This is a genomic window from Actinomadura verrucosospora (assembly GCF_039540335.1).
Classification (GTDB): Bacteria; Actinomycetota; Actinomycetes; order Streptosporangiales; family Streptosporangiaceae; genus Spirillospora; species Spirillospora verrucosospora.
The window spans coordinates 111703-164947 of record NZ_BAABEV010000001.1; the positions used below are offsets into that span (position 1 = coordinate 111703).

At 72.3% G+C, this 53245-nt stretch carries 63 protein-coding genes and 1 riboswitch; of the genes, 30 read left to right on the plus strand and 33 right to left on the minus strand.

Annotated features, from left to right (window positions below; translation table 11 throughout):
- Nucleotides 1-20 precede the first annotated feature (20 nt).
- Entirely contained in the window at nt 21-1856 is a 1836-nt protein-coding gene (locus tag ABD944_RS00545) for an acyl-CoA dehydrogenase (RefSeq protein WP_345171131.1), read from the minus strand.
- Between the two features lie 268 nt (nt 1857-2124).
- On the opposite strand from ABD944_RS00545, the gene ABD944_RS00550 reads away from it, so the two are divergent.
- On the plus strand, nt 2125-3462 hold the full coding sequence (locus ABD944_RS00550; RefSeq protein WP_345171133.1) for a UDP-glucose dehydrogenase family protein: 1338 nt from the start codon (nt 2125-2127) through the stop codon (nt 3460-3462).
- Between the two features lie 73 nt (nt 3463-3535).
- Here the strand turns inward: ABD944_RS00550 and ABD944_RS00555 are convergent, their stop codons facing one another.
- Complete coding sequence (locus ABD944_RS00555) at nt 3536-3733, minus strand: hypothetical protein (protein ID WP_345171134.1); 198 nt, start codon at nt 3731-3733, stop codon at nt 3536-3538.
- 225 nt (nt 3734-3958) lie between these two features.
- Nucleotides 3959-4022: riboswitch (guanidine-III (ykkC-III) riboswitch) on the plus strand.
- Between the two features lie 33 nt (nt 4023-4055).
- Between ABD944_RS00555 and ABD944_RS00560 the strand changes: the two genes are divergently transcribed.
- The 4 genes from ABD944_RS00560 to ABD944_RS00575 all read left to right on the plus strand — a co-directional run bounded on the left by ABD944_RS00560 (nt 4056) and on the right by ABD944_RS00575 (nt 7684).
- Complete coding sequence (locus tag ABD944_RS00560) at nt 4056-4379, plus strand: DMT family transporter (protein WP_345171136.1); 324 nt, start codon at nt 4056-4058, stop codon at nt 4377-4379.
- Nucleotides 4380-4521: 142 nt separating this feature from the next.
- A complete protein-coding gene (locus ABD944_RS00565; RefSeq protein ID WP_345171138.1) occupies nt 4522-5307 on the plus strand; it encodes a sporulation protein in 786 nt (261 codons plus the stop codon).
- 74 nt (nt 5308-5381) lie between these two features.
- Nucleotides 5382-6839, plus strand: coding sequence for a hypothetical protein (locus tag ABD944_RS00570; RefSeq protein ID WP_345171140.1), 1458 nt, complete (start codon nt 5382-5384; stop codon nt 6837-6839).
- An 86-nt stretch (nt 6840-6925) separates the two neighbouring features.
- Complete coding sequence (locus tag ABD944_RS00575; protein WP_345171142.1) at nt 6926-7684, plus strand: SDR family oxidoreductase; 759 nt, start codon at nt 6926-6928, stop codon at nt 7682-7684.
- A gap of 93 nt (nt 7685-7777) precedes the next feature.
- On the opposite strand, the gene ABD944_RS00580 is transcribed toward ABD944_RS00575, so the two are convergent.
- From ABD944_RS00580 to ABD944_RS00590, 3 genes are all read right to left on the minus strand, one after another.
- The gene (locus tag ABD944_RS00580) at nt 7778-8230 is read right to left on the minus strand and encodes a hypothetical protein (protein WP_345171144.1); all 453 of its coding nucleotides are present in this window, start codon (nt 8228-8230) and stop codon (nt 7778-7780) included.
- 141 nt (nt 8231-8371) lie between these two features.
- Nucleotides 8372-8989: a rhomboid family intramembrane serine protease gene (locus ABD944_RS00585; RefSeq protein WP_345171146.1), complete on the minus strand. Its 618-nt coding sequence runs from the start codon at nt 8987-8989 to the stop codon at nt 8372-8374.
- Between the two features lie 73 nt (nt 8990-9062).
- On the minus strand, nt 9063-9392 hold the full coding sequence (locus ABD944_RS00590) for a WhiB family transcriptional regulator (RefSeq protein WP_345171147.1): 330 nt from the start codon (nt 9390-9392) through the stop codon (nt 9063-9065).
- 149 nt (nt 9393-9541) lie between these two features.
- Here ABD944_RS00590 and ABD944_RS00595 point away from each other — a divergent pair, with 149 nt between their 5' ends.
- The gene (locus tag ABD944_RS00595) at nt 9542-9994 is read left to right on the plus strand and encodes a GNAT family N-acetyltransferase (RefSeq protein ID WP_345171825.1); all 453 of its coding nucleotides are present in this window, start codon (nt 9542-9544) and stop codon (nt 9992-9994) included.
- Nucleotides 9995-10019: 25 nt separating this feature from the next.
- Here ABD944_RS00595 and ABD944_RS00600 read toward each other — a convergent pair whose 3' ends face one another.
- Nucleotides 10020-10415, minus strand: coding sequence for a nuclear transport factor 2 family protein (locus tag ABD944_RS00600; RefSeq protein WP_345171149.1), 396 nt, complete (start codon nt 10413-10415; stop codon nt 10020-10022).
- A 64-nt stretch (nt 10416-10479) separates the two neighbouring features.
- On the opposite strand from ABD944_RS00600, the gene ABD944_RS00605 reads away from it, so the two are divergent.
- Nucleotides 10480-11037, plus strand: a complete 558-nt coding sequence (locus ABD944_RS00605; RefSeq protein WP_345171151.1) for a TetR/AcrR family transcriptional regulator — start codon at nt 10480-10482, stop codon at nt 11035-11037.
- 95 nt (nt 11038-11132) lie between these two features.
- Nucleotides 11133-12629 (plus strand): CYTH and CHAD domain-containing protein, encoded by a 1497-nt coding sequence (locus ABD944_RS00610; protein ID WP_345171153.1) that lies wholly within the window; start codon nt 11133-11135, stop codon nt 12627-12629.
- 47 nt (nt 12630-12676) lie between these two features.
- Here ABD944_RS00610 and ABD944_RS00615 read toward each other — a convergent pair whose 3' ends face one another.
- From ABD944_RS00615 to ABD944_RS00635, 5 genes are read right to left on the minus strand one after another with little or no spacing between them, the layout of a single operon-like run.
- Entirely contained in the window at nt 12677-13474 is a 798-nt protein-coding gene (locus ABD944_RS00615; protein WP_345171155.1) for an SDR family NAD(P)-dependent oxidoreductase, read from the minus strand.
- A 3-nt stretch (nt 13475-13477) separates the two neighbouring features.
- The gene (locus tag ABD944_RS00620) at nt 13478-13930 is read right to left on the minus strand and encodes an SRPBCC family protein (RefSeq protein ID WP_345171157.1); all 453 of its coding nucleotides are present in this window, start codon (nt 13928-13930) and stop codon (nt 13478-13480) included.
- Nucleotides 13927-14325, minus strand: a complete 399-nt coding sequence (locus tag ABD944_RS00625; RefSeq protein ID WP_345171159.1) for an ArsR/SmtB family transcription factor — start codon at nt 14323-14325, stop codon at nt 13927-13929. Before ABD944_RS00625 ends, ABD944_RS00620 begins: the two co-directional genes overlap by 4 nt.
- Nucleotides 14326-14374: 49 nt before the next feature.
- Nucleotides 14375-15247: an NUDIX hydrolase gene (locus ABD944_RS00630; RefSeq protein ID WP_345171161.1), complete on the minus strand. Its 873-nt coding sequence runs from the start codon at nt 15245-15247 to the stop codon at nt 14375-14377.
- A complete protein-coding gene (locus ABD944_RS00635) occupies nt 15240-17324 on the minus strand; it encodes an RNA degradosome polyphosphate kinase (protein WP_345171163.1) in 2085 nt (694 codons plus the stop codon). The genes ABD944_RS00630 and ABD944_RS00635 overlap by 8 nt, the downstream gene beginning before the upstream one ends.
- A gap of 198 nt (nt 17325-17522) precedes the next feature.
- On the opposite strand from ABD944_RS00635, the gene ABD944_RS00640 reads away from it, so the two are divergent.
- Nucleotides 17523-19007: a pentapeptide repeat-containing protein gene (locus ABD944_RS00640; RefSeq protein ID WP_345171165.1), complete on the plus strand. Its 1485-nt coding sequence runs from the start codon at nt 17523-17525 to the stop codon at nt 19005-19007.
- Between the two features lie 145 nt (nt 19008-19152).
- The gene (locus tag ABD944_RS00645) at nt 19153-19389 is read left to right on the plus strand and encodes a hypothetical protein (protein ID WP_258944924.1); all 237 of its coding nucleotides are present in this window, start codon (nt 19153-19155) and stop codon (nt 19387-19389) included.
- Between the two features lie 67 nt (nt 19390-19456).
- Here ABD944_RS00645 and ABD944_RS00650 read toward each other — a convergent pair whose 3' ends face one another.
- Nucleotides 19457-20611, minus strand: coding sequence for a CU044_5270 family protein (locus ABD944_RS00650; protein ID WP_345171168.1), 1155 nt, complete (start codon nt 20609-20611; stop codon nt 19457-19459).
- The gene (locus tag ABD944_RS00655; RefSeq protein ID WP_345171169.1) at nt 20608-21240 is read right to left on the minus strand and encodes an RNA polymerase sigma factor; all 633 of its coding nucleotides are present in this window, start codon (nt 21238-21240) and stop codon (nt 20608-20610) included. The genes ABD944_RS00650 and ABD944_RS00655 overlap by 4 nt, the downstream gene beginning before the upstream one ends.
- 213 nt (nt 21241-21453) lie before the next feature.
- On the opposite strand from ABD944_RS00655, the gene ABD944_RS00660 reads away from it, so the two are divergent.
- Together ABD944_RS00660 and ABD944_RS00665 are read left to right on the plus strand one after the other, a co-directional pair.
- A complete protein-coding gene (locus ABD944_RS00660) occupies nt 21454-22656 on the plus strand; it encodes a PP2C family protein-serine/threonine phosphatase (protein ID WP_345171171.1) in 1203 nt (400 codons plus the stop codon).
- A complete protein-coding gene (locus ABD944_RS00665; protein ID WP_345171173.1) occupies nt 22653-24341 on the plus strand; it encodes a sensor histidine kinase in 1689 nt (562 codons plus the stop codon). Before ABD944_RS00660 ends, ABD944_RS00665 begins: the two co-directional genes overlap by 4 nt.
- 45 nt (nt 24342-24386) lie before the next feature.
- On the opposite strand, the gene ABD944_RS00670 is transcribed toward ABD944_RS00665, so the two are convergent.
- Complete coding sequence (locus tag ABD944_RS00670; protein ID WP_345171175.1) at nt 24387-25565, minus strand: PP2C family protein-serine/threonine phosphatase; 1179 nt, start codon at nt 25563-25565, stop codon at nt 24387-24389.
- Nucleotides 25566-25659: 94 nt separating this feature from the next.
- Between ABD944_RS00670 and ABD944_RS00675 the strand changes: the two genes are divergently transcribed.
- The 3 genes from ABD944_RS00675 to ABD944_RS00685 all read left to right on the plus strand — a co-directional run bounded on the left by ABD944_RS00675 (nt 25660) and on the right by ABD944_RS00685 (nt 27807).
- Entirely contained in the window at nt 25660-26133 is a 474-nt protein-coding gene (locus ABD944_RS00675; protein WP_345171177.1) for a MarR family winged helix-turn-helix transcriptional regulator, read from the plus strand.
- A 152-nt stretch (nt 26134-26285) separates the two neighbouring features.
- The gene (locus tag ABD944_RS00680) at nt 26286-27104 is read left to right on the plus strand and encodes a L,D-transpeptidase (RefSeq protein WP_345171180.1); all 819 of its coding nucleotides are present in this window, start codon (nt 26286-26288) and stop codon (nt 27102-27104) included.
- A 46-nt stretch (nt 27105-27150) separates the two neighbouring features.
- Nucleotides 27151-27807, plus strand: a complete 657-nt coding sequence (locus ABD944_RS00685) for a choice-of-anchor P family protein (protein ID WP_345171182.1) — start codon at nt 27151-27153, stop codon at nt 27805-27807.
- Between the two features lie 56 nt (nt 27808-27863).
- Here the strand turns inward: ABD944_RS00685 and ABD944_RS00690 are convergent, their stop codons facing one another.
- The 3 genes from ABD944_RS00690 to ABD944_RS00700 form a co-directional block, all read right to left on the minus strand.
- A complete protein-coding gene (locus tag ABD944_RS00690) occupies nt 27864-28259 on the minus strand; it encodes an ATP-binding protein (protein WP_345171184.1) in 396 nt (131 codons plus the stop codon).
- A 147-nt stretch (nt 28260-28406) separates the two neighbouring features.
- A complete protein-coding gene (locus ABD944_RS00695) occupies nt 28407-28784 on the minus strand; it encodes a hypothetical protein (protein ID WP_345171186.1) in 378 nt (125 codons plus the stop codon).
- A 32-nt stretch (nt 28785-28816) separates the two neighbouring features.
- On the minus strand, nt 28817-29176 hold the full coding sequence (locus ABD944_RS00700) for a DUF1801 domain-containing protein (protein ID WP_345171188.1): 360 nt from the start codon (nt 29174-29176) through the stop codon (nt 28817-28819).
- 121 nt (nt 29177-29297) lie between these two features.
- On the opposite strand from ABD944_RS00700, the gene sepF reads away from it, so the two are divergent.
- The 3 genes from sepF to ABD944_RS00715 all read left to right on the plus strand — a co-directional run bounded on the left by sepF (nt 29298) and on the right by ABD944_RS00715 (nt 31164).
- Nucleotides 29298-29504, plus strand: coding sequence for a cell division protein SepF (sepF, locus tag ABD944_RS00705; protein ID WP_179831795.1), 207 nt, complete (start codon nt 29298-29300; stop codon nt 29502-29504).
- A 94-nt stretch (nt 29505-29598) separates the two neighbouring features.
- Complete coding sequence (locus tag ABD944_RS00710; RefSeq protein WP_345171190.1) at nt 29599-30084, plus strand: MarR family winged helix-turn-helix transcriptional regulator; 486 nt, start codon at nt 29599-29601, stop codon at nt 30082-30084.
- 171 nt (nt 30085-30255) lie between these two features.
- Complete coding sequence (locus tag ABD944_RS00715) at nt 30256-31164, plus strand: LLM class flavin-dependent oxidoreductase (protein WP_345171192.1); 909 nt, start codon at nt 30256-30258, stop codon at nt 31162-31164.
- Nucleotides 31165-31187: 23 nt separating this feature from the next.
- On the opposite strand, the gene ABD944_RS00720 is transcribed toward ABD944_RS00715, so the two are convergent.
- Genes ABD944_RS00720 through ABD944_RS00730 form a run of 3 tightly spaced genes read right to left on the minus strand, consistent with a single transcriptional unit; the run spans nt 31188 to nt 33539 of the window.
- Nucleotides 31188-32342 carry an acyl-CoA dehydrogenase family protein gene (locus tag ABD944_RS00720; protein ID WP_345171194.1) on the minus strand — a complete coding sequence of 385 codons (1155 nt, stop codon included), beginning with the start codon at nt 32340-32342 and terminating at the stop codon, nt 31188-31190.
- The gene (locus ABD944_RS00725; protein ID WP_345171196.1) at nt 32342-32983 is read right to left on the minus strand and encodes a carboxymuconolactone decarboxylase family protein; all 642 of its coding nucleotides are present in this window, start codon (nt 32981-32983) and stop codon (nt 32342-32344) included. The genes ABD944_RS00720 and ABD944_RS00725 overlap by 1 nt, the downstream gene beginning before the upstream one ends.
- Nucleotides 32967-33539: a VOC family protein gene (locus tag ABD944_RS00730; RefSeq protein ID WP_345171198.1), complete on the minus strand. Its 573-nt coding sequence runs from the start codon at nt 33537-33539 to the stop codon at nt 32967-32969. Before ABD944_RS00730 ends, ABD944_RS00725 begins: the two co-directional genes overlap by 17 nt.
- Nucleotides 33540-33655: 116 nt before the next feature.
- Between ABD944_RS00730 and ABD944_RS00735 the strand changes: the two genes are divergently transcribed.
- Both ABD944_RS00735 and ABD944_RS00740 read left to right on the plus strand, forming a co-directional pair.
- Nucleotides 33656-34276, plus strand: a complete 621-nt coding sequence (locus ABD944_RS00735) for a TetR/AcrR family transcriptional regulator (RefSeq protein ID WP_345171200.1) — start codon at nt 33656-33658, stop codon at nt 34274-34276.
- Between the two features lie 7 nt (nt 34277-34283).
- The gene (locus ABD944_RS00740; protein WP_345171202.1) at nt 34284-35603 is read left to right on the plus strand and encodes a phosphotransferase family protein; all 1320 of its coding nucleotides are present in this window, start codon (nt 34284-34286) and stop codon (nt 35601-35603) included.
- 95 nt (nt 35604-35698) lie between these two features.
- On the opposite strand, the gene ABD944_RS00745 is transcribed toward ABD944_RS00740, so the two are convergent.
- Complete coding sequence (locus tag ABD944_RS00745) at nt 35699-36142, minus strand: lamin tail domain-containing protein (RefSeq protein WP_345171204.1); 444 nt, start codon at nt 36140-36142, stop codon at nt 35699-35701.
- 159 nt (nt 36143-36301) lie between these two features.
- A complete protein-coding gene (locus ABD944_RS00750; RefSeq protein WP_345171206.1) occupies nt 36302-37060 on the minus strand; it encodes an SDR family NAD(P)-dependent oxidoreductase in 759 nt (252 codons plus the stop codon).
- 161 nt (nt 37061-37221) lie between these two features.
- On the opposite strand from ABD944_RS00750, the gene ABD944_RS00755 reads away from it, so the two are divergent.
- The 3 genes from ABD944_RS00755 to ABD944_RS00765 all read left to right on the plus strand — a co-directional run bounded on the left by ABD944_RS00755 (nt 37222) and on the right by ABD944_RS00765 (nt 39710).
- Nucleotides 37222-38034 (plus strand): helix-turn-helix domain-containing protein, encoded by an 813-nt coding sequence (locus ABD944_RS00755; protein WP_345171208.1) that lies wholly within the window; start codon nt 37222-37224, stop codon nt 38032-38034.
- A 557-nt stretch (nt 38035-38591) separates the two neighbouring features.
- The gene (locus ABD944_RS00760; protein ID WP_345171210.1) at nt 38592-39179 is read left to right on the plus strand and encodes a hypothetical protein; all 588 of its coding nucleotides are present in this window, start codon (nt 38592-38594) and stop codon (nt 39177-39179) included.
- A gap of 6 nt (nt 39180-39185) precedes the next feature.
- Entirely contained in the window at nt 39186-39710 is a 525-nt protein-coding gene (locus tag ABD944_RS00765) for a hypothetical protein (protein WP_345171212.1), read from the plus strand.
- Here the strand turns inward: ABD944_RS00765 and ABD944_RS00770 are convergent.
- The 5 genes from ABD944_RS00770 to ABD944_RS00790 form a co-directional block, all read right to left on the minus strand.
- Nucleotides 39681-40451, minus strand: coding sequence for an ATP-binding protein (locus ABD944_RS00770; protein WP_345171214.1), 771 nt, complete (start codon nt 40449-40451; stop codon nt 39681-39683). The two genes, ABD944_RS00765 and ABD944_RS00770, sit on opposite strands and share 30 nt — an antisense overlap.
- 342 nt (nt 40452-40793) lie before the next feature.
- A complete protein-coding gene (locus tag ABD944_RS00775; RefSeq protein ID WP_345171216.1) occupies nt 40794-40991 on the minus strand; it encodes a DUF397 domain-containing protein in 198 nt (65 codons plus the stop codon).
- Between the two features lie 7 nt (nt 40992-40998).
- On the minus strand, nt 40999-41841 hold the full coding sequence (locus tag ABD944_RS00780) for a helix-turn-helix domain-containing protein (protein ID WP_345171218.1): 843 nt from the start codon (nt 41839-41841) through the stop codon (nt 40999-41001).
- Nucleotides 41842-41916: 75 nt separating this feature from the next.
- Complete coding sequence (locus ABD944_RS00785; RefSeq protein ID WP_345171220.1) at nt 41917-42132, minus strand: hypothetical protein; 216 nt, start codon at nt 42130-42132, stop codon at nt 41917-41919.
- Nucleotides 42129-42956, minus strand: a complete 828-nt coding sequence (locus tag ABD944_RS00790) for an SAM-dependent methyltransferase (RefSeq protein ID WP_345171222.1) — start codon at nt 42954-42956, stop codon at nt 42129-42131. The genes ABD944_RS00785 and ABD944_RS00790 overlap by 4 nt, the downstream gene beginning before the upstream one ends.
- A gap of 156 nt (nt 42957-43112) precedes the next feature.
- On the opposite strand from ABD944_RS00790, the gene ABD944_RS00795 reads away from it, so the two are divergent.
- Together ABD944_RS00795 and ABD944_RS00800 are read left to right on the plus strand one after the other, a co-directional pair.
- Nucleotides 43113-43940 (plus strand): MBL fold metallo-hydrolase, encoded by an 828-nt coding sequence (locus ABD944_RS00795; RefSeq protein ID WP_345171224.1) that lies wholly within the window; start codon nt 43113-43115, stop codon nt 43938-43940.
- A gap of 60 nt (nt 43941-44000) precedes the next feature.
- Nucleotides 44001-44354 carry a PRC-barrel domain-containing protein gene (locus tag ABD944_RS00800; protein ID WP_345171226.1) on the plus strand — a complete coding sequence of 118 codons (354 nt, stop codon included), beginning with the start codon at nt 44001-44003 and terminating at the stop codon, nt 44352-44354.
- Nucleotides 44355-44369: 15 nt separating this feature from the next.
- On the opposite strand, the gene speB is transcribed toward ABD944_RS00800, so the two are convergent.
- The 4 genes from speB to ABD944_RS00820 form a co-directional block, all read right to left on the minus strand.
- The gene (gene speB / locus ABD944_RS00805) at nt 44370-45389 is read right to left on the minus strand and encodes an agmatinase (RefSeq protein ID WP_345171228.1); all 1020 of its coding nucleotides are present in this window, start codon (nt 45387-45389) and stop codon (nt 44370-44372) included.
- A gap of 98 nt (nt 45390-45487) precedes the next feature.
- Nucleotides 45488-47005, minus strand: coding sequence for an alpha/beta hydrolase domain-containing protein (locus ABD944_RS00810; RefSeq protein WP_345171230.1), 1518 nt, complete (start codon nt 47003-47005; stop codon nt 45488-45490).
- 130 nt (nt 47006-47135) lie between these two features.
- A complete protein-coding gene (locus ABD944_RS00815; RefSeq protein ID WP_089315210.1) occupies nt 47136-47309 on the minus strand; it encodes a hydrophobic protein in 174 nt (57 codons plus the stop codon).
- A 186-nt stretch (nt 47310-47495) separates the two neighbouring features.
- Nucleotides 47496-48299 (minus strand): aminotransferase class IV family protein, encoded by an 804-nt coding sequence (locus ABD944_RS00820; protein ID WP_345171232.1) that lies wholly within the window; start codon nt 48297-48299, stop codon nt 47496-47498.
- Nucleotides 48300-48384: 85 nt separating this feature from the next.
- Between ABD944_RS00820 and ABD944_RS00825 the strand changes: the two genes are divergently transcribed.
- Nucleotides 48385-48741 carry a MerR family transcriptional regulator gene (locus ABD944_RS00825; RefSeq protein WP_345171234.1) on the plus strand — a complete coding sequence of 119 codons (357 nt, stop codon included), beginning with the start codon at nt 48385-48387 and terminating at the stop codon, nt 48739-48741.
- Nucleotides 48742-48935: 194 nt separating this feature from the next.
- On the opposite strand, the gene ABD944_RS00830 is transcribed toward ABD944_RS00825, so the two are convergent.
- Nucleotides 48936-49856 carry a Rieske (2Fe-2S) protein gene (locus ABD944_RS00830; RefSeq protein ID WP_345171236.1) on the minus strand — a complete coding sequence of 307 codons (921 nt, stop codon included), beginning with the start codon at nt 49854-49856 and terminating at the stop codon, nt 48936-48938.
- 171 nt (nt 49857-50027) lie between these two features.
- Here ABD944_RS00830 and ABD944_RS00835 point away from each other — a divergent pair, with 171 nt between their 5' ends.
- From ABD944_RS00835 to ABD944_RS00845, 3 genes are all read left to right on the plus strand, one after another.
- The gene (locus ABD944_RS00835) at nt 50028-50525 is read left to right on the plus strand and encodes a GNAT family N-acetyltransferase (protein WP_345171238.1); all 498 of its coding nucleotides are present in this window, start codon (nt 50028-50030) and stop codon (nt 50523-50525) included.
- On the plus strand, nt 50513-51085 hold the full coding sequence (locus ABD944_RS00840; RefSeq protein ID WP_345171240.1) for a helix-turn-helix domain-containing protein: 573 nt from the start codon (nt 50513-50515) through the stop codon (nt 51083-51085). Before ABD944_RS00835 ends, ABD944_RS00840 begins: the two co-directional genes overlap by 13 nt.
- Before the next feature lie 201 nt (nt 51086-51286).
- Nucleotides 51287-51838 carry a hypothetical protein gene (locus tag ABD944_RS00845; protein WP_345171242.1) on the plus strand — a complete coding sequence of 184 codons (552 nt, stop codon included), beginning with the start codon at nt 51287-51289 and terminating at the stop codon, nt 51836-51838.
- A 272-nt stretch (nt 51839-52110) separates the two neighbouring features.
- On the opposite strand, the gene ABD944_RS00850 is transcribed toward ABD944_RS00845, so the two are convergent.
- Nucleotides 52111-52530 (minus strand): helix-turn-helix domain-containing protein, encoded by a 420-nt coding sequence (locus tag ABD944_RS00850; RefSeq protein WP_345171244.1) that lies wholly within the window; start codon nt 52528-52530, stop codon nt 52111-52113.
- Between ABD944_RS00850 and ABD944_RS00855 the strand changes: the two genes are divergently transcribed.
- Nucleotides 52529-53218 (plus strand): methyltransferase domain-containing protein, encoded by a 690-nt coding sequence (locus ABD944_RS00855; RefSeq protein ID WP_345171246.1) that lies wholly within the window; start codon nt 52529-52531, stop codon nt 53216-53218. The two genes, ABD944_RS00850 and ABD944_RS00855, sit on opposite strands and share 2 nt — an antisense overlap.
- Nucleotides 53219-53245: the final 27 nt, after the last annotated feature.

A 53245-nucleotide genomic window follows, 5' to 3' on the forward strand; every position in this document is an offset into this window, starting at 1 on the left:
AGGGCCACAGCGCGGCGGGGTTAGAAGGACTCTTCGGGGAGGTCCATCACGTCCAGGGTGGTGGACTCGGTGACGGCGCGGTCCGAGGCCAGGCGCGGCAGGACGGTCTGGCAGAAGAACTGCGCGGCCGCGACCTTGCCGGTGTAGAACGCCTTGTCGGAGTCGGACACGTCGCCTCCGCCGAGGGCGTTGAGCGCGACCTCGGCCTGGCTGCACAGGAGCCAGCCGACGATCAGGTCGCCGAGGGCGAGCAGCAGGCGCGAGGAGTTGAGCCCGACCTTGTAGAGCTCCTTCGGGTTCTCCATCGAGCCGAGCGCCCAGCCGACCATCGGGTCGAGGATGCCCTGGACGTCGTCGAGGGCCCGGCCGAGCAGGGCGCGCTCGTTCTTGAGCCGGCCGTTGCCGGCCTCGGAGTCGGCGAACGCCCGGATCTCCCCGGCGAGCACCTTCAGCGCCTCGCCGTTGTCCCGCAGGATCTTGCGGAAGAACAGGTCCTGGCCCTGGATGGCGGTGGTGCCCTCGTACAGGGTGTCGATCTTGGAGTCGCGGATGTACTGCTCGATCGGGTACTCCTGCAGGAAGCCGGAGCCGCCGAGCGTCTGCAGCGACTCGGCGCCGAGCAGCGCGTAGGCCCGCTCGGAGCCGAAGCCCTTCACGATCGGCAGCAGCAGGTCGTTGACCTTCTCGGCCGTCTCGTCCCTGCGCCCCTCGAACTCGGCCAGCTGCACGGCGTCCTGGTAGGACGCGGTCAGCAGCACGAGCGCGCGCATGCCCTCGGCGTAGGCCTTCTGCGTCATGAGGCTGCGCCGGACGTCCGGGTGGTGGGTGATCGTCACCCGCGGAGCGGACTTGTCCGTCATCTGCGTCATGTCCGCACCCTGGACGCGCTCCTTCGCGTACTCCAGCGCGTTGAGGTAGCCGGTCGAGAGGGTGGCGATGGCCTTGGTGCCGACCATCATCCGCGCGTACTCGATGACGAGGAACATCTGCCGGATGCCCTGGTGGACGTCGCCGACCAGGTAGCCGACCGCCGGGTGCTTCTCGCCGAGGGTGAGCTCGCAGGTCGTGGAGACCTTGAGGCCCATCTTCTTCTCGACGTTGGTCACGTAGGCGCCGTTGCGCTCGCCGAGCTCACCGGTCTCCACGTCCACGAGGTACTTGGGGACGAGGAACATCGACAGGCCCTTGGTGCCGGGGCCGGCGCCCTCGGGGCGGGCCAGCACCAGGTGGAAGATGTTCTCGGACATGTCGTGCTCGGCCGAGGTGATGAAGCGCTTGACGCCCTCGATGTGCCAGGTGCCGTCCGGCTGCTGGACGGCCTTGGCGCGCCCGGCGCCGACGTCGGAGCCGGCGTCCGGCTCGGTCAGCACCATCGTCGCGCCCCACTGGCGCTCCAGGGCCAGCTCGGCGAACTTCTTCTGCTCGGGCGTGCCGATGTGCCAGAGGATCTGCGCGAAACCCGGACCGGACGCGAACATGTAGACGGCCGGGTTGGCGCCCAGCACCTGCTCGGCGACCGCCCAGGTCAGCGAGCGCGGGGCGCCGCTGCCGCCGAACTCGGGGGCGAGGTCGAGGCGGTACCACTCGGAGTCCATCCACGCCTTGAACGACTTCTTGAAGCCCTCCGGCATCGTGACCGTGCCGGTGGCCGGGTCGAACACCGGCGGGTTGCGGTCCGCTTCCTCGAAGGAGGCGGCGAGCGGGCCCTCGGCCAGCCGGTTCACCTCGTCGAGGATGCTGCGCACGGTGTCCTCGTCCAGTTCGGCGTACGGGCCGCTGCCGAGGAGGTCCTGGCGCCTGAACACCTCGAAGAGGTTGAACTCCAGGTCCCGGAGGTTGCTCTTGTAGTGCCCCATTCGAGACTCCGTCTGGTTCCGGCGGCGACCGGCGGCCCCGCTGCGTACTGGTCAGTAACTCAACAGCATGCTACCCGCTGGTAACCACTGACAACCACCCCAATCGTCCGGTTTCCGGGGAGGCAGGCCACATCGATACCACGCCCGTCTCCGTCGCGTGACCCAAGTCACCCAGGCCCCCTGAGTCGCACCCTCCTACGCCCCGCGCGGGAGGGGTGGCAAGATCAAGCGGGCGCGAATTCACCCGCGGTGCACGAGGAGGTGCGCAATGAGGCAGGAGGAGGAGGCCGCCCCGAGGCTGACCGTCATCGGGACCGGCTACCTCGGCGCGACGCATGCGATCTGCATGGCCGTGCTGGGGTACGAGGTCCTCGGTGTGGACGTCGACCGGCACAAGATCGAACAGCTGGCGTCGGGCGAGGTCCCGATCTTCGAACCTGGGCTGCCGGAGCTGCTCACCAAGGCGCTCGACTCGGGCCGGCTCCGGTTCACCACCTCCTTCGCGGAGGCCGGGGAGTTCGGCGACGTCCACTTCGTGTGCGTGGGAACGCCCCAGCAGGCCGGCTCGGACGCCGCCGACCTGACCTACGTCGACGCCGCCGTCAGCTCCCTGGCGCCGCACCTGCGCCGCAGGTCCCTGGTCGTCGGCAAGTCCACCGTGCCGGTCGGGACGGCCGCGCGCCTCACCGGCCTCGTGCAGGGGCTGGCGCCCGCCGGGACCGACGTCGAGCTGGCCTGGAACCCCGAGTTCCTCCGCGAGGGCTTCGCCGTGGACGACACCCTGCGCCCGGACCGGCTGGTGTTCGGCGTCGCGTCCGACTGGGCGCACGAGCGGCTGCGAGCGGCGTTCAGGCCCGTCCTCGACCTCGGCACGCCGGTGATCCGCACGGACCTCGCGACCGCCGAGCTGGTCAAGGTGGCGGCGAACTCCTTCCTCGCCACGAAGATCTCCTACATCAACGCGATGGCCGAGGTCTGCGAGGCGGTCGGCGCCGACGTCCGGGACCTCGCCGACTCGCTGGCGCTGGACGACCGCATCGGCGGCAAGTTCCTGCGGCCGGGGCTGGGGTTCGGCGGCGGCTGCCTGCCGAAGGACATCCGGGCGTTCGCGCACCGGGCCGAGGAGATCGGCGTCGGCCAGGCCGTGTCGTTCCTGCGCGAGGTGGACGACATCAACCGGCGCCGCCGGGCCCGCACCGTCGACCTCGTCCGGGACCTGCTGGGCGGCGACCTCGCCGGCAGGCGCGTCGCCGCGTGGGGCGCCGCGTTCAAGCCCAACTCCGACGATATCCGGGACGCGCCCGCGCTGGACGTGGCGCGCACCATCCACGGCCTCGGCGGGGACGTGCGCGTCTACGACCCGGTCGCCCTCGACAACGCCCGCCGGGCGTTCCCCGAGCTGACCTACGGCGAGAGCGCGTTCGACGTGGCGCGGGACGCCGACGTGGTCGTCCTGCTGACCGAGTGGTCGGACTTCCGGGAGGTCGAGCCGGAGGCGCTGGCCGGGGTCGTCCGGCACAAACGGGTGGTGGACGGCCGTCACGCGCTCGACGCGGACCGCTGGCGCGCGGCGGGCTGGGAGTACCGCGCCCTGGGCCGCCCCTGAAGGTGTGCCGGTCTCCGCGCCAGGTGGCGCGGGGACCGGCGAGGCGGGAGGCTAGCTCATTCCCGCCAGGGTCTTACTGGCTCCCGCCGTGGAGGCGGCGGGAGTGGGCGGTGGCCTCCTCCGCAGTGACACGGGCGTCGTCCATGGCCTGCTTGTTCTCCGGAGTCGGGTCCTGCACGTACGCCTTACCGGCGTCGCGCAGGGCGTCCTGCGCGGTGTTCATGGTCTCCTCGGCCGCGCGGGCCTGGTCAGCCTTGTTCTCGTTCGTCACGGGTCTCTCCGTTGTGAGTCCTTCACCGCGGCTACCGCGGCGGAGCCTTCATCCGATAGCTCACGCAGACCTTGCCTGCGCGAGCCCCCAGAGGATGAAGAGCTCATGAAGAGCCGTCCGGCAAGGGGATCGAGCCGCAACAGGCGTCCGAGGCGGGCTCTCGTACGCCGGCATGGGGGAACATCCCGGGGAGTGGGGCCGTTGGGCGAGGTGAGGGCCATGCCCACGATGGGCGCGTGGTCTCTCCCGGACGAGGTGCGCCGTACCCGGAACGCGAAGACGGCGCGTGACATCAGTCGTCTCGTCATCCGGGAGTGCCACCATGGCCTGGATCCTCGTCATCGTCGCCGGCCTCTTCGAGGTCGCCATGGCCCTGTGCCTGAAGGGCAGCAAGGGCTTCACCCAGCCGCTGGAGTCGGCGGGGTTCCTCGTGTTCGCCGTGGCGTCCTTCGGGCTGCTCACCGTCGCCCTCAAGCACCTGGAGGTCGGCACCGCCTACGCCGTCTGGGTCGGCATCGGGGCCGTCGGGACGGCGGTGCTCGGCATGCTCTTCATGGGCGACGAGGTCTCCGCGACCCGCGTCGTCGCGCTCGCGTTCATCGTCCTCGGGGTCGTCGGGCTGAACCTCGCCGGAGGCGGCCACTGACCGGCGGCGCCGGCAAGCGGCGCGGACGGCCAGGAACGGCCACCGCCTGCGCAGGTCAGCCGAGTTCCCGGAACGTAATCTCCCGTAACAGCGTCTATGGGACGAGAGCGCGGGGAGTCGCTCGAACACGGGAGGACGGACCTTGGTCTTCAAGAAGCTGCGTCAGGCGATGGGCATCGGCGGCCCGTCGATCGAGACGGTTCTGCACGACCCGAACACGATGCCCGGCGGAGTCGTCACGGGCGAGATCGCCATCATCGGGGGCCAGTTCAACTCCGACATCAAGGCGGTGAACCTCGCCCTGCGCACCAAGGTCGAGGTCGAGTCGGGCGACAACGAGTACACCTCCAACCTGGAGTACGCCAAGATGCCGGTCGCGGGCGGGTTCAGCCTGCAGGAGGGCGCGCGGCACAGCATCCCGTTCCAGTTCCCGATCCCGTGGGAGGCGCCGCTCACCCACATGTACGGGCGGCCGCTGCACGGCACGACGGTCGGGATCGCGACGGAGCTGGAGGTCGCGGGCGCGCTCGACCCGGGCGACCTCGACCCGATCGCCGTCCACCCGCTGCCCGCGCAGGAGCGCATCCTCGTGGCGTTCTCCAACCTCGGCTTCCAGTTCCGCAACGCGGACTGCGAGAAGGGCCGCATCTGGGGCGTCCACCAGGAGCTGCCCTTCTACCAGGAGATCGAGTTCTACCCGCCGGGGCAGTACGCGCGCGGCATCAAGCAGCTCGAAGTGACGTTCGTGTCGTACCCGCAGTCGATGGAGGTCGTGCTGGAGCTCGACAAGCGCGGCGGGGTGTTCACCGAGGGCCATGACGCGTTCAGCCGGTTCACGGTCGACTACGCGACCGTCGAGCACACCAACTGGGAGCAGCAGCTCGACGGCTTCCTGCAGGAGGCCGGGCGCCGCCGGGGCTTCTTCTGACCGCCGGCCGGCCGATCACCGGGACCCCTCCGCGATGTTGATCGCGGAGGGGTCTCCGCGTAGAAAGGGGTCCCGTGCCCCAGCCCCCCGGACTGAACCACGCGGAACGGCGCCTCTGGACGGCGTTCCCCACCGGCGCGGCCGTCGTCCTCGGCGACGACCGCCCGGCCGGCCCCCTGCCCGACCGCATCGTCCGCGCCGAGATCATCACCCGGCTGCTGCTCGGCGAGTGCGAGCCGCGCCCCGGCGCGGTCGCGGCCGTCCGGCTCCGCGGCGCCTACGTCACCGGGCGGCTGGACGTCGCCGGGGGCCGCGTCGAGGCCGAGCTGCTCCTGGAGGACTGCCGGCTCGTCGAGGAGCCGGTGTTCGCCAACGCCGAGACGCGCCAGCTCCGGTTCTCCGGCTGCCGGATGCCCGGCTTCGACGGCGGCGGCCTGCGCGCGGACGGCTTCCTCAGCCTGTCCGGGTCCGAGATCGAGGGGGAGGTGCGGCTGCCGCGGGCGCAGATCCTCGGCGGCCTGCGGATGAACGGGACGCGGGTCACCGCGTCGGCGCCGGAGAAGTGGGCGGTCTCCGGCGGCGCCCTCGTCGTGGACGCCGGGGCGTTCATCCGGGACGCCGAGATCACCGGCGGGGTGCGGTTCGTGGGAGCGCGGATGAACGGCGGGCTGTTCATGGAACGCACCACGCTCACCAATCCGGGCCGCATCGCGCTGGACGCGCAGAACATCGTCGTCGAGGACACCGCCGAGCTGAGCCACGGGTTCAGCACGTTCGGCACCGTCCGCCTGCGCAGCGCCCGCGTGAACGGCGTCCTGTCGTTCATCCGGGGCCGCCTGGACTCCTCCGACCCGGCGCGGATGGCCCTGCACGCCAGCCACATGCAGGTCGACGAGCTGCTGCTGTGGCCGGCGGAGCCGATCAAGGGCCGGGTGTCGCTGTCGTACTCCAGGATCGACCTGGTCATGGACCATCCGGACATCTGGCCGGACGAGCTGTACCTGAACGGCATGACGTACCAGACCCTGCGCGGCGCCGAGTTCAAGCACCGGCTCAGCTGGGTGTCGCGGGACCCGGAGTTCCACCTCCAGCCGTACGAGCAACTGGCCGGCTGGTACCACGGCATCGGTCACGACGACCTGGCCCGGAAGGTGCAGCTCGCCAAGATGCGGGCGCGGCGCCGCGGGCTGCACCCGGTCGCCCGGGCGTGGAACCACGTGCTCGACTGGACGGTCGGGTTCGGCTACCGGCCCTGGCTGGCGTTCGCGTGGTTCGCCACCCTGCTGGCCGCCGGAACGACGGTGTTCTCGATCGAGCATCCGCGCGCGGTCAAGCCGCCGGACGAGCTGCCGTCCTTCCACGCGCTGATCTACACGCTGGACCTGCTGATCCCGCTCGACACGTTCGGGCAGCAGCTGTCCTACGACGCGGTGAACTGGTCCCGCTGGGTGGCGTATGCGCTGGTCGCGACGGGGTGGGTGCTGGTGACGGCGCTGATCGCCGGCGCGGCGCGGGTGCTGCGCCCGAACTGAGCGCGACCCCGCCTCGGGACGGGGCCGAACCAGCGCGCCGTCCCGCGCGTCCATCCGGGGTAGGGGATCGACGAGAATGGGGCGCCATGGGCACGTATCTGATCACGGGCGCGACCGGCGGCATCGGCACGGCGGTGGCGGAGCTGCTGCGCGAGCGCGGGCACGACCTCCTTCTCACCGGCCGCTCCGCCGAGCGGCTGGACAAGCTCGCGGCGACGCTGCGCGGGGGCGCGCACGCGGCCACGCAGGTCATCAACCGGGGGGCGGTCGCCTCGCCGCCCCGAGCGGCGTCGATCGGCACGATCCCGCTCGACCTGACCGAGCCGCGCCGCATCGAGGCGCGGCTCGCGGCGGTCGGGATCCCCGCCCGGCTGGACGGCGTCGTCCACGCGGCGGGCATGGTGCATCTGGGCACGGTCGCCGCCACCGAGGCCGACGAGTGGATCGAGCACCTGTCGGTCAACCTGGTGTCGGCCGCGGAGCTCACGCGGCTCCTGCTGCCCGCGCTGCGCGCCGCCGAGGGCCACGTGGTGTTCGTCAACTCCACGGCGGGGCTGCGCGCCAACCCCGAGTGGTCGGCGTACGCGGCGAGCAAGTTCGGCCTGCGGGCGCTGGCCGACTCGCTGCGCGCGGAGGAGCCGTCCCTGCGCGTCACGAGCGTCTACCCGGGGCGGACGGCCACGGAGATGCAGCGCAGCGTGCGCGCCCAGGAGGGCCACCCCTACGCCGAGGACGACTTCGCGGCCCCCGCCACGGTCGCGCGCGTGCTGGTCGCCGCGCTGGAGACGCCGCGGGACGCGGTCGTCTCGGACGTCACCGTCAGGCCGAACCCGTCGCGGAGCTGACGGTCGCGTCGCCGCCGGGCGGCGACGCGACCGTCGTTCACTCGTGAGAGGCGGCGGGGCGCCGCCCTGCCGCCCCGTCGCAGGCGGTGCCGATCAGGCGGCGCCCGTCGCCCGCCGCCGCGCCGCGAGCGCGATCCCGCCGCCGGCGAGGACCGTGGCGACACCCCCCGCGGCGAGCGCGGAGTCCATGCCGGTGGAGGTTCCGCCCGCGCCCGTCTCCACGCCGCCGGTCGGAATGACCCGGAGCTTGCGCAGGAACTTGACGTCGATGAACCCGTGCCGGAGCTGGACCGGGACGTTCCCGCGGATCTCGGTGAACCCCTTGGTCTTGCAGTCGGCCCACGGCTTGTCGTGGAACTTCAGGACGCCCACGACCTTCGAATGCACGTTGGGCAGCTCGTGCACGTTGAGTCCGTCCCGCGCCGTGACCAGGTACTCGCAGAGCTGGGTGTCGGTCTGCGCCTCCGCCGCCCCAGCCCCGATCACGACGAACGCCCCGGCCGCCGCCCCCGCGGCGGCCACGGCCATCGCTCTTCGCACGCTCATCCTTCTCCCCTTGCTCGTTCCCCCTGGTGGGCGAGGTCGCCCACCTCGGGGGGACCGATACCCGACGAAGATCAAGAAGAGCCATGGAGACGACAAAACAATGGAGTCGCCAGATTGGCGTCCATTCACTGCAAAAGGCTTTTAGTCGGACATTTTTCGAGACGTCGCGGTCGTGCCGCCGCGCAGGAACCACGAGGCGAGGAGGCCGCCGAGCAGCCCGAAGAGGTGGCCCTGCCACGAGATGGTGGGGTCGCTCGGCAGGACGCCGAGCAGCATCGTCCCGTAGACGGCGACGACGGCGACCGCGATGGCGATGTCGGGCAGCCGCCGCTCGAAGATCCCGCGTCCCACCAGGTAGCCGAAGAACCCGAAGATCAGGATGCTGGACCCGAGGGTGTTGGCGGAGCTGAGGAACCACACCCCGAGCCCGCCGACCACGATGATGATCAGGCTGGCGGCGAGGAACCTGGCGATGCCCCGCGCCGCCGCGGCGAACCCGAGGATCAGGAACGGGACCGTGTTGGCCGTCAGGTGCCCGAAGCCGGCGTGCATGAAGGGCGCGGTGAAGATGTCCGGCAGGTCGTTCACGTCGCGCGGCTGGATCCCGAACCGGTCGAGCCAGCCGTTCGTCGTGTAGTCGAACGCCTCCAGAACCCACATCGCGGCGGTCACCGTGAGGATCAGCACCGCCGACGCCAGGGCCCGGGCGCCGTGTTTCGCCAGGCCCTCGGAACGTTGCCGGTCGGGGGTAAAGCTCATGTCAGCCACCGTAAAGTCTCTGCGTCCCTGACTCCCCCAACGGACGGGACGGGCAGAAGGTGCCGGTGGCGTTCTAGGCGGCCGACGCGTGCTCCGACTCGGAGGCGTCGCCCCGCACCACGATCACCGGCAGCGGCCGCCGCGCCGGGGCATCGGCCGTCCGGCGCAGGTAGCGCCGCTCCTCGGGGGTCGTCCCGCCCCAGATGCCGTCGGGCTCCCCCACCCGCAGCGCCCACGCGAGGCAGTCGGCCCGCACGGGGCAGTGGGAACAGATCTCCTTGGCCGCGTCCTCCTGTGCCTGGAGCACGGGCGCGGAGTAGCCGATCGGGAAGAACAGGTCAGGATCCGCGCCGCGGCAGATGGCGTGGTCGGTCCAGTGTTCCTCGTTCTCGTTGTTGTGCATTGACTTCTCCCTGCGCGGCGATGAGACCGCCGTCCGAGCCGGGGGGTCTCCACTCAGCGTAGTACTACACACCGTAGTACTACAAGACATGGGCGAACGCTGCAACTTAGCGTCCCGATAGCCTGGAAGGCGTGCAGAGTGATCAAGAAGTGACCTTCCGCGAGGCGACGTTGGACGATCTCCCCGAGATCGTCCGGCTCCTCGCCGACGATCCCCTGGGATCAACCCGCGAAACACCGGGTGAGGAGATACCGGAGGCCTACTTCAGAGCGTTCGCCGCGATCGAGAAGGATCCCAACAACAGCCTGGTCGTCGCCGAGGTGGCGGGGTCGGTCGCCGGCACGCTCCAGCTCACCTTCATCCCCGGCCTCACCTACACCGGCTCCGAGCGCGCCCAGATCGAGGGCGTCCGCGTCGCCGCCGAGCAGCGCGGCGCCGGGCTGGGCCAGCTGATGATCACATGGGCCATCGACCGCGCCCGCGCCCGCGGCTGCCGCGTGGTGCAGCTCACCACCGACCGCCAGCGCCCCGACGCGATCCGCTTCTACCAGAAGATCGGCTTCCGCCCGTCCCACATGGGGATGAAGTACCACCTCGTCTGAGCCGCACCCGGCGGGCGCCGCCGGTTCACGGGACGAGGGCGTCCCGCCACCGGGCCGTGTCGGTGTACTGGTGCAGCCAGGAGATCCTGCCCTCGGTGACGCGCCAGAGATGCGCGAACTCCGCCTCGAACGAACGGCCCGTCGCCCTGGCCGTCCCGCGGTACCGTCCCGTCACCACGACCAGCCCGTCTCCGGTCTCATGCCAGGTCTCGGCGTGGGGAGCCGTGTCGAACTCGGCGAAGATCGCCCCCCACACCCGAGCGAGGGTCTCCTCGGGGCCCCGGAAGTCGCCGCCCGCACCGCACGGCAGCCCCGGCGCCGTGTGCGCCTCGAACTCCGGATGGAGGAGGGCGAGGATCGCCGCCCCGTCGGCCGCCTGGGTCGCGGTGTAGAAACCCCTGACGATCTCGGAAGCCGACATGGCCGCTCCTTTTTTAGAGGCTGTGTTCTAGAATGCTCTCACTACTATCATCCGGGAGGCGCGCGTGGGAAGACCGGCCAAGTTCGACGAGGACCGGATCCTCGACGCGGCGCTCGCGGTGACCGCCGAGGGCGGGCCCTCCGCCGCGACCATCGCCGCCATCGCCGAGCGCCTCGGCGCCCCGTCCGGCTCGCTCTACCACCGCTTCGGGTCGCGCGACCTGCTGCTCGCCACCCTGTGGACCCGCTGCGTCCGCCGCTTCCAGGACGGCTTCGTCGCGGCCCTGGACGCGGACGACGCCGAGGCGGCCGCCCTGCACACGCCCCGCTGGTGCCGCGAGCGCCCCGCCGAGGCCGCCGTGCTGCTCCTGCACCGCCGCCGCGACCTCGCCGCCGCCTGGCCCGCCGAACTCGCCGCACCCCTCGACGCCCTGAACGCCCGGGCCACGGGCGCGCTGAGCGCGTTCGCCCGGCGCCGCGGCGTCGACCGCGAGCGCGTGGTCTTCGCCACGGTCGACGTCCCCTACGGCGCCGTCCACCGGCACCTGCTCGACCACCGGCCCCCGCCGACGCGGGTCGACGAGCTGATCGTCACCACCTGCCGCGCGGTCCTGGTCCCGTAGGGGACGAGGAGTTTTCGGCCGTTGTTCACTTTGACGTGGAATGCTGGCTATCTGGGTGTGCACCCGATTTGTCGCCCTTCCCTGAGGAGCAGCGCGTGGCCGAGCGGCATCTGGAGATCGAGCAGAAGTACGACGCCCCGGCCGGGTTCGTCCTGCCGGAACTGGACGGGCTCGCGGGCGTGGCGTCGGTCGGGGAGCCCGAGGTCCGGGAGCTGCACGCCACCTACTTCGACACCGCGGACCTGCGCCTGGCGGCCAACCGGATCACGCTGCGCCGGCGGCGGGGCGGGCCGGACGCGGGCTGGCACCTGAAGATGCCGGCCGGGCGGGACGGGGACGGCAAGCACGAGTTCCGGGCGCCCCTCGGCCGCCCCCTGCTCGTCCCGGCGCGCCTGGCCGGGCTCGTCGCGGCGCACACCCGCGGGGCGGAGCTGCGCCCCGTCGCGACCCTGGAGACCCGCCGGACGGTCGTGCGCCTGCTCGGCACGGACGGCGAGGCCCTCGCGGAGGTCGCCGACGACCTGGTGACCGGGCGCGGGCGGGAGGCCGACCCCGAGCGCTGGCGGGAGATCGAGGTCGAGCTCGGCACCGGGACGCCGGAGCTGCTGAAGGCCGCGGGCAAGCGCCTGCGCAAGGCCGGGGCGAAGAGGTCCAAGTCGGCGTCCAAGCTCGCGCGGCTGCTCGGGGACGGCGTCGCGCCGTCGGAGGCGGCGCGGCAGCGGGCCGCGGCCCGGTCGCGGATCACGGAGGCGACCAGCAACGGAAAGGCACCCTCGATCACGACGGGGGAGGTCGTGCTGGCCTATCTCGCCGAGCAGGTCGAGTCGATCCTGCGGTTCGACCCCGGGGCGCGGCTGGGCGAGGACGACGCCGTCCACCGCATGCGCGTGGCCGTGCGCAGGACGAGGAGCGTCCTGCGCAGCTACCGGCCCGTCCTGGACGCGGAGCGGACCGCGCCGCTCGGGCCCGAGCTGCGGTGGGTCGCGCAGGCCCTCGGCGAGGTCCGCGACCTGGAGGTGCTCCGGGCCCGCTTCGCGGACGCGCCGCCCTTCCTGCAGGACGACCTGGAGCGGCACGAGCGGGCCGCGTACCGGCACCTCAACGCCGCCCTGAGGGACGCGCGGTACTTCGCGCTGCTCGACGGGCTCGACAGGCTGGTCGCCGATCCGCCGCTGGCGGCCGTGGCCGGCAAGAAGGCCCGCAAGGAGCTCCCCGCGCTCGTCACGCGGGCCTGGGACCGGATGGCCGGGGACTACGCGTCGATCAAGACGTCCGCCGACCCCGACCTCGCCCGCCACGAGACGCGGAAGGCGGCCAAGCGCGCCCGGTACGCGGCCGAGCTGGCGGTTCCCGTGCTGGGCGCGGCGGCCAAGCGGGTGGTCAAGGACACCAAGCGCATCCAGGAGGTCCTCGGCGCCCACCAGGACGCCGTGATCGCGATGGAGCACCTGGAACGGGCAGCCGCCCGCGCCCGCACGACCGCGGACGCCTTCGCGGTCGGCGTCCTCTACGGCGGGGAGCGGGCGGAGGCGGAGAAGGCCCGCGACCTCCTGGCGACCACCTGGTCACGGACGCTGGGCCCCTCGTTCTGACGGGCCGGCGTCCGCGCCGTCCCCGGTCCCCCTAGTCCACGTTTCCCCTAGTCCACGATGCAGCCGGCGCTCAGGTTGGCGATCACTCCCGTCATCGTCCGGGCGCGGTCCGAGGCGGCGAACGCCGCGTACTCGGCCACGTCCTCGGGCGTCGGCAGGCGCCCGAGCAGTGTCCCCCGCGCGGCGCCGGCGAGCCATTCGTCCGTGGTCGCGCCCGCGCGGCCGGCCATCTCCTCGAAGGCCCCGGTCACATGGGAGGCGCCGACCGACGCGGGGATCGCGTGGGGCCGGATGCAGACCACGCGCACCCCGTCGGGGCCGAGCTCGCCCGCCAGGATGCGGGAGAACGCCTCGACCGCGGCCGACGAGACGCCGTTGCCCAGGAAGCCGCGTCCCGTCAGGCGGGCGCCGGGGGTGGACATCGTGAGGACGACGCCCGAGCCCTGCTCCGCGAGGTGCGGAGCGGCGGCCTTCACGGTGGCGAACAGCGTGCGCAGGTACCCGTCGATCGGGGCCATGAACCGGTCGAGGTCGAGCTCCGCGAGCGGCGGCCCCTGCACGTGCGGGACGCCGACCGCGTTGACCAGGATGTCGAGGCGTCCGGCCCGCCCGGTCACCTCGTCCAGGTGCCGGCGCACGGCGTCCTCGTCCGCGGCGTCGACCAGGGCGGCCTCCGCCCGGCCGCCTCCGGCGGTGACGTCCCGCACCACGCGGTCCAGGGGGTCGCGGGTGCGTCCGGCGACGTGCACCCGGGCGCCTTCGCGCGCGAAGGCACGCGCGATCGCTCCGCCGACGGTGCCTCCGCCGCCGTAGACGACGGCGACTTTCTTGTCCAAGGTGGTCACGGTTCAGTCCTCGTCTCGTGCGGGTTCGTCTCGTGTGCGGGTGTCGCCGAGCTCGCGGAGAACGTCCGACCATCCGGCACGGTGCGAGGCCCGGGCCTCCTCGTCCGGAAGCCCGACCTGATGGATCTCCACCACGGTCGCGCCGGGCGAGGGCCGGAAGGTGACCGTCACCACCGAGTCCCGGTGCCGGGTCGCGGGTGAGGACCAGGTGAACACCAGCCGCCGGGGCCGGTCGATCACCCGGTAGGTGCCGGAGTGCAGGATGGACGACTCGTCGTCGACCATGACGATGCGGAACGTTCCACCCTCGCGCGGGTCCGTTTCGGCCCGGGTCTCCCTGATGCCGGACGGTCTGAGCCACGAGCCGAGGCTCCGCGCGTCCAGCCAGGCGTCGAAGAGGACCTCGGGAGAGGCGGCGATCTCCCGCTGGACGGTCACCGAGTACGCGTTCGTCACGACGCCCCCTCCGCGGTGTCACGGCCGGTGTCACGGCCGGTGTCACGGCCGGTGTCACGGGCGGCGGCTTCGCGGTCGGCGACGAAGGCTTCGAGCGAGGCGAGCTGCTCGCTCCAGAACGCGCGGTAGTGCTCGATCCACGCGGCCGCCTCGGCGAGCGGCGCCGCGTTCAGGCTCAGGAAGTGCTCGCGCCCCCGCACGTTCCGCCGCACCAGCCCCGCCCCTTCGAGCGTCCGGATGTGCTTGGACGTGGAGTTCAGGGAGATCGGGAATGCTCCCGCGACGTCCGTCACCCGGGCGTCCGACTCGGCGAGCCGGGCCAGGATGGCGCGGCGGGTGGGGTCGGAGACCGCCGAGAAGACCGAATCGAGCAGGTCAGCAGAATATTCACCCATAAGGGTGAATGTACGGGTCGGCCCTGCGCGACCGCAACCCGCGCGTTCGTCAGGCCCCCGCCGTCCGGGGCGTGTGGCGTTCGAGGGCGGCCAGCGCGCCGTCGGCGAGATGGGCGGTCCAGAACTCGGCCTTGTCGAGCTTCGTGTCGTCCGGGACCTTCTCGCCCAGCTTCCGGCAGAGGCCGGCGACGAGCTCGGAGACGATCTCGCCGTGCGTGCTCACCAGCGCGGGAGCGCCCGCCATGGACAGCAGCCGCTCCACGGCCTGGTCCGGATTGGTCTCGCCGACCGTGAACGCCGCCTCCGTCTCGACGGGCACGCGGACGCGCCGCGCGTAGGGCAGGACGGTCTCCACGCACCGGGCCGTGGCCGAGCTGACGGTCCGCATGGGCCCGTAGGAGCGCAGCAGCCCGGCGAGGCCGGATGCCTCGGCGCGGCCGGCCTCGTCCAGCGGGCGCAGCTCGTCGGCCTCCCGCCACGCCTTCTTCTCCCCCGCGCGCGCGTGCCGCAGGATGACCAGCGGCGCGGTGGCGATCGGGCCTCCCAGGAACTCGTGGAGCAGGTCGACGTCGTGCCGGTAGCTGAGCCGGTCCTCGGCCTCCTCCGCCGGCAGCCAGACCAGCTCGTCCACCTCGTCGTTCGGGGCGAACGCGCTCACGGCGACCGGGCGGGCGGCCCAGTACTCGACCCGCTTGGTCTGCTCACCGAGCGGATAGGTGACGGTCGAGAGGCGCCGCCCGAGGCGGGGGACGACGCCGGTCTCCTCCTCGACCTCGCGGACGGCGGCGCGCAGCACGTGCTCGCCCGGGTCGACCTTGCCCTTCGGGAACGACCAGTCGTCGTGGCGGGGCCGGTGGATCAGCGCGAACTCCGGGCCGTCGCGCCACAGCAGCGCGCCCGCGGCCCTGATGGTCTCAGGCATCGATCGTCCTCCACCGGCGGCTCTTCACCAGGTGGGTCTGGATGTCCCGCAGGGTCTCGCCGGGACGGGCCTGGTTGCGCGTCCAGGTGCCCTCCGCGTCGAGCGTCCAGGCGTGGGTGTCCTCGGCCATGGCCCGGTCCATCAGCGCGAGCAGGTCGTCGCGCTGGGCCCGGTCGTTGACGGTGACGAGGGCCTCGACGCGGCGGTCCAGGTTGCGGTGCATCAGGTCGGCGCTGCCGAGCCACACCTCGGGTTCGCCGCCGTTCTCGAACGCGAACACGCGGGAGTGCTCCAGGAACCGGCCGAGGACGCTGCGCACCCGGATCATGTCCGACAGGCCGGGCACGCCGGGACGCAGCGCGCAGATGCCGCGGACCCAGACGTCCACCGGGACCCCGGCCCGGGACGCCCGGTAGAGCGCGTCGATGATGACCTCGTCCACCAGCGCGTTGCACTTGATCCGGACGCGGGCGGGGTGCCCGGCACGCCGGTTGTCGATCTCGTGCTCGATCCGCTGGACGAGCCCGGAGCGCAGGCTGTTCGGCGCGACGAGCAGCCGGTGGTAGGAGCTCTGCCGCGAGTAGCCGGTGAGGTGGTTGAACAGGGCGCTGACGTCCTCGCCGACCTCGGGGTCGGCGGTGAGCAGCCCGAAGTCCTCGTACAGGCGCGCGGTCTTCGGGTGGTAGTTGCCGGTGCCGATGTGGCAGTAGCGGCGCAGGTGGCCCTCGGACTCCTGCCGGACGATCAGCGCGAGCTTGCAGTGCGTCTTCAGCCCGACGAACCCGTAGACGACATGGCAGCCGGCGGTCTCCAGCTTGCGCGCCCAGGCGATGTTGGCGCGCTCGTCGAACCGGGCCTTCAGCTCGACGACGACCACGACCTGCTTGCCGGCCTCGGCGGCGCTCATCAGCGCGTCCACGATCGGCGAGTCGCCGCTCGTCCGGTACAGGGTCTGCTTGATCGCCAGGACGCGCGGGTCGGACGCGGCGTCCTCGATCAGCCGCTGGACGGTGGTGGTGAACGAGTCGTAGGGGTGGTGGACGAGCACGTCGCGCTCACGGATGGCGCTGAAGATGCTCGCGTCCTCCGGCAGCGCCTCCTTCGACGGGACGAAAGGGGGGTACTTCAGCTCCGGCCGGTCGAGGTCGGCGATGGCGGCGAGGCCGCCGAGGTCGAGCGGCCCGACCACGCGGTAGATCTGGCCCTCGTCCACCCCCAGCTCGGAGGTGAGCAGGTCCAGCACCCCCTCGGAGATCGACTCCTCGACCTCCAGCCGGACGACGGGGCCGAACCGGCGGCGCAGCAGCTCGCGTTCGAGCGCCTGCAGCAGGCCCTCGCTGATGTCGTCGTCGATCTCCAGGTCCTGGTTGCGGGTGACCCGGAACGCGTGGTGCTCGACGACCTCCATCCCGACGAACAGCTGCCCGAGGTGGGCCGCGATGACGTCCTCCAGCGGCGTGAACCGGTCGGGGGACGCCTCGATGAAGCGCGGCAGCAGCGGGGGCACCTTCACCCGGGCGAACATCGTGGCGTCGGTCTCCGGGTCGCGGACGATCACCGCGAGGTTCAGCGACAGGCCCGAGATGTAGGGGAACGGGTGCGCGGAGTCGACGACGAGCGGGGTGAGCACGGGGTAGATCCGGTCGCGGAAGAGCCGCCGCAGCCGCTCCTGCTCGGTCTCGGCCAGCTCGTCCCAGCGCAGGAGCTCGATGCCCTCCTCGCCGAGCGCGGGCAGGATCTCCTTGCGGAAGCACGACGCGTGCCGCTGCATCAGCTCGTGCGCGACCACGCCGGTGCGCGCCAGCACCTCGCGGGGCTGGCGGCCGCTGGCGGACTGGACGGCCAGGCCCGTCGCCATCCGGCGGGCGAGCCCGGCGACGCGGACCATGAAGAACTCGTCCAGGTTGCTGGAGAAGATCGACAGGAAGCGGACGCGTTCGAGCAGCGGCAGCCCCGGGTCCTCGGCGAGCTCCAGGACGCGCTGGTTGAACCTCAGCCAGCTCTCCTCGCGGTCGAGGAAGCGGTCGTCGGGCAGCGCCTCGGATTGCGGAGGGACATGTCCTGGATTGACGGTCATGCCAGAATTTTCCCCGATCTAGGTTAACGAAAGTCGAACGTACGGGTTCCACCGAGGTATCCGATAGGTCGATCATTCCCGCGGTTCCCGCAGATCACTCCGTCCCGGCCGTCGCCGCCGAACGTGGCCGGGGGGTTGCAACGACCTGGCCACCAGGAGACCTTCACTGCGCGCCCCCGCGTGGGTAGAACGAAGACCGTGACTCCTCACGAGGCTTCGCCGCCCACGGTGTTCTGGCCGCGCTGCACCGCCGTCGACGGCTGCACCGGCCGGGCCGCGGGCGACCTGGGCGGCTGCCCCGCCCACCTGCGTCCCCGCGAGTTCGAGCGGTTCACGGGCGCGCTGCGCCCCGGAGCCGATCTCGACCTGCGCGGCGTCACCGTCCCGCCGTGGCTGCTGGACGGGGTCCTGGACGCCGTCACCGGGCCCGACGGGCGGCCCCACCTCGGCCGCGCCCGGTTCGACGGGGCCGTGCTCCCGGCGGACGTGGGAATGCGCGGCCTGTGTGTGGAGGGCGACAGCTCGTTCGACGGCGCCCGCTTCCTCGGCGGCGCGTCGTTCTACGACGCGCGGTTCTTCGGCAACGTCTCGTTCCGGGGGGCGCGCTTCGGGCGAAACGCGTCCTTCCACGAGGCCCGGTTCCACCGGCACGCCTCCTTCGAGGAGGCGGTGTTCACCGGCGACGCCCTCTTCGGCGAGACGCGGTGGCACGCCGACGCCGCCTTCCGCGGCGCGATGCTCATGGGCGCGGCCTGCTTCGACCGCGCCCGGTTCGGGCGGGACGCGGCGATGCAGGGGGCCTGCTTCCGCGGCGACGTGTCGTTCCGGCGCGTCCAGGTGGCGCGCCATGCCCGCTTCGAGCGGGCGCGGTTCCGGCACGGCGCCTGGCTCGGGCCGCTGGCGGCCGGCGGCCGGATCGCGCTGTCGGACGCGACCGTGCACGGCGGGCTGCGGGTGCACGCGGCGGCGCGGCAGGTCATCGCCCGCGGCGCGATCGTCCACGGGGAGGCCGACTTCCGGCTCCGGCACGCCGAACTCGACCTGGAGGACGCGGTGTTCGAGGGCCCGGCCGCCGTCCGGGCGCTGGCGCACCCGATCCAGGGGCTCCCCGAGCCGCCCGCCGGGGCCGGCCCGTCCGGCGTCCGGCTCCTCTCGCTGCGCCGCGCCGACGCGACCCGGCGGCTGCTCGCCGACCTCGACCTCAGCGGCTGCGGCTTCCTCGGGCTGCGGCGGCCGGACGCGCTGCGGATCTCGGGCGACTGCGCGTTCGCGACCGCGCCGGGCCGGCGCCGGGGGCGGGGGTGGCGCCGCCGCGACCGGGCCGTCCTCGCCGAGGACCTCGCCGGCGGCGCCGGCCGCGACGACCGGCTGCGCACGCTGTACCAGGAGCTGGCACGCGCCACCGCCGACTCCGACCGCGACCGCCTCGCCCGCGACTTCCGCTACAGCGCGCTGGAGATGCGGCGGCACGGCGAGCGCGACCCGTGGCGCCGCGCCGGCCTGCACCTTCTCTGGATCACCTGCGGATACGGCCTGCGCGCGGGACGCGCCGTGGCCTGGCTCGCGGTCATCGTCGCGCTGCTGTGCTGCGGCGCGTCACTCGTCCGCCACGACGACCGGACGCGGCACGACGACCGCACGGGCGGCGTCCGCGCCGCGCACATGGGCGCCCGCCACACATAAGCGCCTCCGAGGTCCGCTAAAGGCGGGGGTTGTTTTGTCAGACCCACGCGTAATGATTGTTGTTATGAGCAGAGACACCCATCCGGGGGTGCAGTGCCCGCACTGCCAATCCCATCTCGCGCTCGTCCCCGTGACTGGAAACCCCGTGTCCGGAAACTCCGCCGCCGCACCCGTCCCCGTCCTGCCGATCGTGGCGAAGGAGGAATGGCAGCCTCCCCCCGTCGCCGAGGTGCTCGCCGTTTACGCCGGGCGCGCCAAGGACACCGTGACCGCGGCCCGCGGCGCCGCCAAGGTCCGCGAAAGCCTGAACCGCGCCAAGGCGGCCGCCGCGGGCCGCAAAGCCGCACAGAAAACCGCGCGCCGCACTCCCAGAAGCGCGTGATCACAACCCGGCCACTAACGCCGGGAAGGGACGGCACCGCGCCGGCACCGTCCCTTCCCCAATGACGTCAGCGCGGCTGGGAATCGGTCCATTCCGCGCCGATCAAGGCGGTCGAGTCCATCGTCCGCCCCGCCGGGACGCTCGCCCCGGCCGCCGGCGCCACCATGACGTTCATGCTGGCCAGCGCGGCGCCCGAGGCCAGATCAATGATCATTTCTTGCCTGATCACGCCCTGCCGCGTCTTCTCGTCCAGCGCGATGGCGTTCCCCGTCCGCCCCTGCGGATCGGTGACCTTCCCGAGCGACCGCACCGCCGGGAGCCCCGCCAGCATCCGGAACGCGGCCGCCCGCACCGCCGGCTTCACCGGCATCTCCATCACCAGGCCGCGCGCCACCGTGTAGAGCCACAGGTCCGACGCCATCGGCCGGTTCGACTCGGTGTCGTGGCCCTTGTACCAGCGCAGCAGCTCGGCCTTGAGCCGCTTCGGGTCGGACGGAAGCGCCCGCAGATCCTTCATCGTCACGTTCCGGCCCAGCCAGAACACCTTGTCGCCGTCGACCAGCGCGGAGCCGTTGAAGCTGCGCGGACCGGGCGCGGTCTTCGCCGTGAACCCCTTCAGGCGGCCGTTGACGCCCGGAGCCACCGGAACCTGGACCTTGAAGGTCCCGGGCGACCCCGCGCGCCGCCAGGCCTCCTCGTCCGCCTTGGTCGCGGGCTTGGCCCCCAGCTCCTGCGCCGCGGCCCACGCCTTGCCGCCCGGCCTGCTCGGCGTCCAGCTCTCCGCCTTGCTCCTGACCGTGACGGCGTAACCGCCGCTGCCCTCGCCGACCGTGTACGTGGCGGACGACACCGTCACCTGGTGCCAGAAGGCCCGCATCGTCTCGGTCTGCCCGTCCGCCTTCTCGGCCGCCGCGAGCAGGACGGTCCTCGCGTCGAGCACCCGCTCGCCGCCTCCGCCCGTCCCGGCCGGCTCCGTCCCGCCCCCGCCGGGAGCGACGATCACCGCCGCCGCGGCGACCGCCCCCGCCGCGACCGCACCGGCCAGCCCCAGTCCCCACACCGGCCGCACTCGCCGCCGCGCGGGCGCGGCGCCCCCGGCCTCCGGAAGCGGCGCCGCCATGGCCCGCGCCAGCTCGGCCCGGCGCACGCCCTCGTCCACCGGCGCACCCGGGTCCATCTCCTCAGGCCTGGCATCCCGCAACACCCGCATCACATCCTTCATGCCGTCTCTCCCTTGATGACTCCGACCTGCGACCGTGCCCCCTGCGCCGCCGCGCCGCCCGGCCCCGGTCCGGGGTCGGTCCGGGCGGGCGGCCTGGGCGGGTCCGGGCGGGCGGACGCGATCCGGGCGTCCGGCTGCTCGTCCTCGGCCGCGCGGACCAGGCGGCGGCGCGCGCGGTGCAGGCGCACCTGCAGCGCCGCCGGCGAGCAGCCGACGACCCGGGCGGCCTCGCGCGGCGTCAGGCCCTGCCAGGCGATGAGGATCAGGATCTCCCTGTCCCCCTCCGGCAGCGACGCCATCGCGCGCAGCACCGCGAGCCGCTCGGCCACGTCCTCGGCGACGTCGCCGGTCCGGCGCGGCGCCCACCGCCCGAGCTCAGCTGCGAACGACTCGCGGCGCACCCGCGCGCGGTGCCCGTCGCGCAGCACGTTCCGGGCGACGCCGAGCAGCCACGGCAGCGCCGGGTCCGGGACGTCGGCCAGCCGCCGCCACGCCACGGCGAAGGTCTCGCTCACCACCTCGTCCGCGACCTGGCCGCCGGCGCGGGCGGCGGCGTAGGCCCACACGCGCTGGCGGCACTCGTCGTAGATCGCGGTGAAGCGCTGTTCATCGGGGGCCTCGTCTGCCACCGCGTGCTCCTCCGTCCGTCCGTTCAGGTCATGTCACGGGGTAGTGGCGCGGGACGCGGCATCGTTACCGAAAGGACAGCAGGTTCCGCCGGAGGAGCACCGTTCGGCCGTTCCGCGTGCCCCCGCGGCGCCCGATGCCTCTAACATTTGCTCGATGACAAGGGCCTCCCACCTGACATCCACCCGGCCTCGCCGGACAGAAGGAGCTGAGACATGGCCGCGATGCCCAGTCGCGGTGCGGAGCGGCTCCTCGGTGTCGCCGGTTCCCCGCACCTCCTTCTCGTCGAGGACGATCCCGGCGACGCGTTCCTGTTCGAGGAGCTGCTGACCGAGGCGCAGCCCGGCCTGCGGATCACCGTCGCGGCGACGCTCGCCGAGGCCCTCGACGCGCTGCGGCCCGACATCCAGTGCGTCATCGTCGACCTCTCCCTCCCGGACGCGCGGGGCCTCGACGCCCTCCACCAGGTGCGCGAGCACGCGCCGGGCACCGCCGTGCTCGTGCTGACCGGGCTCGCCGACGCGCACGTCGGCGTCGCCGCCGTCGCCGCCGGCGCCCAGGACTACCTCGTCAAGCAGGACGCGGACGGCGCGCTGCTCACCCGGGCGATCAGCTACGCGATCGAGCGCAAGCGCGCCGACGAGTCCGAGCGGCAGCTCGTCGAGGCGCGGGCGCTCAGCAGGGAGAACGCCCGGCTGGAGCGCGGCCTGCTGCCGGTGCCGATCCTGCACGACCGGGCGCTGCGGCACCACACCCGCTACCGGCCGGGACGCGACCGCGCGCTGCTCGGCGGCGACTTCCACGACACCGTGGAGACCGCCGACGGCGCCGTCCACGCCGTGATCGGCGACGTGAGCGGGCACGGCGCCGACGAGGCGTCCCTCGGCGTCCGGCTCCGCATGGCGTGGCGGACGCTCGTGCTCGCCGGGAACACCGGCTCCCGCCTCCTCGACACCCTCGACGCCGTCCTGCAGCACGAGCGGTGGAGCGACGAGATCTTCACGACCGTCTGCATGGTGACGATCGCGCCCGACCGGCGCAGCGCCCGGCTGCACCGGGCCGGGCATCCGTGCCCGCTGTTCTTCTCGCCGGACGGCGTGGAGGCCGTCCCGGACGAGCCGCGGGGCCCGGCGCTCGGGCTGCTCCCGGGCGCCCGGTGGCCCGCCGCCGACCTGGAGCTCGGCGACGAGTGGGGACTGCTGCTCTACACCGACGGGCTGATCGAGGGGTCCGCCGGCGAGGAAGGCGGGCACCTCGACATGGACGGCCTGCTGCGGCTCGCCAGGGCCGCGCACGAGGAGGGGAGGCGCGGCGACGTGCTCGTCGACGGACTCATCGCGGAGGCCGAACGGCTGAACGGGGACGTCCTCGCCGACGACCTCGCCCTGCTGATGCTGAGCCGGGGGGACGACCGGTGACCGGCGAGACGTCCGCCGGGACGGGCGAGGCCGCCGAGCCCGCCGGGACGGCGCGGGCCGCCGGACCGGGCGCCGTGCTGTCCGGGGCGCAGATCCCCGAGGGGCGGGGGATGGGCCGGGTCCGGCTCGTCCAGATCTACCGGATCGGCTCCGCCGTCCTCGGCGCCCTCCTGCTGGCCGCGTTCGTGCAGACCGGCATGGCGATGTACGGGAACGAGCAGGCCCGCGACGTCCTGATCGAGCGCGTCGACCCGGCGACGCTGGAGCAGTTCCGGCTCTCCACGGCCGTCACCGCGCAGGACATCGCCATCCGCGCGTACGCCGAGGAGGGCGGGCGCGAGCACGTCGAGCAGTACCGGGCCGCCGTGCGCCAGGAGGCGGCGTCCGCCGCCCGCATGCGCCGCCTCCTCGCCGGGGTGCCCGGGCACGGGGACGTCGACCGGCTCCTCGCCAAGGCGACCGCCGACTCGCGCGCCTGGCGGGCCGGGTTCGCCGACCGGGTCGCGGCCGGGCCCGGCGGCCAGGGCATCGACCGCGGCGAGAGCCGGCTGGCGAGCCGCCTGCTCGTGCAGGCGCGCGGCGACATGACGCCGCTCCAGTCCGGCATCACCACGCTGCACGACCGGGCCGCCGCGAAACTGAACTCGCGCGCGAGGACCGCCCAGTGGTCCACGTTCGCCGCGCTCGCCATGGTCGTCGTCGCCGCGCTGCTGCTCGCCGTGCTGTTCCGCCGGACCGTTCTGACGCCGGTGTCGACCCTGACCGGCCGCGTCCGCGCCGTCTCGGAGGGCGACTTCGGGCACCGTCTCGACGTCCCCGGCCCGGCGGAGATCAACGAGCTGGCCGCGATCATCGACGCGATGCGCGCCCGGATCATCGAGGAGTGGCGCACCAGCGAGGACAAGTCCCGCCGGCTCGACGAGCAGACCGAGGAGCTCCGCCGCTCCAACGCCGAGCTGGAGCAGTTCGCCTACGTCGCGAGCCACGACCTGCAGGAGCCGCTGCGCAAGGTCGCGAGCTTCTGCCAGATGCTCGAACGCCGGTACGGGGACCAGCTCGACGACCGCGGGAAGCAGTACATCGCGTTCGCCGTCGACGGCGCCAAGCGCATGCAGGCACTGATCAACGACCTGCTGAGCTTCTCGCGCGTCGGGCGGATGTCGCGGCCCGAGGACTCCGTCGACCTCGACGACGTCGTCCGGCAGGCGCTGGACAACCTCTCCACCCTGCGCGATGAGACCGGCGCCGAGGTGGAGGTCGCGGAGCTGCCCGACGTGCCCGGCGATCGCACCCAGCTGGTCCAGCTCTTCCAGAACCTGGTCGGCAACGCGATCAAGTTCCGCCGGGAGGGCGTGCCGCCGCGCGTCACCATCAGCGTCCGCCGCGCCGGGGACGAGTGGGAGTTCGCCTGCGCCGACAACGGCATCGGCATCGACCCTCGCTACGCCGACCGGATCTTCCTCATCTTCCAGCGGCTGCACTCGCGCGAGGAGTACACCGGCACGGGCATCGGCCTGGCGCTGTGCAAGAAGATCGTCGAGTACCACGGCGGGCGCATCTGGCTCGCCGTCGACGAGGACGCCGAGCCCGACGCGGAGCCCGCCCCCGGCACCACGTTCCGGTGGACGCTGCCCGCCCAGCCGTCGACCGCCGCCGGGGACGACGCCGAAGATCCGGACGACTGAGCGTCCCGGGCGACCTGGGCCGCGCCCGGCGAAGGCCGCCCGGCGTCACCCGTCCCCGGCGCCCTTGCCGGCGCCCGCGTCCCGGCCCGTCCAGTCGACGCACACGATCACCGCGTCGTCGGACGGCTGGGCGCCCTCGTGGAAGCCGACGTAGTGGCGGACCATGGTCCGGACGGCCTCGGGCGGGTCCTGCAACCGGGTGGCGCGCATCGCCTGGAGCAGCCCCGCATCCCCGTACACGACCCCGGCGGGCGACCGGGCGGCGTGCACGCCGTCGCTGACGATGACCAGCCGGTCGCCCGGCTCGACGGCGAACTCCTGGGGCACGTAGCGGGTGTCGCCGAACATCCCGAGCGGCATCTGCGGCTCGAACCCGAGCCGGTCCGTGGCGCCGCCCCGCAGCCGGGTGATCCTCGGCGAGCCCGCGTCGATGGCCCGGACCCGCCCGTCGGAGAGGTCGAACTCCAGGAGGAGCGCGTCCACGAGCCGCTCGCCCCGGTGCCGTCCGAACAGCGCCTCGTCGGCGAGCTCGGCCTGCTCCACGATGTCGCCGCCGGACCGGCGCGCGTTGCGCAGCGCGCTGATCGCCAGATGGGTGAGCTCCGCCGACTCGGTGCCCGACCCCATCCCGTTGCTGACGGTCAGGGTGAACCGCTCGCCGGACGTGGCCCAGTCGAACGCGTCGCCCCACACCGCGTAGGCGGGTTCGAGCTGGCCCGCGAAGCTGAGCTCGGACGCCTGGTAGGCGGACGCGGGCAGCATGTCCCACTGCATCTCGGCGGCCAGCGTCAGCCGCGTCCGCCGGCGCAGGCGCCGGTACATGTCGGTGGCCTGGTCGGCGATCTTGAGGGCGCGGGCGAGCACGCCGGCGAAGTCGTCCAGCCAGAGCGGACCGCCGTCCGGAAGCCGCACCGACAGGATCCCGATCCGCTCCCCCTTCACGGTCAGCGGCAGGTGGGCGAGCCCCTCCCCGTCGTCCCGGACGGTCCGCTGCGACGCGAACGCCCGGCCCGGCGGCGTGTTGTCCACGGAGACGTCGTCACCGGCGGAGACCGTCCGGACGAGGAACATCTGCCGGTAGTCGACCATCAGGACCTCGGTGTCCGCGCACCCGTGCCGGCCGAGGACGTCGGCCGCGACGGCGATCACCTCGTTCGGCGGGGCCGCCCAGATCGCCTTCCTGGCCGCCTCGAACGGCCCGTTCTCCGCGCGTGCACCGTGCATCTCGATCCTCGCCCCTCGCCGCACGGCTCCGGCGGCCGGCGGACCCGCAGGTCCCGGGATGCCGTGGGCGACGTCGTGTGTAACAGTGGAGGGCATGGTGGCCACGTCGGGTGAGGACGCCGCGGATCTCGCGGCTGCGCTCGACGATGCGGCCTCCACCCTGCTGAACGTATGGTCGCGCGCCCACAATGCCCCGGATGTCCCTATTCCGTCCACGCAACTGCGCGCGCTGTTCGTCCTGGAGCGGGGGCCCGTCAACATCAGCAGGCTGGCGGGCGAGCTCGGCGCCCTGGTGTCGTCGGCGAGCCGGCTGTGCGACCGGCTGGAGGCCGCCGGCCTGCTCACGCGCGACCCCGGCCGCGACCGGCGCCAGGTCACCGTCCGGCTGAGCGGGGACGGGCAGGAGCTGCTCGACCGGCTCCGGCTGCGGCGGCGCGAGAGCCTCACCCGCGTGCTGGCCGAGATGCCGGCGGCCGCGCAGGCCGCCCTGCTGTGGGGTCTCACCGAGTTCCACGAGGCGGCCACCCGCCCGGACGACGACGGCGGTTCCCTCTCCATGCTCGCGTGAACCGTCCATGGATTCCGTTTTCCCCGAAAAGTCGTGACCCTCCGCAAAGTGCCTTCCAAATAGAGCATTATCTACATTTACAACGGCCGCCCCAGGAGCCTTTTTCGCCATTCTCGATACGGCCGCCTTCACCACTACTAACATCCCCGCTCATGGCGACCATACGTGCCCCTCGGCATTCCCTGCGCGCCGTCACCGCGGGCGGGATCACCGCTGCCCTGCTCCTTTCCGCCGGCGGCTGCGGCGGCTCCTCCTCCGGGCACAGCAGGGCGTCGGCCGGGACCGGGAGCGGTAGCACCGCCCCCGCCAACGCCCCCGCCAACGCCCCCGAGGCCACGACCTACAAGACCCTCTCCGGCGCCCCGGCGGACACCACGCCCGACGGCGCCACCGACGGCCTCGTCGTGCACCCCACCAGCCCGGCGCCGGTGTTCGACCGTCCGGCCGGCCACCGCTTCGCCACCCTCCCCACCACCGAACTCGGCGGCCCCACCTGGGTGCCCGTGGTGGAGACCTCGGGCGACTGGCGGAGGGTGCTCCTGCCGAGCCGTCCCAACGGGGCGACCGGGTGGATTCCCGGCACCGCGCTGAAGACCGCGCACACGCCGTACACCGTCCACGTCGACCTCGCCCGCAGGCGGCTCGTCCTGGAGAAGTCCGCGCGGCCCGTGGGCCGCTGGCCGGTCGCGGTCGGCGACGCGAAGACACCGACGCCGACCGGCCGGACGTTCGTCATGGCGACGCTCGCCCCGGCCGAGAAGACGCCGAGCCCCATCGTCCTGCCGCTCGGTACCCACTCGGCGACCCTCGACACCTTCGGCGGCGGTCCCGGCACCGTCGCACTCCACGGCTGGCCCGACGCCTCGGTGTTCGGCAAGGCCGTCACGCACGGCTGCGTGCGCGTACCCGCCGACGCGCTGAAGGCGCTGTCCCGGGTGCCGCTCGGTTCCCTGGTGTTCATCTCGGCCTGACCGGCCCGCACCACCCCCAGCTCTCACAGAGAATCGGAGTAAGTTCATGCGTCACATCCCTGCCGCCAAACGGATCGCCACCGCCGGGCTCCTCGCCACCGGCCTCGCCGCGGCAGCCGCCCCGGCCCCGGCCTTCGCCGCCGCCCCCGGGAGCGAGGGCTCCGCGTACGGGCTGACCGTGACCGGCCCGCTCGCCGTCCCGCCGGTGCCCGCCGTCTCCTCCAGCACCGGCACCGTCCGCAAGAGCGTGCTCCGCGAGGACCGCACCAAGCTGGTCAAGGCGTCCGCGCTGGACGTCGACGCCTCCGCCGCCCGCGCCCGCTCGGCCGTGACGCACCTGTCCGTCCCGTCCGCGAAGCTGCTGGCCGACGCCGTCACCGCCAAGTGCACCGCCGGGCGGGGCGGCGCGCGTCTCGCCGGCGCCACGCTCGCCGGGAAGCACCTCGACTCCACCCCGCCGCCCAACACCACCGTCCCCGTCGACGTGGACGGCCTCGGCCGGACGGCCCTGGTCCTCAACAAGCAGCAGCGCATGGCCGACGGACGCCTCGCCGTCACCGGCATGGAGCTGGCCCTGCCCGGCAACAAGGGCGCCATCCGGGTCGCGTCCGCCACCTGCGGCAAGGCCGCCGGGCCCGCACACGGCCCTGCCGAGGCCCCCGCTCCGCGACCGGTCAAGCACGACCTGCCGGTCACCGGCTGACCGGTCACCGAAGACGCGGCCCGGCGAGCGCCAGCCCGCCGGGCCGTTCCATGCCGTCAGGTCGCCAGCGACTTCTCGAAATGCACGACCGACCCGTTCCGGTGAGCGCGCGCGGCGATCTGGACCCCCTCCGTGAACGCCCGCATCAACCGGAGCCCCCGCCCGTGCTCGGCCAGCGGCGGCGCCTCCACGCGTTCCCACGCCGCGGCCCCGTCCGCCCCGTCCCCCGAGCCCCCGTCGATGACGTCCACGACGCACCGTGCCCCGTCCATCCGCGCCCGGACCTCGTACTCTTTTCCGGCCGCGGCATGCTGAATGACGTTCGCGCACGCCTCGCCCAGCGCGAGCGCGATATCGGCACGGACCTCGGAACCCACTCCGAGCCCGCGGAGAGAGGCGTCGAGCGTGTGCCGCACCAGCGGAGCGCTCTCCGCGTTCCTCGGCAGGGTCATTTCAAGAACGACCTCCATGCCAATCGCCTCCGTTCCCTCTAGCACACAGATTTCCCAGAGCCAACGGAGAGAAACTCTTTGACGCCTATTGCGATGGACTCCCTCTTCGAGCCGAACAGCCTCGGGGAGGTGCGGCCCTTGCGACTTTTACTCGTTCGCGTCGCCGGCCAGGCGGCGGGCGGCGGCGACCTGGTCCTCGTCGAGGCCCTGGTAGTCGCTGCGGCGGTTCTCTTCGGCCTGATCTTCAATCCACTTGCCGTGCGCTTCCCAGGCGGCCTGCTTGCTGACGCCCATCGCGCCGCCGATCTGGGCCCAGGAGGCGCCCGCGCGGCGGGCCGAGCGGACGGCGAGCTGCCGGCCGTAGACCGCCTTCCGCGCGATCACCTCCCCGAGCGCGAGGAGCTCCAGGACCTCCTCGCGCCGGAGCGGCGGTTCGGCCACGGCGTCCCGGAGCCACAGCTCGTCGTACCGGGCCGCCGCGCTCGTCAGCGTGATGTCTCGCTCGATCCCATCCGGAGTGACCATGATGCGAGTGTGCGCGTCAAGCGGTCCTGACGTCAAGCCTTCTTGACCTCCAGGACGTGCGCCTGCTTCACCCAGTCGGCGAACAGGGCGGCGTCGATGTCGTCCAGGGCACGCAGCTTCACGCCGGCCATCTGCCGGGACATGGCCTCCAGGCGGCCCGAGCCGTCCTCGATCAGCTGGCCGTTCCAGAGGCCGAACGTCACGTACTTCGGGTACGCCTTGAGGAAGCACACGGGCTGCTTGCCGACGCTCCAGGTCGGCTGGCCGTGCCACAGCGCGGGCTCCACCTCGGCCATCGCCTCGCCGACCACCGCGAGCGCCTTCTCCAGGACGTCCCGCAGCCCCTCCGGCACGTCCGCCGTGTACTCCTGAACATTCGCGTGCTTACCCATGTCGATCCCCTTTCGTCGCCAACGCGTCGCTCGGCGGGCGGGAGGATCGACATCCGGAAGAGATTTCTTGCATGTGGCGTGGGTCACTTGACCCTGGGAAGGCGCCGGGCAGACTGGGGCCGTGGTCAAGTCGCTGCGTCCCCAGAACTACAACGAGGTCCTGTACGTGGGGCACTTCTTCCGCAAGGGCGTGCCCGTGCTCATGGACCTGACGGACCTTCCGGACGGCGACGCCAAACGCCTCGTCGACTTCGCCACCGGCCTGGTCTTCGGCCGCGGCGGCGCCCTCGACCGCGTCGACCGGAAACTCTTCCTCCTCCAGCCCTGAGTCCGGCCGGGCCGCCGCGGCGGCCGCTGAAGCCGCCGGGCGCGGCATAGTTCGTCATACGAATTGCCGGGCACCTCGCTGTTACGCTGGCCCAATGGTGAAGCCTGATGACGGCCCGATCGGAATCGCGGCCGCACTGGTGCGGTCCTCGTTCCTGGTGAACGCCGTGTACGCCGAGTCGGGCCGGGAGCACGGCCTGACCTCGCAGCAGGGCCAGTTGCTGTGCGTGCTGATGGCGCGGCCGTACGGCATGAGCGAACTGGGGGCGACGCTGCGGCTGGCCAAGTCGAGCCTCACCGGCCTGGTCGACCGCACCGAGCGCAACGGCCTGGTCCGGCGCGAACCGGATCCGCATGACACGCGCGCGGTACGGGTGTCGCTCACCCCTCGGGGCGGCAAGCTCGCGGACGAGTTCTACACCGAGACCTGCCGGCGGATCGAGGAGCTGACCGGCGGTCTCAGCCAGGCCGAACGCGGCGCGCTCGCCGCCCTCCTCGGCCGCGTCGTGCTGGAGAACGAGGTCCCCGCGGTCTTCCTCGAACCGGGCGAAGGAGGAGCCTCCGGCGCCCATGGCGGCTGACGCGCGACACCGCACCCCTGGAGAGACTTGCGGTTCGTAGTACGAACTATTACGGTTCGTACTACGAACTTTGAGTTTCTTCTGTGGAGCCGCCCCCGATGTGCACGCCTGGTGACGCCTTCCCGGCCCTGACCGCGTGAGCATCGGTGAACGAAAGGCAGAACCTTGTCCGTGCATGATCTCGTCTTCGGTTTCGGTGCGCACAGCACCTTCGACGACGGCCCGGAGCTGCTGCGCACGGCCCGCCAGGCCGACCGCGACGGCCTCGACCTCTTCTCGCTGTCGGACCACCCCTACATCGGCGAGCGCCTGGACGCCTACGCGACCATCGGGTTCGTCCTCGGGGGCACGCGGCGCCTCGCCGCCCTGGCCAACGTCACCAACCTGCCGACCAGGCCCGCGCCGATGCTCGCGCGGACGGTGGCGGCGCTGTCGGCCCTCTCGGACGGCCGCATCGTGCTCGGCATGGGCGCGGGCGGGCTGTGGGACCGGATCTCCGACATGGGCGTGCCGCGACTGTCGCCGTCCGACGCCGTGGACGCCTTCGAGGAGGCGATCGTCCTGGTGAGGAAGCTGTCGGGCGGGGGCCCTCCGGTCACCCACCGGGGCCGGCACTACCGGGTGGAGCGGATCGAGCCGGCCCCGGTCGCGGCGCCTCCGGTGTGGACCGGCTCGGTCGGGAAGAAGTCCCTGGCCGCCACGGGGCGGGTGGCCGACGGGTGGATCCCCGGGCACGCGGCGGACTGGCTCAGCGAGCGCTACCGGACGTCGCGGCCGGTCGTCGACGAGGCGGCGGTCGCCGCCGGCCGCGCCCCCGGGGACATCCGCACGGTGTTCAACCTCCCCGGGCGCATCACCGACCGGCCGCTGCCGGCCACCCGCGACCGCGACGGCCGCTGGATCGGCGGTTCCGTCGGGCAGTGGGTCGAGGAGCTGACCGGCGCCGTGGTCGAGCACGGGGCGTCCGGCTTCACCCTCTTCTCGCCCGAGGGCGGCACCCAGGACATCACGTCGGTCGGCCGCTGGGCCGCGGAGATCGCCCCCGCGGTGCGGGAGGCGGTCGCGAAGGAACGCGGCTAGCGGCCGCCACGGGACCGCTCCGCTCAGCCGAGCCGTTTGAGGATGCGTCTGGCGGTGCTCTGGATGTGGACCTCGTCCGGACCGTCGTAGATGCGGGCCTCGCGGGCGTGGCGGTACATGCGGGAGAGCGGGGTGTCGTCGGTGAGGCCGGCGGCGCCGTGGACCTGGATGGCGCGGTCGATGACGTTGTGCAGCATGCGGGCACCGACGACCTTGATGGCGCCGATCTCGATGCGGGCCTGGTCGCCTGCGTCGATCCGCTCGGCGGCCTGGAGGGTGAGCATGCGGGCGGCCTGGATCTCGGTGTAGGAGTCGAAGACGTGCTGCTGCATCAGCTGCTTCGCCGAGAGCGGCTCCCCGAACGCGACGCGGGAGCCCAGGCGGGCGCACATCAGCTCGAAGGCGCGCTGGGCCTGGCCCAGCCAGCGCATGCAGTGGAAGATGCGGCCGGGGCCGAGGCGCTCCTGCGCGATGACGAAGCCGTGGCCGCGCGGGCCGAGGAGGTTGTCCGCCGGGACCCGGACGTCGTCGTAGGCGACCTCGTAGTGGCCGCCGCTCAGCCCGAGGACGGGCGTCTCCCGGACGATCTCGTAGCCGGGCGTGTCCGTCGGGACGATGATCATGCTGAACGAGCGGTGCGGGGGCGCGTCCTCGGGCTCGGTGCGGCACATGACGGTGGTGTAGGCGGCCTCGCCGGCGCCGGTGGTGAACCACTTGCGGCCGCTGATGACCCAGTGGTCCCCGTCCAGGACGGCCGTCGTCCGGAGCTGGGTGGGGTCGGAGCCGGCGTGGGCGGGCTCGGTCATCGCGAAGCTCGGCGAGACCTCGCCGGCGACCATGGGCGCGAGGTAGCGCTCGCGCCAGCGGGGGCTCGCGTACCTGTGCAGCATCAGCGAGTCCTGGAGGGTGAACGTGCCGAGGGCGAGCTGCCCCCACTCGCTGCGCCCCTGCACCTCGTTGACGTAGACGTAGTCGAGGAACGGCATGCCGCCGCCGCCCAGTTCGGCGGGGTGCCCCAGGGCCCAGAGGCCCTCGTCCTTCGCCTCCTGGCGCAGTTTCAGGAGTTCGCCGCGGTCGCCCGCGTTGAGGGCGGGCTCGGCCGGTTCGACGCGTTCGGTCATGAAGGCGTGGACGGCGTCGCGGACGTCCCGGACGCGGTCGGGCACGGGGAACAGCATCAACCCTCCCCGGTGAGGTCGGCGGAGATGTCACGGTCGCCGTACCCCTCGGGCGCAGCGACCTCGACGACCGGTTCGGGGCGGTCGTCGAACTCCAGCCGCAGGGCACGCGACATCGTCGCGTGCATGTCGTACATGCAGGTGATGTAGGTGAGCTGGAGGATCTCCTTCTCGGGGAGGTGCTCGCGCAGGACCTCGAAGACGCCGTCGGGGACGCGCCCGCCGTCGAGGACGAGGCAGTCGGCGTAGGCCAGCACGGCGCGTTCGAGGGGCGAGTAGCAGTCGGCCGTCTGCCAGTGCGGGATGGACTCGATCTTCTCCTCGGGCATGCCGAGGGCGCGCATCTGCTTGCAGTGCTGGGAGAAGACGAACTGGCTGCCGCGCGCCCACCCGGCCCGGCACTGGCCGAGCTCGCGCAGGACGGGGTCGAGGTCGGCGCCCCGGTACAGGGCGAAGCCGCGGACGGCGTGCCGGAACACGTCCGGGGACTGGGCGAACACCGTCCACCAGTCGCCGGGCGAGCCGGTCGCGGTGCCGTGGTCGACGGCCGGGTCGCGGTCGGGCGCGAACAGGCGGTCGTAGAAGAAGAGGATCTGCTCGTCGGTGACTTCGGCGCGGGGGACCTCACGCAGTCGCGGCATGCCTGTCCTTCCCGGCGGTCCGGTCGGCGGCGGTCTTCGGTTCGTGGGAGACGTCGGACGCGTCGAACGTGCGCGTCCAGCAGGCGAACTCCAGCAGGATCCCGTCCGGGTCCTGGAAGTAGAACGACCGGACGAAGACGCCGTCGTGCACGTCGGCGGAGACGCCCAGCGGGCTGTCGTCGTGGTTGAGGACGGGGCTGACGGTCACGCCCTTGTCCCTGAGCCGCCGCCGGTACTCGTCGAACTTGTCGGTCGGGACGTGGAACGCGACGTGGTTCATCGATCCGACGGCGCTGAGCAGTTCGCCCTGCTCGGGCCGCCCCTTGGGGGCGGAGACGCCGGGGACGCCGTCCGGCGCGTCGGGGAACCAGAAGAACGCCACGCAGTCGCCGCCGCCGCAGTCGAAGAAGAAGTGCTGCCCCATCCCGCCCGGCAGGTCGATGGTCTTGATCAGCGGCATGCCGAGGACGCCGGAGTAGAAGTCGACCGTGCGTCGCATGTCCGACGACACCAGCGCCAGATGGTTGATGCCGCCCAGCTCGAACTCGGTGTTCATGGAACCTCCTTGCGGCGGGAGAGCGCCGCGGAAGCTGACTTGACAGTCATATCAACTTGCCTGATGCTCGGATACCGTTCCCGGGTTGTCAACCCCCGGCGAGAGGAACCACGGCGATGACCAGCGGCGACGACCCCGGCGCCCGGCCGCTCACCGAGCGCGGCGCCCGGACCAGGGAGCGCCTGCTCGCCGCCGCCCGCGAGGTCTTCGAGGAGCGCGGCTTCCTGGAGACCCGGGTCGCGCACATCACCCGGCACGCGGGCGTCGCCTACGGCTCCTTCTACACCTACTTCCCCACCAAGGAGGCGGTGTTCCTGGAGGTCGCCGACCGGCTGTTCGAGGAGATGACCGACCACGCGCTCGTGCCGTCGGCGGGGCCGGGCCCCGCCGACCGGGTCCGCCGCGCCAACCGCGCCTACTACGAGGCATACCTGCGCAACGCGCGGATGATGGCGATCATCGAGCAGGTCGCCACGTTCAACGAGGAGTTCCAGGAGCTGCGGCGCAAGCACCGGGCCTCCTCGGTCGGACGGTCCGCGCGGGTGATCGCGCGCTGGCAGCGGGAGGGGCTCGTCCCGTCCGACATCGACGCGGAGACGGCGGCGGGCGCGCTCGCCACGATGGTCGACCACTCCCTGTACCTGTGGATCGTCCAGGGCAGCGATCCGCGGGGCGCCGAACGCCTCCTGGAGACCCTGGACACCCTCAGCGTCCGCGCCCTCGGCCTGCCCGACTAGGAGAGCCATGGAACCGACCCGCGACCTCGCCGCCGCACTGGGGGACCGGCTCGGCGCGCGGATCACCGGGCTGCGCCGGCTCTCCGGCGGCGCCAGCCGGGAGACCTGGGCCTTCGACGCGGACGGCCGCCCGCTCATCCTGCGCCGCGACCCGCCCGGCTCCCTCGACCCCACCGCCCTGGGCCGCGAGGCCGGCCTGCTCGCCTCGGCCGCGCGGGCCGGCGTCCCGGTCCCCGGACTGGCCGACCACGGCGACGACCTGGACGGCGCCCCCTACATGGTCATGGAGCGGCTGTCCGGCGAGACGATCCCGCGGCGGCTGCTGCGCGACGAGCGCTTCGCGGGCGTCCGCCCCCAGCTCGCGCGCGAGCTGGGCGGCATCCTGGCCCGGCTGCACACCATGGCGCCCGTTCCCGGGCTGCCCGACGACGACGCCCTCTCGGCCCTCACCGAGCACTACGCGGCGTTCGAGGCCCGCCCTGCGGTGGAGCTGGCGCTGCGCTGGCTGGAGGAGCACCGCCCGGCCCCCCGCGGCCGGACCGTCGTCCACGGCGACTTCCGCACCGGGAACCTGATGATCTCCCCCGGCGGCGTGACCGGCGTCCTGGACTGGGAGCTCACCCACCTCGGCGACCCGGCCGAGGACCTCGGCTGGCTCTGCGTGAAGGCGTGGCGGTTCGGCTCCCCGCACCCCGCCGGCGGTTTCGGCACGCGCGAGGACCTCCTCGCCGGCTACGCCGCGGCCGGGGGCACGCCGCCCACGCTCGAAGAACTCCACTGGTGGGAGGTCTACGGCACTCTCCGCTGGACGATTTTGTGCCGCCACCAGGCCGAGCGGTTCCTCAGCGGCTCCGACCCGTCGATCGAGTACGCCGTCCTCGGCCGGAAGGTCTGCGAGCAGGAGCACGACCTGCTGCTGGCGCTGGGGCTGACGGAGCCGGCGACCGTCCGGGATCCGTTGGAGAGCGCGGCCCCGCCGGACAACGCACCGCACGACCGGCCGGACGCCCACGCTCTCATCGACGCCGTGGGCGCGTTCCTCGCGCAGGCCGAACAGCCCGACGACCGGCTCCGCTTCCATGCCCGCGTCGCCGCGTCCGCCCTGCGCATGGCCCGCAGAGAACTCCTCCTGGGCGAGGCCCACAGGATCGCCCACCGGAACCGGCTGAAGCCTCTCGGGTGCGCGACCGACGCCGAACTCGCGGAGGCCATCCGGACGAGCGCTCTCGACGACCGGATGGACGAGGTCGTGGCCGCGGTGCGAGCCTCGGTGACCGACAGGCTCACGGTCGCGAACCCCCGCCACCTCTCCCTCCCCGGCGGCTGACGGCCCCTCCATTGCCCGCGGCCGGTTCGGGCCGAAACGGCGGCGAGCCACCGGCCCGAGGGCCGGTGGCTCGCCATCAGGGCGACGCGGACCGTTCAGCAGTACTTCGAGGAACCCGTCCGACCCCACGAGCACTTGTCCGCCACCCGGCCATCGGGGTAAAGGAGGTACGCGGTGTCACCGGTGTTGTTCCACACGTACCACTTCCGGCCCCAGTAGCGGTGCGTCGCGCTGTTGGAGCCCCTGCCGGTGTGAAGGTAGACCGACTTGCGGCCCTTCAAGGTGAAGGACCCGAAGGTGTACGTGTATCCGGTCTTGTCGCGAACCTTGACCCCCTTCAAGCTCCTGGACGTCTTCGACGTGTTGAACAGCTGCACCCATTCGCCGTTCAGCGACGTGTTCGACCCTTTGTCGCTTCCGGGCGAGTCGTAGTACACCCGGTAGATCTGCACGGCGCTCGCGGCCTCCGCCGGCGGCGCCACCAGCACCCCGCCCGCCACCGCGACGGCGGCGGCCCCCGCAACGAGAAGCTTCCTCACCCCAGGGCATCCTTCCGATCGACGAATCCCTAGATGTACCGGTATTCACCGAACCGTGGGGGGTTCTGGCCATGTCCGGGCCGGACGCCAACCGCGGGCCGCGACCGCGCGTCCCACTTGCCGCGTTGTCCCAGGTGGTCCGGGGAAACACGGGGGTTCTCAGGCCTCCTCGGGATCGCGGCCGACCGCGTGCCGGCCGCCGTCCACGGGCACCACGGCGCCGTTGACGAAGCTCGCCTCGTCCGAGAGCAGATAGGCGACGGCGGCGGCCACCTCCTCCGGCCGCCCCACCCGCCCGACCGGATGGAGCAGGCGCATCTCGTCCTCGATCCGCGCGGCCTCCGCGGGCTCCTGCCGCCGGAGGAGGCCCTCGTACCGCTCGGTGGTGATCGACCCGAGCGCGACGACGTTCGTCCGGACGCCGCGCGGCCCGTAGTCGACGGCCAGCGCGCGGCTCAGCCCCTCCACCGCCGCCTTCGCCGTGGCGTAGGGCAGCGAACCGCGCACCGGGCGCTGCGCCTGATGCGACGAGACGTTGACGATGGCGCCGCCCGTCCCCGCGGCCAGGAAGCGCCGGACGGCGGTCACGGACCCCACCACCGCCGGGTCGAAGTTCAGCGCCACGAGTCCGAGCAGCTCCCGCGGTGACGGATCGGCGGCGTCCCGGAACACCGCCGCGTTGTTGACCCAGCCGGCGAGCGTCCCCGCCTCCTGCGCCGCGTCGGCGGCCCGCTCCGCGACCTCCTCGTCCGCCGCGCTCCCCACGACCACCGTCACCTCCGCCCGGTCCCGCGCCCAGCCGGCCGCCTCCGCGTCGATCTCGACGACGACGACATGCCCGCCGTCGGCCGCCAGCCGCTCCACGATCGCCCGTCCGACCCCGCGCCCGCCGCCGGTCACCACGTAAGTCCGCTTCACGCCGCTCCTTCCCCTCGACCCCCTCCATGATCGCCCGGCCTGCGGGGCCCTGGGCGGCGGTGCGTCCTCTTCGGACGTTTCCGCTGATGCGGCCCGCGTCCCGCACTCTCCGCGATAGGTTCGCCACGTTCCGGAATGGATCGCGATGAACCGGAGGGGCCATGCATGCCCGGGACTCACTGGACCCGTCACGTTCGATGTGGCATCTCATCGCGGTCCATCTGCGCCGCTACCGCGAGGCGAACGGCATGTCGGGGCAGGCTCTCGGCGACGCCCTCGACTGCGACCGCTCGACCGTCTCCAGGTACGAGTCCGCGACGCTGCGCATCAAGCCGTCCCACGCCGAGGCCGTCGACCGCCTCTGGAACACCGGGGGGATGTTCACGAACCTGGTCGGCTTCGCGGGCCTGACGGACGAGGGCGACTGGCTCTTATCCCTCGCCGAGTTCGAGCGGCGCGCGTCCCGGATCCGCATGTGGGAGCCCACGGTGGTCCCCGGCCTCCTCCAGACTCCGGACTACACCCGGGCGGTGCTGACGGCCGGGCCGGCAAACGGCCTGGACGCCGACCTGGAGCGACGGAAGGCGCGCACGTCCGCCGTTCTCGACAGGGAGACGCCACCCCGGTTGACCGCGTTCCTGAGCTGGGCCGCCCTCGCGCAGCTGATCGGCTCGCGCGAGATCATGCGCGACCAGATCGCCCACCTGCTGGCTCTCGGGGAACTGCCGCACATCACCCTCCGCGTGGTCGAGAACCAGGCGGGAGCCCATCCGGGCCTCGACGGGCCGATCACCGTCCTCACGGTGGACGAGCGCGATCTCGCGTACGACGAGGCGACGACGCGGGGACGGTTCCTGATGGATCCGCTCGCCGTCCAGGAAGTGATCGTGAAATACGACTCGATCAGCGACATCGCGGCGCCGGTCGGCCCTTCCCGGCTCCTTCTGGAAGCAGAACTGGAGCGCTGGGCGTGACCTTCCGGCGCAGGTCGAGCCGCCGCGGCAGACATGGAACCGGCGACGCGCCTTGATGCGCCCTCCATCGATTCAACCGCCATGGCGATTCCGGTTCGGCTCGCCATGGGCCCGCGCCGGAGCGCTTTATCGTGAACACGGGTCACGCCAAGCCAGGGCGACATCGGACACCAGTTCGACCGCGACGTTATCGCGCGACTCCGGAAGCCATCGAGTACGCGCGAGTGGGGCCCAACCAGGCCGCCGCCAACGCCCTCGTTGAAGGTTTTTCACCGTCCGGGCATCCGGACAGGATGAAGTTTCACACTCGTGACCTGCGCGGACTCGCGCCGCCGTCCATAAAGGTCCCGCTGGCGGGACCTTTATGGGATGTGCCGTAAATCGCGCCGCGACAGTATCCAGGATCGAATGGAATAAGTCGAGTCATGGCGGGATCGGCGGGACCGGCGGGATCGTCCACCTGTGGCCGCCGGCAAGGGCAATTCGAAAGAGACTCTCATCTGCGATACGTGTTGAGATGAGGAAGGTCCCCGTCATCTCGTGGAAGGTGATCGCCGGTGGCGAACGTACTGGAAGAACGCGGCGGGCTGCGGTCGGTGGTGCATTTGCTCAACACGCGTCACCACCGCGCGGCCCTGAACATCTACGCATTCATCGTCATCGCCCACTGGGCCGAGCACATCGTCCAGGCCGTCCAGATCTGGGTGCTCGGCTGGCCGGTGCCCGAGGCGCGCGGCGTGCTGGGCGTGCCGTTCCCGTGGCTGGTCACCTCGGAGTGGATGCACTACGGCTACGCGCTGATCATGCTGATCGGACTCGTCCTGCTCCTGCCCGGGTTCACCGGACGGGCCCGCACCTGGTGGGGGATCTCCCTCGGCATCCAGGTCTGGCACCACTTCGAGCACCTACTGCTGCTGGTGCAGGCGATGTCCGACTCCTACATCGCCGGACGTCCCGCGCCCACCAGCATCATCCAGCTCCTGGTGCCCCGCGTGGAGCTGCACCTGTTCTACAACACGCTCGTCACCATCCCCATGGTGGTGGCGATGTACCTGCACCGCAGGCCGAACGAGTCCGAGCGCGAAGCCATGCGCTGCTCGTGCGCCGCACCGCTCCAGCGCAGGCCCGTCCCCGAAGCGGCGTGACGGCCGGTGACCCTCGAAGAGTCGCGGACCGCGCCGGCCCGGCGCACGCGGGGGGTCACGCCGTTCGGCGTGCTCATGGCGGTGTTCGGCCTGCTCCTGGTCTTCCTGGTGATCCCCAACGCCGGGCCCGTGCTGCGCGCGTCGCAGGAGGGCCAGGGCACGCCCGGCGTCTTCACCGCGCGCGAGCGGAGCTGCATCCGGCACCCCGGCCATGAGGCGTGCACGCTGCGCGGGGCCTTCCGCTCCGACGACGGCTCGGTGGAACGTCCCACCGTGGCCCTGTACGGCAGCGGCAAGGGCCTGCGCGAGGGGGGCACCGCCCGCGCCCGGGACGTCGGCCGCTCGGGGACGGTGTACCTGCGGGACGCGTCCCACGAGTGGATCATGAATGTGCTGCTGCTGGTGGCCGGCGGTCTGCTGATCTTCGTGGGCCTGCGCCGGCTGCCGGCGCGCCGCGGGCAGCGGTCCGGTTCAGGCGGGTCCGGTTCGGGCGAGTCCGGATCAGGTGAGTCCGGACCCGGCGGCGGGTGAGGCCTCGCAGAGTTCGACGATCCGCTCGCAGGCCTCGGTGATGTCGGTGACCGGGAGGCAGCCGGTCTCCCCGGCGCCGGTGCGCCATCGGAACCGGGCCTCCTCGCACCAGACGGTCAGGCCGCGGCCGTCGCTGAGGGCGGCCCGGTCCGCGCCCTCCGCGGGCTGGAAGTGGCCGAGGCCCCGCTGGACCAGCAGGGTCCGGAGGTCCTTGGTGGCGTAGGGGCCCTCGACCCTCCACACGTCGCGGCGGCGGACGGTGCGCGGGAGCGGCAGGGCGAACCAGGTCGCCTTGCCGCGGGCCGCCGGCGTCCGCAGCCGCGACCGGGACGGGTGGTGTCCCCACCGGCCCTGCGTCAGGAGCTCGACGATCTTCAGGCCGCGGCCGTGGTCGGACCGGTGGGGGGCGGTGCCGGAGGCCGGCCAGTCCCGGTGGGTGTCGAACGCCTTGACGACCAGCTCGTCGCGGCCCTGGCCGTCGCCGCGCTGGTAGACCCAGAGTTCGGCGGCCGAGGCGCCCTCGTGCGGCATGGCGTGCTGCAGGACGTTCGTGGCGAGCTCGCTGACCATGAGCTTGATGTCGTGGACGTCCTGGACGGACAGGCCGAGCGCCGGGAGGAGGGCCGTGACGTGGGAACGGGCGACGCGGGCGATGGAGTCGTCGGCGGGCAGGGGCAGTGCCGCGCAGCCGCCGTCCTCCAGTCTCCAGGGGATCTCGCACATCGTCGCGGTCTTCGTCATGGCGCCCACCTCGGGATAGCGGAGACATTCGCATTTCAGACAATCGCGACATGAGTCTTTTGCTTCGCGAGTCGCTATGTGTGAATCACAGATCTAGCCTTGCACATCTTCGGCCGCCGGGCCCGCATCATGGCAAGAAAGTTGCATCTGAGAGTGAGACGTTCACTCATGCACCCAAATGCCCTCATAACACCCTTCGGCGCCGCGTCCCCCGCGTGTACCGGCGGTACCGGGACGGCCCGCCCCGCGCGCTGTAGCGTGGTCGGCGCTTGAGAGAGGGCCGCGCACAAAGAGAGATCCCCCGGGGGTGCAGCCCTGGGGGATCTCGTGTGCGGCCCGGCCTCAGCGGTCGTAACGGCCCGCCCGCACGTCGTCGAAGAAGGCGGCGAGCACGGACCGGGAGACGACGTGCACCCCGGCCTCCGGTGTCCTGCTGTCGCGCAGCGCCGCGGCCGTGTCGAGATCGGCGACCTCGACACAGCCCCCGTTGCTGCTGGCGCTGGCGGTCGCCTTGACCCACCGTGCCTGAGAGAGGTCCATGTCGGTGCTACTCCAGGGTTGAGATCACTTTCCTCAGATGCTCCGCGGTGTCGGCGGGACCGAGCGCCGCCTGGCGGATCTGCTCGAAGATCTCGTCATAGGCCTCCACGTCGTCGGGGGTGCCGATCTCCTGGACGTCCGCGTCGTTCTCGAGGAAGACCATGGGCGGCTCGCCGCCGGGGAACCGGAAGACGTTGACCAGCGTGGACATGCCCGGGTGCATCCCGTCGGCGAGGCGCAGCAGCCTCAGTTCCACGTTCGGGCGCTCGGACACGGCGAGCAGGTGGGCGAACTGGGTGCGCCGGTCGCCCGGGTCCCCCCACTCGTACAGCAGGGACGCCTCGGTGATGACCGCGGTCAGCTCCGGCGCCGTCCCGTCGCCGCGGTCGAGGATCTGCTGCCGGCGCAGCCGCGCCCGCATCGCGCGCTCCCGCCACTCCGGCGTCCTCGTCCCGACCGACAGCAGGGCCTGCATGTACGGCAGGGTCTGCAGGAGCCCGGGCAGGACCAGCGGCATGACCACCCGGATGCTCGACGCGTCGCTCTCGAAGCCCGGGAACTCGTTGCCGAACACCTCGGGGTAGTCACGCCACCAGGCCCGCTGCCGGGCGCGGCCCGCCAGTTCCTCCAGCTCGTCGAGATCGCTGCCCTCGTAGATGCGCGCGAGGTCGCGGATGTCGCTGAGCTCGGGCCGAACCCAGTTGTTGGCCTCGAACCGGCCGACCTTTCCCCGTCCCCAGTTCAGCCGGTCGCAGACCTGGTTGGCCGTGTATCCGGCCTCGACGCGCAGCTCCTTCAAGCGGCGTGCCAGCCCCCGCTTGGCGATGGTGGCCCCGTAAGCGTCGCTCACCGGCGCCACCTCCCTCGACCTACGGCCGGCATCAGCATACGCCTTCCGAATTTGTGAATCACAGATCTGGCCGGTTCAGGAAACGGCGTGGTCGAACTCCCCTTTCCTTACCCCGTCGAGGAAGCAAGCCCATTCGTGCTCGTCGAACACCGAGATCAGTTCCCCGGACGTGCGCAGCAGCGTCCACTCGCCGGCGAAGGCGACCTCGATGCCGCCCTCGTCGGTCTGCGAGCGCCGCCACTCCAGGTCGCCCGGGTCGACGCCCAGCTCCTCGACGGACGGCTTCCTCATCCTGCCCTCCTCGCCACCGCGCAGTACGCCCACCGCGAGCCGTCGCTGTCGGCCGCGTCGGGGTCCTCAGCACCCCATTCACCGATATAGCAGACCTTCGCCGCCGCCCCCTCCCACGGCGGGACGATCTCCATACCGGTGAAGAAGCGCTCGACCTCCGCACGCGACCGCAGGTGGACGCTCGCGGTGGACCGGGCGTACACGTCCCTGACCGTGCCGACGGCCCGGTCGGCCTGCCGGTCGCCGGTGCCGGCGGACAGCACCAGGTAGCTGCCGGGCGCGAGCCGGTCCATGTACCGCCGGACGAGGCCCCACGGGTCGTCCTCGTCGGGGATGAAGTGGACCAGCGCCACGACCAGCAGCGCGACGGGCCTGGTCAGGTCGATCATCCTGCCGGCGGCCTCGTTCCCGAGCACCCCGTCGGGGTCGCGGAAGTCGGCCGTGACGAACGCCGTCCCGGTGGAACCCGCCAGCAGCCTCTCGGCTTGGGCCCGCACCATCGGGTCGTTGTCGACGTACAGGACGCGCGCGTCGGGAGCGACCGCCTGGGCCGCCTCGTGGGTGTTGTTCATCGTCGGCAGGCCCGCGCCCACGTCGACGAACTGCCGGACGCCGCGCTCGGCCAGCCATCGCACCGAGCGCTGCAGGAAGCCGCGGTTCGCCCAGGCCGCGTCCCCGGCCTCCGGCATGTTCGCCAGGACCTTCTCCGCCGCCTCGCGGTCGACCTCGAAGTTGTCGGTGCCGCCCAGGTAATAGTCGTACATCCGGGCTGGGGTCGGAACCGTGGTATCAACTCCGGGCGGAGCCTGCTCGGTGTCGCTCACGCATCGCTCCTTGCCGCAACTTGTGATGCACGAATTATGAAGCAAGGGTCGTCCTTCCCGGGCCGCTTCCGCAAGGGTTCCCTGACTCCTCTCGCCGTCCCCCCGCGGGGTTCGCCCTTCCTTTGAGGGGCATGACCGGCCCAAAGGGGGAAAGGCATGAAGACCGAATCGGATCTCGCACTACGCCAACTCTCGCTGCAGTTCATCGGCAACGCCACGATGCTCCTGCGCTGCGGACCGTTCACTCTGCTGACCGACCCCAACTTCCTGCATCGCGGACAGCGGGCCTACCTCGGGTTCGGGCTGTCCACCCGGCGGCTCACCGACCCCGCGCTCCAGGCCGGCGACCTCCCGCGCCTCGACGCCGTCGTCCTGTCCCACCTGCACGGCGACCACTGGGACCGGGTCGCCCGCGCGAAGCTCGACCGGGGGCTGCCCATCGTCACCACGCCTCACGCGGCCCGGCGCCTCCAGGGATGGCACCGCTTCCGCCACGCGGTCGGTCTGCGCACCTGGGAGGCGCACACCCTCGTCAAGGACGGCGCGCTGCTGCGCATCACGTCCATGCCGGGCCGGCACGCCCCCGGCCCCGCCCAGTGGCTGCTGCCGCCGGTCATGGGGAGCCTCCTGGAGTTCGGCCCTGCGGACGGCGACGTGCGGTTCCGCCTCTACATCACCGGCGACACCCTGATGTTCGACGGCATCCAGCAGATCGCCCGGCGCACCTCCGACATCGATCTGGCCGTGCTCCACCTGGGCGGCACCACGCTGCCCGGCGGGCTCGTGGTCACCATGGACGGCGCCCAGGGCGCGGACCTCGTCGAGACGATCCGCCCGGCGTCCGCGGTGCCCGTCCACTACAACGACTACACCGTCATGAAGTCGCCCCTGGACGACTTCCGGCGCGAGCTGGAGCGTCGTGGACTCGGCGACCGGGCCACCTACGTCGGGCCCGGGGAGACCCACGCCTTCCGTCGCCCGTGAGCCCGACTCATCTGCTGTGAGCTGGGTAAACACCTCAGAGAACCTATGGTTGGACAGGACATGTTCGAGATCGAGGACATCCGTCAATGGCGCGGGCGGAACGTGATCGACCCGTCCGGGAGCAAGATCGGGCCGCTGGAGGCCGTCTACGTCGACACGCTCACCGACCAGCCCTCGTTCGCCACGGTCCGGATCGGCCTGCCGACCCGGCAGCGCCTGGTGTTCGTGCCGCTGGCCGGATGCACGCTGGGCCCGGACCACCTCCGCGTCGCGTACGACAAGAAGCAGGTCAAGGGCGCTCCAGGGATCGACACCAACGGCGAGCTGTTCGCCGACGCCGAACCCGAGGTCTTCGCCTACTACAAGCTGCCCTACAGGGCCGCGCCGGAGGAGCGGCTCCTCGCCCGCCGCTGACGCCGCCCCGGGCCGCTAGCGTCCGTCGAGGAGCGGGCGGCGCGGGTCCCATCGCGTCCCGTCGCGCCGGTCGTGGCGGCGCCGCGCGATGCCCGACAGCGCCTCCAGCACGACGCGGTTGGCCAGGGCCGAGGTGATGTCGGCGTTGTCGTAGGGCGGGGAGACCTCCACGACGTCGACCCCGACGACCGGCAGCTCGTAGGTGACGCGCCGGACCGCGTCCAGGAGCTCGCGCCCGGTCAGCCCGCCGGGCTCGGGCGTGCCGGTGCCGGGGGCGTGGCCCGGGTCGCACACGTCGATGTCGACCGACAGGAACACCCCGTCGCACTCGTCGGTGGCGATCTCGAACGCCTCCGTCAGGCACTCGTCCAGGCCGCGGGCGACGATCTCGGACATCTCGTAGGAGCGCATGCCCTGCGCGGCCATCCACTCCAGCGTCTCGGGGCCCGGCCAGTACCCGCGCAGGCCGAGCTGCAGGAACCGGTCGCCGCGCACCGCCCCGGACTCGATCAGCCGCCGCATCGGCTGCCCGTGCCCGACCAGCGAGCCGAGGTTCACGTCGCCCGTGTCGGCGTGCGCGTCGAAGTGGACCATCGAGACCCGTCCGGCGCCGAGGTGGTCGGCCACTCCGGCGGCGTCGGGCCACGCGATCGTGTGGTCGCCGCCGAGGACGAGCGGGATCGTCCCGGTACGGGCGATCGCGTACACCGCCTCCTGGAGTGATCGGACGGAACGCTCGGCGTCCCCGGAGTACATCTCGACATCGCCGGCGTCGTAGACGGTGAGGTCGCCCCGGAGCCCGTCCACCCGCAGCGCCAGGGACGGACGCGAGCCGTCGTGGGGCAGGTAGCAGGACTGCCGGATGTACTGCGGTCCGAAGCGGGTCCCCGGCCGGTGGGACGTGCCGCCGTCGAACGGCGCCCCGAGGATGACCACGTCGGCGTCCTCGTACGTGGACGGATCGGACCAGGTGCAGCGCGGCACACCGAGGAACGTGATGTCAGGACCGAACTGCGAACCGTACCTTCCGGGCATTCGCCACCTCCACCGTCTCCCTTCCCCCACCGGGCCCGTCCGATGTGCGGACGGCCCCGTCCCGGACGGATCCCGGGACGGGGCCGCGACGGCGGGCGTCAGCCGCCGACGCCGGAGCCCTCCGCGGCCGCGACGATCGCCGTCGCGTCCTCGGGCAGCAGGTGGCCGGCGTTCACCGACGCCTGCGCGGCCGCCCGGACCTTGCCCACGTAGTCGGCGTGCGTCGGGTACAGCACGCTGAGCACGGGCTCCGCCGTCAGCGGAAGGGACGGGTCGGACGGGTCGCCCGCGTCATGCCGGTCCCAGGGGTCGGCGCCGCCGTTCCACGGGTCCCGGGCGCCGTACAGGCCGCAGAAGACGCCGCTGCCCGCGGTGTCGCGCATTCCGGTGAGCGTCCGGGTCGGCACCGCGACGTCCGGCAGCCGGACTCCCCCGGTCGCCAGCCCGGTGCGCGGGTCGCGCAGCACCGTGTCGAGCGGCGCCCCGGCTGCCGGCCGCGCCCCGCCGCGCGCCCACGCGGCCAGACCGCGCAGCGCCGCGTTCATCGAGTAGTGCCCGGGCCCGTCGTTGAACGGGGCCGATCCGGCGGCGCAGCCGGCGGCCGGCGCGGCCGACCCCGCCGACTTCTTCAGCGTCGGCTGACCCAGGTCGTAGGCCCACTGGTCGCCGTGCGAGGTGCCGGCCAGCTCCCAGTGCACGACCCGGTCGGTGTCCGGCTGCCGCGCGGCCGCCGCCAGCGGGACGTCGGTCTCGGTCAGGACCACGAACGTCGGAACGGTCAGGTCCGTCCGGATGCGGGACGGGTTCGGCATCCACAGGGTGTCGGACAGCTCGCCGCTGATCGGGGCCCCGACCGCGCCGTTGCTGTGGATCATGAAGCCGTCGTAGACCCGCGACACCGGCTGGACGGCGTTGGCGTAGGTGGTCATGAGCCCGGCGGACTGCGACTCCCCGTCCGCCAGCAGCGTCCGCACCGCCAGCCCGCCGAGCGGGTCGGGGCCGTCGGGGCTTCGCAGCGCCCGCCCGGCCTGGGAGAAGATGTCGTAGGAGAAGGCGTCCCCGGGGTGCACAAGGCTGCCGTAACGGGCCGGGTCCCACCCCTTGAGCCCGTGGATCTCTCCGAGCCCGCCGTTGACGCCGACCGCCTGGGCCGAGACGCCGACCCACGCGTATCCCTTGCGCAGCAGTTCGTCGCGCGTGAACCAGTAGTCCGGGGACAGGTCCATCTGGCCGCTGACGTTGAGCCACTCGACCACGACGGTCCCGTTGAACTTCGCCGGGTCGGAGGGGCGCCGGACCAGGAGCCTCGTCCGGTACGGGGCCTGCCCGGACGCCCGCACGTCCCACCGGCCGTTCGACGTCCACAGGCCGGACTTGGCGTACGAGGTGGCGGTGCCGGTGATGAAGTACTCGCTCTCGGTGTACCCGAACGACCCGAGATCCTCGGCCGCCGCCAGGAACGGGAAGCCGTGGGCGCCCGGCGGCGGGACGGTGACCACGGGCCCGGAGGCCTCGGCCAGGGCGGGCGGCGAGGCGGACAGCAGGGCGGCGAGCAGCCCCGCTCCCGTCGCCGCGGCGGCGACCCGCCGCCAGGGAACCCGCAGGGAGAAACGCACGGTGACCTCCACGATGTCAGGGGGCCACAGTGTCCGCCGCCCGTCCCCTCCTCCACATCGCGCGAATCACCGGCCGCGGAAACGGCGCCGCCCCGTCCAGAGCCTGGACGGGGCGGCGCCGTTCACGGTGTTACCAGCGGTACCAGCGACCGCGCTTGCCGGACGGACCGGCGCTGCGGAGCACGAAGCCGAGCAGCCACAGGATCAGGACGATCGCGGCCACCACCCAGAGAATCTTGAGCGTGAAGCCGACGCCGAACAGGATCAGTGCCAGCAGGAGCACCAGGATCATCAGCCAAGGCATTGGGGGTCCTCCTCGGGTATCTGCCGTTGGTTCGTTCGGGCCGATTTGTCCCCGGCAAATGGAGCTTGATGCGCGACAAAGGTCTCATTTCGGACACGCAGCGAAATGGTCCTGGGCGCGACACCGTCACCACCGGTCCAAGGCCGCGGATCCGGACCTCACCGGACGCCTGGGCTGAAACCGCTCCTAGAAATCGGTGAGAGGTTCAGCCTGGTAGGCGCGGTGGAGCAGGTCCAGGAAGCGTGGGGCCGCGGGGACGCGGGTCACGCCGATCTGGTGGACCGCGACTCCCGGGGTCCAGGAGTTCATGACCACGGCCCCGGCCAGAGCCGGTACGTCGGCGGGGGTGACCTGCCGGACGCGCTGGGGGACGCCGAGGCGGTCCAGTTGCCGGCGGACGATGCCCATGGTGGTCCCGACCAGCACCTCGGCCTCCGGCCACACCACGCTGTCCCCGTCCCAGAAGGCCAGGTTCCAGATCGTCGCCTCGCTGAGGCGCCCCCGGCGGTCGACGAAGGCGGCGTCGTCGAAGCCGTCCTGGACGGCCCGGCGCATGAGGTGGGTCTTCGCCACCTCCCCGACGTGTTTCACGGCGGGCAGGTACCGGTCGTACTCGACCGTCGCCAGCGCCAGCGGCCCGTCCGGACCCGACGCGGGCGGCCCCGTCCGGACCAGGACGTCGGGCCCCACCGGCTCTCCGCCCCCGGTGAACTCTCCCGGGGACGAGTACATCGTGGCCGTCAGCGAGACGTCCGCGGGCCCCGCCTCCACCGCCGCACGCAGATGGGAGCGAACTCGCTCGTCCGGCATCGCTTCGCCGAACAGCTCCATCGAGGCGGACCGCAGCCGCTCCAGATGGAGGTCGAGCCCCCGGACCTTGCCGCCACGCACCTGCAGGGCGGTGAAGTGGGCGAAGCCGGCGAAGGCGAGCGGCGCGAGCTCGCCGGCGGTCGCCTCGCGGCCATTGCGTTGGACGACGAGCGTGGACATGGGCCTCTCCAGCCGTGCGGAATGATCGCCTGCAGGGCGACGTTAGGCACTCACACTGGTGAGAAGGTCAATCCAGGACGGTGACATGCTGATCGGGGAGTTGTCCCGGCGGACGGGGGTCAGCCCGCGGCTTCTGCGGTACTACGAGGAGCAGGGCCTGCTCCAGGCCGAGCGCGGCTCGAACGGCTACCGCCGCTACGGCGAGGACGCCGTGCTGACCGTGCGGAAGATCCGCGTGCTGCTGGACGCGGGCCTGTCCTCCGAGGTGATCCGGCAGGTGCTCCCCTGCACCCGCAGCGACCAGCCCGACTTCGACTGGTGCGAGGGCATCCGCGACGTGCTCGACCGCGAGATCGCGGCCCTGAACGCCCGCATCGAGAGCCTCCAGCGCAACCACCAAGCCCTCACCGGATTCCTCACCCCCCGCACACCGGCCGAGTAGCCGCCGCCCGGAGGCGAGCCCCTCGCCCGATGACTTCCGCCCCCAAGGACGGGCCAGACGTGGTGGTCGTGGACCCTGACGGCAACAGTCTCTCCCTGGCCGAGGCCCCCAGGAGTGATTGCGGCGTGGCGGGTCGTCTCTCCTCGTGCGGACGACCCGCCGCGTCGCTTCTCCGCCCACCGCGCTGGGGCGGGTTATGAGGCGGGGGTTCGCGTGGGGAGGTGGCGGGTCTTTCGGTGGTGGGCGCCCTCGCCGGCCATGTCGGACTGGCCGCCCGGCGGCGGGACGCGGACCTCGATGCGTCCGTTCTGGACGCGCGCCTCGTAGGACGGCTGCGGCGCGCTGGCCGGGCCGCGTTCGATGCCGCCGTCGGCGAGGCGGAACGTGCTGCCGTGCCACGGGCAGGTGACGCAGCCGTTCTCGATCGTCCCCTCGCCCAGCGGGCCGCCCAGGTGGCTGCAGGTGGCGGCGATGGCGTGCAGCTTCGTGGCCGTCCGGTAGAGCAGGACCCGGACGCCGTCCGCGTCGGCCGTGCGGTGCTCGCCCTCGGCCAGCTCGGATGCGGCCAGCACCGGAGTCCACTCTTCCGGGCCCTGCTGCCACGCGGTGCGGTTGACGTTGACGCCCCGGGTGAAGGTCAGGTGACCGCCGAGGTAGGCGCTGATCCCCATCGCCGCCATGCCGGCGAACCGCAGTGCCTTGGCCTTGCGGGAGCGCGCGCCGAGGGACGCCGCGTACAGCGCGAGCGCCACCGTGTTGGCGCCGGCGTGGACGAGCCCCACCCGCCGCTCCGCCCCCAGGGTGTCGGCCCAGTCGTTGAGCCCGCTCAGGGCGGTGGGCACGGCCGCGACCACGCCTGCCGCCGTCAGCAGGTCGGCGGCCGGTTCGGCGTCGGGTCCCCCGGCGACGTCCAGCAGCCCGGCCATGCTCCACGCGCCGATCACCACGTCCGTCAGCACCGGGTGCAGCGGGTGCCCCGTATTGGTCCCGCTGAGCAGGTTGCGGACGAGGCGCGGCTGGACCGCCCGCTGGACCACGGAACTGACCGGTTCGGCGACCTTGTCCAGCGCCTCCGCGTTCTCCAGTCGATGGACCGCCCTGTGCGGCATGCTCATAACGCCCTCCCCCAGGCACGACTACACGTTCGCTCCCTATCCCCCTAAGCACCTCTGAAACCGTCCACACCAGCCACGGGCGACGTCGCGGCCTCTGCCTTAACTCGTGGAGAGTGGACAGACGTCCACTATGATGGACGCGGGCGGATCGGGTGATGCGGAGGCTGGACGATGGTGCGCTTCGAGCTCGACGACCTGAGCCGGCCGGAGGTCCGCCGGCTGCTGGAGGAGCACCTGGCCGACATGCACGCGACGTCGCCGCCCGAATCGATCCACGCGCTGGACCTGGAGGAACTGCGCGACCCCGCGGTCGCGTTCTGGTCGGCTTGGGAGGGGCCGGAGCTGCGCGGATGCGGCGCGCTCAAGGACCTCGGCGGCGGCGACGCCGAGCTCAAGTCCATGCGCACCGCGGTGGCCGCGCGGGGGGCGGGCATCGGATCGGCCATCCTCCGGCACCTTCTGGCCGTCGCCGCCGAGCGCGGTCACCGGCGGGTCCTGCTGGAGACGGGAAGCCAGGATTTCTTCGCCCCGGCCCGGCGGCTCTACGCGCGGCACGGATTCACCCAGTGCGAGCCGTTCGCCGACTACGTGCACGACCCCAACAGCGTCTACATGGAGCTTCGCCTCGACGCCGGAGCCGGCCCGGACGTGACGCCGTGTCCACTTTGATGGACGGTCCGAACGTCCTCGGACAGCGCATCAAGGCGGAGCGCGCACGGCGCGGCTGGTCGCTGGCCCGGCTCGCCGACGCCTCGGGGGTGTCCCGAGCGATGATCAGCAAGGTCGAGCGCGGTCAGAGCAGCCCGACCGCCGCCCTCCTCGGCAGGCTGTCCGCCGCCCTGGAACTGAGCATGACCGAGATGCTGTCACCGGCGGACGGCTCCACGCCCGGCCACGTGCGGCGCGCGGCCGACATCCCCGACTGGACCGACCCCGGGTCGGGTTACCTGCGACGGCAGATCTCGGGGCCGGGTTTCCCGGCCGACGTCACCGAGATCGTGCTGCCCGCGGGCGCCCGGGTGCCCATGCCGGCGGCGTCCTACGCCTTCATCGCCCAGCTCGTCTGGGTGCTGGCCGGCAGGCTGAGCCTCGTCGAGGAGGCGGCCACGCACGTCCTCACCGCGGGCGACACGTTCGAACTCGGCGAGCCCCAGGCACGCGCGTTCGTCAACGACGGCACCGGAGAGTGCCGTTACGTCGTGGTCGTGACCCGCAAGGCCACGGCCTGACTCCCGACGGAACGGCGCCGTGTCGCCCCCTGCCGCTGCCGGGGATCGGCGCGAAAAAAACTGCCGGGATTGTTCTGGTTCACCCCGGAACCAAACGGCCGTCGCAGACATCACATATGGCGAGAAAGGTGCAACGGCACCCGGCAGTCCCAGACTGCGGTACCTTGCACGCTCCCCCCATTCCCAAGCATGGAGGAATACATGCGGCGTGTCGCCATCGTGACCGTCCTCTCCGGCGCCCTGGCCGCCGGAGTCCTCGCCGCGGGTCCGGCCGCGCAGGCGGAGACCAAGCCCGCCGACAGGCTCGGCAAGGAGGTGACCACCACCAGCCAGGGGGCACTCTCCAAGAAGGACCTCATCTCCGAGGCCCAGACCTCCGGTCAGCCGCTGACCGCCAAGGAGAAGGCCTCGGTCCAGGCCGCCGAGTACTGCCGCTACTACCAGCGCACCCGTGGCCGGAAGGCCTCCAACGGCAAGTGGATCATCGCGGTGACCAACCGCCTCACCTGGTGCTACAACGGCTACACGGTCACCCGTTACCGCGCCAACTTCAAGGCCTACACCTACAACAAGTACAAGTGGGTGTGGAAGGGCTGGGTCCTGAAGAAGGTCACCCACCCCAGCAACTGGGCCTACGCGACGTCCTACGCCCAGGGCGCGTTCCGTTACACGGGCAACGGCTACACCTACAAGCCGTACGTCATCATCCGCGGCTACAAGAACGGCGCCTACAAGTACAAGTACGGCGGCTGATCCTGCCACGCAGGACCTCACCATGAGCCGCCGCTCCGTTCGCCGGCAGTGGGCGACCACTGCCCCGGGGCCGGCCCGGGCGACCGAGCCGGCGCCATGGTGAGGAACGCCGATCACGCGGGCTGATTCACAGGCCGAACACGGCCCGCACCAGGTGATCACCGGAAGCTCCTGGCGGCCGGGGTGTGCGCACACCCTGGCCGCCAGGAGCTTCCTGCTTTTCCGCCGTGCGAACGGCGCCGCGGGTCATCCGCTCGGACGCCGGCGACCGACTATGCCGGCGCGTTCGACGACCGCAGTCGATCAGCCAGGAGTCCCTGGAAACGCGGGCACGTCATGATGTCGTCATGCGGGCACTCACCCTCGATCATGTCGAGTGCGGCCTGCGCCCGGGCGATCCGGACCAGCAGCCTCTCGCGGTGCCGGACCGTCACCTCGTGGCGCTCCGACGTGGACCGGGCGGCCAGCATCGCCCGGATGTCCGCGAGTTCGAATCCCGCCTCCTTCGAGATCAGGATCGCCGCCACCCGGTGCACGTCGGCGTCGGTGTAACGGCGACGGTCCCCTGCGCGGGCCGGCGCCAGCAGACCTTCGGCCTCCCAGTACCGCAGCACGTGCGTCGGCAGCCCGAACTGCGCCGCCACCTCGCCGATTGACTTCATGTCGACATTAAGTCGCACACTGGCGGCCATGTCCAAGCTACTCACCGTCCTTGACGCCTTCGACGATCTTCCCCAGGCTCGTGACCTGCGAGAACTCACCTACGATGGGCTGGGCGCCACCGTGGTCGACGTCGGCTGCGGCAGTGGCCGCGCCGTCGGGGAACTGGCCGCCCGCGGGGCGCGGGCCATCGGCGTCGACCTGGACCCCGCCATGGTCGAGGTCGCCGCCGAACGGTGGCCCGGGAGCGAGTTCCACGTCGCCGACGCCACCGCGCTGCCTCTGGACGACGGCTCCGTCACCGGCTACCGCACCGACAAGGTCCTGCACGTCCTCGCCGAGCCCGAGCAGGCCGTCGCCGAGGCCCGCCGGGTGCTGGCCCCCGGCGGCCGCGCGGTGCTCGTCGGCCAGGACTGGGACACGTTCGTCATCGACTCCGACGACCCCGAGCTCACCCGCTCACTCGTCCACGCCCGCGCCGACGCCATGCCGAACCCGCGGGTCGCCCGCCGCTACCGGAACCTCCTGCTCGACCACGGGTTCACCGACGTCACCGTCGCCGTCCACACGATCGTGTGGACGGACGCCTCGTGCCTGCCGGCGCTCGCCGGCATCGGAGGGGAAGGCGCCTGGTTCGACGCCCAGGTCGCCAGGGCACGCGACGACCGCCTGTTCGTCGCCATCCCGTTCTTCGTCGCCTCGGGAACCCGCGCCGCCTGATCTCCGGCTCACCACGACCCGTCGCCG

Coding starts and splice junctions, on each gene's coding strand:
- ABD944_RS00550 (WP_345171133.1), top strand. CDS start 2,125: ATGAGGCAGGAGGAGGAGGCCGCCCCGAGGCTGACCGTCATCGGGACC.
- ABD944_RS00850 (WP_345171244.1), bottom strand. CDS start 52,530: ATGGCCGCCAGTGTGCGACTTAATGTCGACATGAAGTCAATCGGCGAG.
- ABD944_RS00680 (WP_345171180.1), top strand. CDS start 26,286: ATGGCGACCATACGTGCCCCTCGGCATTCCCTGCGCGCCGTCACCGCG.
- ABD944_RS00800 (WP_345171226.1), top strand. CDS start 44,001: ATGTTCGAGATCGAGGACATCCGTCAATGGCGCGGGCGGAACGTGATC.
- ABD944_RS00600 (WP_345171149.1), bottom strand. CDS start 10,415: ATGTCGGCTTCCGAGATCGTCAGGGGTTTCTACACCGCGACCCAGGCG.
- ABD944_RS00580 (WP_345171144.1), bottom strand. CDS start 8,230: ATGAGCGTGCGAAGAGCGATGGCCGTGGCCGCCGCGGGGGCGGCGGCC.
- ABD944_RS00775 (WP_345171216.1), bottom strand. CDS start 40,991: ATGGACCTCTCTCAGGCACGGTGGGTCAAGGCGACCGCCAGCGCCAGC.
- ABD944_RS00670 (WP_345171175.1), bottom strand. CDS start 25,565: ATGCACGGTGCACGCGCGGAGAACGGGCCGTTCGAGGCGGCCAGGAAG.
- ABD944_RS00725 (WP_345171196.1), bottom strand. CDS start 32,983: ATGCCGCGACTGCGTGAGGTCCCCCGCGCCGAAGTCACCGACGAGCAG.
- ABD944_RS00585 (WP_345171146.1), bottom strand. CDS start 8,989: ATGAGCTTTACCCCCGACCGGCAACGTTCCGAGGGCCTGGCGAAACAC.
- ABD944_RS00695 (WP_345171186.1), bottom strand. CDS start 28,784: ATGGTCACTCCGGATGGGATCGAGCGAGACATCACGCTGACGAGCGCG.
- ABD944_RS00735 (WP_345171200.1), top strand. CDS start 33,656: ATGACCAGCGGCGACGACCCCGGCGCCCGGCCGCTCACCGAGCGCGGC.
- ABD944_RS00815 (WP_089315210.1), bottom strand. CDS start 47,309: ATGCCTTGGCTGATGATCCTGGTGCTCCTGCTGGCACTGATCCTGTTC.
- ABD944_RS00830 (WP_345171236.1), bottom strand. CDS start 49,856: ATGAGCATGCCGCACAGGGCGGTCCATCGACTGGAGAACGCGGAGGCG.
- ABD944_RS00740 (WP_345171202.1), top strand. CDS start 34,284: ATGGAACCGACCCGCGACCTCGCCGCCGCACTGGGGGACCGGCTCGGC.
- ABD944_RS00710 (WP_345171190.1), top strand. CDS start 29,599: ATGGTGAAGCCTGATGACGGCCCGATCGGAATCGCGGCCGCACTGGTG.
- ABD944_RS00855 (WP_345171246.1), top strand. CDS start 52,529: ATGTCCAAGCTACTCACCGTCCTTGACGCCTTCGACGATCTTCCCCAG.
- ABD944_RS00625 (WP_345171159.1), bottom strand. CDS start 14,325: ATGGGTGAATATTCTGCTGACCTGCTCGATTCGGTCTTCTCGGCGGTC.
- ABD944_RS00720 (WP_345171194.1), bottom strand. CDS start 32,342: ATGCTGTTCCCCGTGCCCGACCGCGTCCGGGACGTCCGCGACGCCGTC.
- ABD944_RS00650 (WP_345171168.1), bottom strand. CDS start 20,611: ATGAAGGATGTGATGCGGGTGTTGCGGGATGCCAGGCCTGAGGAGATG.
- ABD944_RS00785 (WP_345171220.1), bottom strand. CDS start 42,132: ATGAGGAAGCCGTCCGTCGAGGAGCTGGGCGTCGACCCGGGCGACCTG.
- ABD944_RS00690 (WP_345171184.1), bottom strand. CDS start 28,259: ATGACCCTGCCGAGGAACGCGGAGAGCGCTCCGCTGGTGCGGCACACG.
- ABD944_RS00590 (WP_345171147.1), bottom strand. CDS start 9,392: ATGCACAACAACGAGAACGAGGAACACTGGACCGACCACGCCATCTGC.
- ABD944_RS00845 (WP_345171242.1), top strand. CDS start 51,287: ATGCGGCGTGTCGCCATCGTGACCGTCCTCTCCGGCGCCCTGGCCGCC.
- ABD944_RS00820 (WP_345171232.1), bottom strand. CDS start 48,299: ATGTCCACGCTCGTCGTCCAACGCAATGGCCGCGAGGCGACCGCCGGC.
- ABD944_RS00835 (WP_345171238.1), top strand. CDS start 50,028: ATGGTGCGCTTCGAGCTCGACGACCTGAGCCGGCCGGAGGTCCGCCGG.
- ABD944_RS00560 (WP_345171136.1), top strand. CDS start 4,056: ATGGCCTGGATCCTCGTCATCGTCGCCGGCCTCTTCGAGGTCGCCATG.
- ABD944_RS00660 (WP_345171171.1), top strand. CDS start 21,454: ATGGCCGCGATGCCCAGTCGCGGTGCGGAGCGGCTCCTCGGTGTCGCC.
- ABD944_RS00685 (WP_345171182.1), top strand. CDS start 27,151: ATGCGTCACATCCCTGCCGCCAAACGGATCGCCACCGCCGGGCTCCTC.
- speB (WP_345171228.1), bottom strand. CDS start 45,389: ATGCCCGGAAGGTACGGTTCGCAGTTCGGTCCTGACATCACGTTCCTC.
- ABD944_RS00635 (WP_345171163.1), bottom strand. CDS start 17,324: ATGACCGTCAATCCAGGACATGTCCCTCCGCAATCCGAGGCGCTGCCC.
- ABD944_RS00630 (WP_345171161.1), bottom strand. CDS start 15,247: ATGCCTGAGACCATCAGGGCCGCGGGCGCGCTGCTGTGGCGCGACGGC.
- ABD944_RS00770 (WP_345171214.1), bottom strand. CDS start 40,451: ATGACGAAGACCGCGACGATGTGCGAGATCCCCTGGAGACTGGAGGAC.
- ABD944_RS00545 (WP_345171131.1), bottom strand. CDS start 1,856: ATGGGGCACTACAAGAGCAACCTCCGGGACCTGGAGTTCAACCTCTTC.
- ABD944_RS00700 (WP_345171188.1), bottom strand. CDS start 29,176: ATGGGTAAGCACGCGAATGTTCAGGAGTACACGGCGGACGTGCCGGAG.
- ABD944_RS00675 (WP_345171177.1), top strand. CDS start 25,660: ATGGTGGCCACGTCGGGTGAGGACGCCGCGGATCTCGCGGCTGCGCTC.
- ABD944_RS00755 (WP_345171208.1), top strand. CDS start 37,222: ATGCATGCCCGGGACTCACTGGACCCGTCACGTTCGATGTGGCATCTC.
- ABD944_RS00795 (WP_345171224.1), top strand. CDS start 43,113: ATGAAGACCGAATCGGATCTCGCACTACGCCAACTCTCGCTGCAGTTC.
- ABD944_RS00730 (WP_345171198.1), bottom strand. CDS start 33,539: ATGAACACCGAGTTCGAGCTGGGCGGCATCAACCATCTGGCGCTGGTG.
- ABD944_RS00575 (WP_345171142.1), top strand. CDS start 6,926: ATGGGCACGTATCTGATCACGGGCGCGACCGGCGGCATCGGCACGGCG.
- ABD944_RS00825 (WP_345171234.1), top strand. CDS start 48,385: ATGCTGATCGGGGAGTTGTCCCGGCGGACGGGGGTCAGCCCGCGGCTT.